Origin of the sequence: Pseudomonas sp. FP2338 (assembly GCF_030687515.1) — a bacterium.
Classification (GTDB): domain Bacteria; phylum Pseudomonadota; class Gammaproteobacteria; order Pseudomonadales; family Pseudomonadaceae; genus Aquipseudomonas; species Aquipseudomonas salomonii.
Genome location: NZ_CP117436.1, coordinates 2,130,523 through 2,187,559, shown reverse-complemented (window position 1 = coordinate 2,187,559; position 57,037 = coordinate 2,130,523). Strand labels below are relative to the sequence as shown.

Annotated in this window: 50 protein-coding genes, 2 tRNA genes and 3 rRNA genes (1 of these 55 cut by a window edge); 33 read left to right on the top strand and 22 right to left on the bottom strand. The window is 59.1% G+C overall.

Translation table 11 applies throughout. The features are described from left to right. Positions 1-83: 83 nt before the first annotated feature. From rrf to PSH96_RS10015, 5 genes are all read right to left on the bottom strand, one after another. Positions 84-199, bottom strand: a 5S ribosomal RNA gene (rrf, locus tag PSH96_RS10035). 151 nt (positions 200-350) lie between these two features. Continuing rightward, positions 351-3,244, bottom strand: a 23S ribosomal RNA gene (locus PSH96_RS10030). Positions 3,245-3,481: 237 nt separating this feature from the next. Continuing rightward, positions 3,482-3,557, bottom strand: a tRNA-Ala gene (locus PSH96_RS10025). A 10-nt stretch (positions 3,558-3,567) separates the two neighbouring features. Further along, positions 3,568-3,644, bottom strand: a tRNA-Ile gene (locus tag PSH96_RS10020). Between the two features lie 122 nt (positions 3,645-3,766). After that, positions 3,767-5,300, bottom strand: a 16S ribosomal RNA gene (locus PSH96_RS10015). Together the 16S, 23S and 5S rRNA genes with 2 tRNA genes alongside form the textbook arrangement of a ribosomal RNA operon. A 639-nt stretch (positions 5,301-5,939) precedes the next feature. Between PSH96_RS10015 and rhtA the strand changes: the two genes are divergently transcribed. The 4 genes from rhtA to PSH96_RS09995 all read left to right on the top strand — a co-directional run bounded on the left by rhtA (position 5,940) and on the right by PSH96_RS09995 (position 8,742). Next, positions 5,940-6,827, top strand: a complete 888-nt coding sequence (gene rhtA, locus PSH96_RS10010) for a threonine/homoserine exporter RhtA (protein ID WP_305458912.1) — start codon at positions 5,940-5,942, stop codon at positions 6,825-6,827. A gap of 164 nt (positions 6,828-6,991) precedes the next feature. Next, positions 6,992-7,273 carry a hypothetical protein gene (locus PSH96_RS10005; RefSeq protein WP_056859698.1) on the top strand — a complete coding sequence of 94 codons (282 nt, stop codon included), beginning with the start codon at positions 6,992-6,994 and terminating at the stop codon, positions 7,271-7,273. A 99-nt stretch (positions 7,274-7,372) separates the two neighbouring features. Then, positions 7,373-8,104 carry an SDR family oxidoreductase gene (locus PSH96_RS10000; RefSeq protein WP_305458910.1) on the top strand — a complete coding sequence of 244 codons (732 nt, stop codon included), beginning with the start codon at positions 7,373-7,375 and terminating at the stop codon, positions 8,102-8,104. Between the two features lie 47 nt (positions 8,105-8,151). Further along, positions 8,152-8,742 carry a 2-hydroxychromene-2-carboxylate isomerase gene (locus tag PSH96_RS09995; RefSeq protein WP_099488874.1) on the top strand — a complete coding sequence of 197 codons (591 nt, stop codon included), beginning with the start codon at positions 8,152-8,154 and terminating at the stop codon, positions 8,740-8,742. A 209-nt stretch (positions 8,743-8,951) separates the two neighbouring features. Here PSH96_RS09995 and PSH96_RS09990 read toward each other — a convergent pair whose 3' ends face one another. The 3 genes from PSH96_RS09990 to PSH96_RS09980 form a co-directional block, all read right to left on the bottom strand. Then, entirely contained in the window at positions 8,952-10,760 is a 1,809-nt protein-coding gene (locus PSH96_RS09990; protein WP_305458908.1) for an aminopeptidase P family protein, read from the bottom strand. A 49-nt stretch (positions 10,761-10,809) separates the two neighbouring features. Next, complete coding sequence (locus PSH96_RS09985; RefSeq protein ID WP_305458906.1) at positions 10,810-11,970, bottom strand: cysteine desulfurase family protein; 1,161 nt, start codon at positions 11,968-11,970, stop codon at positions 10,810-10,812. A gap of 234 nt (positions 11,971-12,204) precedes the next feature. Next, on the bottom strand, positions 12,205-12,474 hold the full coding sequence (locus tag PSH96_RS09980; RefSeq protein WP_200434624.1) for a hypothetical protein: 270 nt from the start codon (positions 12,472-12,474) through the stop codon (positions 12,205-12,207). Positions 12,475-12,873: 399 nt separating this feature from the next. Here PSH96_RS09980 and msuE point away from each other — a divergent pair, with 399 nt between their 5' ends. The 4 genes from msuE (at position 12,874) to PSH96_RS09960 (ending at position 17,074) form a co-directional block, all read left to right on the top strand. Continuing rightward, positions 12,874-13,437 (top strand): FMN reductase, encoded by a 564-nt coding sequence (gene msuE, locus PSH96_RS09975; protein WP_305458904.1) that lies wholly within the window; start codon positions 12,874-12,876, stop codon positions 13,435-13,437. A gap of 9 nt (positions 13,438-13,446) precedes the next feature. Continuing rightward, complete coding sequence (ssuD, locus tag PSH96_RS09970; protein WP_305458902.1) at positions 13,447-14,589, top strand: FMNH2-dependent alkanesulfonate monooxygenase; 1,143 nt, start codon at positions 13,447-13,449, stop codon at positions 14,587-14,589. A 182-nt stretch (positions 14,590-14,771) separates the two neighbouring features. Then, positions 14,772-15,959 (top strand): acyl-CoA dehydrogenase family protein, encoded by a 1,188-nt coding sequence (locus tag PSH96_RS09965; protein WP_056859690.1) that lies wholly within the window; start codon positions 14,772-14,774, stop codon positions 15,957-15,959. Positions 15,960-15,970: 11 nt separating this feature from the next. Then, on the top strand, positions 15,971-17,074 hold the full coding sequence (locus tag PSH96_RS09960) for a sigma-54-dependent Fis family transcriptional regulator (RefSeq protein ID WP_058420116.1): 1,104 nt from the start codon (positions 15,971-15,973) through the stop codon (positions 17,072-17,074). Here PSH96_RS09960 and PSH96_RS09955 read toward each other — a convergent pair. Next, positions 17,063-17,428: an antibiotic biosynthesis monooxygenase gene (locus tag PSH96_RS09955; protein ID WP_056859702.1), complete on the bottom strand. Its 366-nt coding sequence runs from the start codon at positions 17,426-17,428 to the stop codon at positions 17,063-17,065. The two genes, PSH96_RS09960 and PSH96_RS09955, sit on opposite strands and share 12 nt — an antisense overlap. Before the next feature lie 99 nt (positions 17,429-17,527). On the opposite strand from PSH96_RS09955, the gene soxR reads away from it, so the two are divergent. The 5 genes from soxR (at position 17,528) to PSH96_RS09930 (ending at position 22,937) form a co-directional block, all read left to right on the top strand. Then, positions 17,528-17,977, top strand: coding sequence for a redox-sensitive transcriptional activator SoxR (gene soxR / locus PSH96_RS09950; RefSeq protein ID WP_056859688.1), 450 nt, complete (start codon positions 17,528-17,530; stop codon positions 17,975-17,977). A gap of 166 nt (positions 17,978-18,143) precedes the next feature. Beyond that, on the top strand, positions 18,144-18,602 hold the full coding sequence (locus PSH96_RS09945) for a VOC family protein (RefSeq protein WP_305458898.1): 459 nt from the start codon (positions 18,144-18,146) through the stop codon (positions 18,600-18,602). A gap of 1,065 nt (positions 18,603-19,667) precedes the next feature. Continuing rightward, complete coding sequence (locus PSH96_RS09940; RefSeq protein ID WP_305458896.1) at positions 19,668-20,543, top strand: alpha/beta fold hydrolase; 876 nt, start codon at positions 19,668-19,670, stop codon at positions 20,541-20,543. Between the two features lie 95 nt (positions 20,544-20,638). Beyond that, a complete protein-coding gene (locus PSH96_RS09935) occupies positions 20,639-21,943 on the top strand; it encodes a dicarboxylate/amino acid:cation symporter (protein ID WP_305458894.1) in 1,305 nt (434 codons plus the stop codon). Between the two features lie 79 nt (positions 21,944-22,022). Next, positions 22,023-22,937 carry a LysR substrate-binding domain-containing protein gene (locus PSH96_RS09930; protein ID WP_305458892.1) on the top strand — a complete coding sequence of 305 codons (915 nt, stop codon included), beginning with the start codon at positions 22,023-22,025 and terminating at the stop codon, positions 22,935-22,937. Here PSH96_RS09930 and PSH96_RS09925 read toward each other — a convergent pair. The 6 genes from PSH96_RS09925 to leuC all read right to left on the bottom strand — a co-directional run bounded on the left by PSH96_RS09925 (position 22,918) and on the right by leuC (position 29,907). Further along, positions 22,918-24,150, bottom strand: a complete 1,233-nt coding sequence (locus PSH96_RS09925) for an MFS transporter (RefSeq protein WP_305458890.1) — start codon at positions 24,148-24,150, stop codon at positions 22,918-22,920. The genes PSH96_RS09930 and PSH96_RS09925 overlap by 20 nt on opposite strands. Further along, on the bottom strand, positions 24,147-24,884 hold the full coding sequence (locus tag PSH96_RS09920; protein ID WP_305458888.1) for a 2OG-Fe dioxygenase family protein: 738 nt from the start codon (positions 24,882-24,884) through the stop codon (positions 24,147-24,149). The genes PSH96_RS09925 and PSH96_RS09920 overlap by 4 nt, the downstream gene beginning before the upstream one ends. 4 nt (positions 24,885-24,888) lie before the next feature. Continuing rightward, entirely contained in the window at positions 24,889-26,250 is a 1,362-nt protein-coding gene (locus PSH96_RS09915) for an acetyl-CoA carboxylase biotin carboxylase subunit family protein (protein WP_305458886.1), read from the bottom strand. A 29-nt stretch (positions 26,251-26,279) separates the two neighbouring features. Continuing rightward, complete coding sequence (locus PSH96_RS09910; RefSeq protein WP_305458884.1) at positions 26,280-27,434, bottom strand: KamA family radical SAM protein; 1,155 nt, start codon at positions 27,432-27,434, stop codon at positions 26,280-26,282. A 443-nt stretch (positions 27,435-27,877) separates the two neighbouring features. Beyond that, positions 27,878-28,492 carry a 3-isopropylmalate dehydratase small subunit gene (leuD, locus tag PSH96_RS09905; RefSeq protein ID WP_305458882.1) on the bottom strand — a complete coding sequence of 205 codons (615 nt, stop codon included), beginning with the start codon at positions 28,490-28,492 and terminating at the stop codon, positions 27,878-27,880. Beyond that, positions 28,489-29,907, bottom strand: coding sequence for a 3-isopropylmalate dehydratase large subunit (leuC, locus tag PSH96_RS09900; RefSeq protein ID WP_305458880.1), 1,419 nt, complete (start codon positions 29,905-29,907; stop codon positions 28,489-28,491). Before leuC ends, leuD begins: the two co-directional genes overlap by 4 nt. A 269-nt stretch (positions 29,908-30,176) precedes the next feature. On the opposite strand from leuC, the gene PSH96_RS09895 reads away from it, so the two are divergent. Genes PSH96_RS09895 through PSH96_RS09860 form a run of 8 tightly spaced genes read left to right on the top strand, consistent with a single transcriptional unit; the run spans position 30,177 to position 36,285 of the window. Continuing rightward, positions 30,177-31,376, top strand: a complete 1,200-nt coding sequence (locus PSH96_RS09895; protein ID WP_305458878.1) for a PepSY domain-containing protein — start codon at positions 30,177-30,179, stop codon at positions 31,374-31,376. Then, positions 31,376-31,915 carry a hypothetical protein gene (locus tag PSH96_RS09890; RefSeq protein WP_017136359.1) on the top strand — a complete coding sequence of 180 codons (540 nt, stop codon included), beginning with the start codon at positions 31,376-31,378 and terminating at the stop codon, positions 31,913-31,915. Before PSH96_RS09895 ends, PSH96_RS09890 begins: the two co-directional genes overlap by 1 nt. Beyond that, a complete protein-coding gene (locus tag PSH96_RS09885) occupies positions 31,912-32,235 on the top strand; it encodes a hypothetical protein (RefSeq protein WP_305458876.1) in 324 nt (107 codons plus the stop codon). The genes PSH96_RS09890 and PSH96_RS09885 overlap by 4 nt, the downstream gene beginning before the upstream one ends. Then, complete coding sequence (locus PSH96_RS09880) at positions 32,232-32,792, top strand: DUF6162 family protein (RefSeq protein ID WP_305458874.1); 561 nt, start codon at positions 32,232-32,234, stop codon at positions 32,790-32,792. Before PSH96_RS09885 ends, PSH96_RS09880 begins: the two co-directional genes overlap by 4 nt. A 19-nt stretch (positions 32,793-32,811) precedes the next feature. Then, entirely contained in the window at positions 32,812-33,732 is a 921-nt protein-coding gene (locus PSH96_RS09875) for a metal ABC transporter substrate-binding protein (protein ID WP_305458872.1), read from the top strand. Next, positions 33,729-34,472 (top strand): metal ABC transporter ATP-binding protein, encoded by a 744-nt coding sequence (locus PSH96_RS09870; RefSeq protein ID WP_305458870.1) that lies wholly within the window; start codon positions 33,729-33,731, stop codon positions 34,470-34,472. Before PSH96_RS09875 ends, PSH96_RS09870 begins: the two co-directional genes overlap by 4 nt. Further along, positions 34,472-35,371, top strand: coding sequence for a metal ABC transporter permease (locus tag PSH96_RS09865; RefSeq protein WP_056859671.1), 900 nt, complete (start codon positions 34,472-34,474; stop codon positions 35,369-35,371). The genes PSH96_RS09870 and PSH96_RS09865 overlap by 1 nt, the downstream gene beginning before the upstream one ends. Next, complete coding sequence (locus PSH96_RS09860) at positions 35,371-36,285, top strand: metal ABC transporter solute-binding protein, Zn/Mn family (protein WP_305458867.1); 915 nt, start codon at positions 35,371-35,373, stop codon at positions 36,283-36,285. Before PSH96_RS09865 ends, PSH96_RS09860 begins: the two co-directional genes overlap by 1 nt. A gap of 575 nt (positions 36,286-36,860) precedes the next feature. Here PSH96_RS09860 and PSH96_RS09855 read toward each other — a convergent pair. After that, positions 36,861-37,574, bottom strand: a complete 714-nt coding sequence (locus PSH96_RS09855) for a UTRA domain-containing protein (protein WP_236373427.1) — start codon at positions 37,572-37,574, stop codon at positions 36,861-36,863. A 351-nt stretch (positions 37,575-37,925) separates the two neighbouring features. Between PSH96_RS09855 and PSH96_RS09850 the strand changes: the two genes are divergently transcribed. The 6 genes from PSH96_RS09850 (at position 37,926) to PSH96_RS09825 (ending at position 43,241) form a co-directional block, all read left to right on the top strand. Next, positions 37,926-38,993: an ABC transporter substrate-binding protein gene (locus PSH96_RS09850; protein ID WP_056859668.1), complete on the top strand. Its 1,068-nt coding sequence runs from the start codon at positions 37,926-37,928 to the stop codon at positions 38,991-38,993. A gap of 142 nt (positions 38,994-39,135) precedes the next feature. Next, positions 39,136-39,942, top strand: coding sequence for an alkaline phosphatase family protein (locus PSH96_RS09845; protein ID WP_305458864.1), 807 nt, complete (start codon positions 39,136-39,138; stop codon positions 39,940-39,942). Then, positions 39,921-40,784: an ABC transporter permease gene (locus tag PSH96_RS09840; protein ID WP_370694332.1), complete on the top strand. Its 864-nt coding sequence runs from the start codon at positions 39,921-39,923 to the stop codon at positions 40,782-40,784. Before PSH96_RS09845 ends, PSH96_RS09840 begins: the two co-directional genes overlap by 22 nt. Further along, the gene (locus PSH96_RS09835) at positions 40,771-41,571 is read left to right on the top strand and encodes an ABC transporter permease (protein ID WP_056859665.1); all 801 of its coding nucleotides are present in this window, start codon (positions 40,771-40,773) and stop codon (positions 41,569-41,571) included. The genes PSH96_RS09840 and PSH96_RS09835 overlap by 14 nt, the downstream gene beginning before the upstream one ends. Beyond that, positions 41,568-42,557, top strand: a complete 990-nt coding sequence (locus PSH96_RS09830) for an ABC transporter ATP-binding protein (protein ID WP_056859664.1) — start codon at positions 41,568-41,570, stop codon at positions 42,555-42,557. The genes PSH96_RS09835 and PSH96_RS09830 overlap by 4 nt, the downstream gene beginning before the upstream one ends. Positions 42,558-42,587: 30 nt before the next feature. Beyond that, a complete protein-coding gene (locus PSH96_RS09825; protein WP_056859663.1) occupies positions 42,588-43,241 on the top strand; it encodes an HAD family phosphatase in 654 nt (217 codons plus the stop codon). 137 nt (positions 43,242-43,378) lie between these two features. Here the strand turns inward: PSH96_RS09825 and PSH96_RS09820 are convergent, their stop codons facing one another. Beyond that, positions 43,379-44,341 (bottom strand): zinc-binding dehydrogenase, encoded by a 963-nt coding sequence (locus tag PSH96_RS09820; RefSeq protein WP_305458859.1) that lies wholly within the window; start codon positions 44,339-44,341, stop codon positions 43,379-43,381. Positions 44,342-44,447: 106 nt separating this feature from the next. Between PSH96_RS09820 and PSH96_RS09815 the strand changes: the two genes are divergently transcribed. Next, positions 44,448-46,562, top strand: coding sequence for a carboxy terminal-processing peptidase (locus tag PSH96_RS09815; protein WP_056859661.1), 2,115 nt, complete (start codon positions 44,448-44,450; stop codon positions 46,560-46,562). Between the two features lie 119 nt (positions 46,563-46,681). After that, positions 46,682-48,445, top strand: a complete 1,764-nt coding sequence (locus PSH96_RS09810; RefSeq protein ID WP_305458857.1) for a bifunctional diguanylate cyclase/phosphodiesterase — start codon at positions 46,682-46,684, stop codon at positions 48,443-48,445. Here PSH96_RS09810 and PSH96_RS09805 read toward each other — a convergent pair. From PSH96_RS09805 to PSH96_RS09790, 4 genes are all read right to left on the bottom strand, one after another. Beyond that, the gene (locus PSH96_RS09805; RefSeq protein ID WP_005786715.1) at positions 48,442-48,813 is read right to left on the bottom strand and encodes a hypothetical protein; all 372 of its coding nucleotides are present in this window, start codon (positions 48,811-48,813) and stop codon (positions 48,442-48,444) included. The genes PSH96_RS09810 and PSH96_RS09805 overlap by 4 nt on opposite strands. After that, entirely contained in the window at positions 48,810-49,148 is a 339-nt protein-coding gene (locus tag PSH96_RS09800; RefSeq protein ID WP_056859659.1) for a helix-turn-helix transcriptional regulator, read from the bottom strand. The genes PSH96_RS09805 and PSH96_RS09800 overlap by 4 nt, the downstream gene beginning before the upstream one ends. Before the next feature lie 96 nt (positions 49,149-49,244). Further along, positions 49,245-49,700: a YkvA family protein gene (locus PSH96_RS09795; RefSeq protein ID WP_305458854.1), complete on the bottom strand. Its 456-nt coding sequence runs from the start codon at positions 49,698-49,700 to the stop codon at positions 49,245-49,247. Between the two features lie 312 nt (positions 49,701-50,012). Next, positions 50,013-50,753 carry an FKBP-type peptidyl-prolyl cis-trans isomerase gene (locus tag PSH96_RS09790; RefSeq protein ID WP_017136377.1) on the bottom strand — a complete coding sequence of 247 codons (741 nt, stop codon included), beginning with the start codon at positions 50,751-50,753 and terminating at the stop codon, positions 50,013-50,015. A gap of 258 nt (positions 50,754-51,011) precedes the next feature. Between PSH96_RS09790 and PSH96_RS09785 the strand changes: the two genes are divergently transcribed. Both PSH96_RS09785 and PSH96_RS09780 read left to right on the top strand, forming a co-directional pair. Next, positions 51,012-52,823: a di-heme-cytochrome C peroxidase gene (locus PSH96_RS09785; protein WP_305458852.1), complete on the top strand. Its 1,812-nt coding sequence runs from the start codon at positions 51,012-51,014 to the stop codon at positions 52,821-52,823. A gap of 29 nt (positions 52,824-52,852) precedes the next feature. Then, positions 52,853-53,983, top strand: coding sequence for a catalase family protein (locus tag PSH96_RS09780; RefSeq protein ID WP_370694331.1), 1,131 nt, complete (start codon positions 52,853-52,855; stop codon positions 53,981-53,983). Positions 53,984-54,120: 137 nt separating this feature from the next. Here the strand turns inward: PSH96_RS09780 and PSH96_RS09775 are convergent, their stop codons facing one another. Beyond that, on the bottom strand, positions 54,121-55,386 hold the full coding sequence (locus tag PSH96_RS09775) for a M10 family metallopeptidase C-terminal domain-containing protein (protein WP_305458848.1): 1,266 nt from the start codon (positions 55,384-55,386) through the stop codon (positions 54,121-54,123). A gap of 725 nt (positions 55,387-56,111) precedes the next feature. Between PSH96_RS09775 and kdpF the strand changes: the two genes are divergently transcribed. After that, the gene (kdpF, locus tag PSH96_RS09770) at positions 56,112-56,210 is read left to right on the top strand and encodes a K(+)-transporting ATPase subunit F (protein WP_053255293.1); all 99 of its coding nucleotides are present in this window, start codon (positions 56,112-56,114) and stop codon (positions 56,208-56,210) included. A gap of 107 nt (positions 56,211-56,317) precedes the next feature. Further along, a protein-coding gene (gene kdpA / locus PSH96_RS09765; protein WP_305458846.1) for a potassium-transporting ATPase subunit KdpA crosses the window boundary here: on the top strand, positions 56,318-57,037 show its 5' end (the start). 987 nt of this gene lie beyond the right edge of the window; the window shows 720 of its 1,707 coding nt (coding positions 1-720); it begins with the start codon at positions 56,318-56,320; its stop codon lies off the right edge, out of view.

The window sequence follows — 57,037 nt, the reverse complement described above, 5'->3', positions numbered from 1 at the left end:
AGGCTTTGAAGCCGCTTGGCGCTTTTCGGGCGCCCAAAACAAAACCCCTGATTGCGTTAGCAATCAGGGGTTTCGGAATTTAATCTTGACGATGACCTACTCTCACATGGGGAAACCCCACACTACCATCGGCGATGCATCGTTTCACTACTGAGTTCGGGATGGGATCAGGTGGTTCCAATGCTCTATGGTCGTCAAGAAATTCGGGTACTGAGTCGTAGCCAGATGGCTTCGCTTCAGCAAATTGGGTATGTGACAGCTTTCGGTGTTTTGTGAATGTCGAACTTTCGGTTCATCTCGTCTTCACACACCGCAATCTGGCCTTTCGACTCAAATTGCTTGGGTGTTATATGGTCAAGCCTCACGGGCAATTAGTATTGGTTAGCTCAACGCCTCACAGCGCTTACACACCCAACCTATCAACGTCGTAGTCTTCGACGGCCCTTCAGGGGACTCAAGGTCCCAGTGAGATCTCATCTTGAGGCTAGTTTCCCGCTTAGATGCTTTCAGCGGTTATCTATTCCGAACATAGCTACCCGGCAATGCCACTGGCGTGACAACCGGAACACCAGAGGTTCGTCCACTCCGGTCCTCTCGTACTAGGAGCAGCCCCTCTCAAATCTCAACGTCCACGGCAGATAGGGACCGAACTGTCTCACGACGTTCTAAACCCAGCTCGCGTACCACTTTAAATGGCGAACAGCCATACCCTTGGGACCGGCTTCAGCCCCAGGATGTGATGAGCCGACATCGAGGTGCCAAACACCGCCGTCGATATGAACTCTTGGGCGGTATCAGCCTGTTATCCCCGGAGTACCTTTTATCCGTTGAGCGATGGCCCTTCCATACAGAACCACCGGATCACTAAGACCTACTTTCGTACCTGCTCGACGTGTCTGTCTCGCAGTCAAGCGCGCTTTTGCCTTTATACTCTACGACCGATTTCCGACCGGTCTGAGCGCACCTTCGTACTCCTCCGTTACTCTTTAGGAGGAGACCGCCCCAGTCAAACTACCCACCATACACTGTCCTCGATCCGGATAACGGACCTGAGTTAGAACCTCAAAGTTGCCAGGGTGGTATTTCAAGGTTGGCTCCACGCAGACTGGCGTCCACGCTTCAAAGCCTCCCACCTATCCTACACAAGCAAATTCAAAGTCCAGTGCAAAGCTATAGTAAAGGTTCACGGGGTCTTTCCGTCTAGCCGCGGATACACTGCATCTTCACAGCGATTTCAATTTCACTGAGTCTCGGGTGGAGACAGCGCCGCCATCGTTACGCCATTCGTGCAGGTCGGAACTTACCCGACAAGGAATTTCGCTACCTTAGGACCGTTATAGTTACGGCCGCCGTTTACCGGGGCTTCGATCAAGAGCTTCGCGTTAGCTAACCCCATCAATTAACCTTCCGGCACCGGGCAGGCGTCACACCCTATACGTCCACTTTCGTGTTTGCAGAGTGCTGTGTTTTTAATAAACAGTCGCAGCGGCCTGGTATCTTCGACCGGCATGAGCTTACGGAGCAAGTCCTTCACCCTCACCGGCGCACCTTCTCCCGAAGTTACGGTGCCATTTTGCCTAGTTCCTTCACCCGAGTTCTCTCAAGCGCCTTGGTATTCTCTACCCAACCACCTGTGTCGGTTTGGGGTACGGTTCCTGGTTACCTGAAGCTTAGAAGCTTTTCTTGGAAGCATGGCATCAACCACTTCGTTAACTAAAAGTTAACTCGTCATCAGCTCTCGGCCTTAGAATCCCGGATTTACCTAAGATTCCAGCCTACCACCTTAAACTTGGACAACCAACGCCAAGCTGGCCTAGCCTTCTCCGTCCCTCCATCGCAATAACCAGAAGTACAGGAATATTACTTAACCTGTTTCCATCGACTACGCTTTTCAGCCTCGCCTTAGGGACCGACTAACCCTGCGTCGATTAACGTTGCGCAGGAAACCTTGGTCTTTCGGCGTGGGTGTTTTTCACACCCATTGTCGTTACTCATGTCAGCATTCGCACTTCTGATACCTCCAGCAAGCTTCTCAACTCACCTTCACAGGCTTACAGAACGCTCCTCTACCGCATCACTTACGTGATACCCGTAGCTTCGGTGTATGGTTTGAGCCCCGTTACATCTTCCGCGCAGGCCGACTCGACTAGTGAGCTATTACGCTTTCTTTAAAGGGTGGCTGCTTCTAAGCCAACCTCCTAGCTGTCTAAGCCTTCCCACATCGTTTCCCACTTAACCATAACTTTGGGACCTTAGCTGACGGTCTGGGTTGTTTCCCTTTTCACGACGGACGTTAGCACCCGCCGTGTGTCTCCCATGCTCGGCACTTGTAGGTATTCGGAGTTTGCATCGGTTTGGTAAGTCGGGATGACCCCCTAGCCGAAACAGTGCTCTACCCCCTACAGTGATACATGAGGCGCTACCTAAATAGCTTTCGAGGAGAACCAGCTATCTCCGAGCTTGATTAGCCTTTCACTCCGATCCACAGGTCATCCGCTAACTTTTCAACGGTAGTCGGTTCGGTCCTCCAGTTAGTGTTACCCAACCTTCAACCTGCCCATGGATAGATCGCCCGGTTTCGGGTCTATTCCCAGCGACTAGACGCCCTATTAAGACTCGCTTTCGCTACGCCTCCCCTATTCGGTTAAGCTCGCCACTGAAAATAAGTCGCTGACCCATTATACAAAAGGTACGCAGTCACCCAACAAAGTGGGCTCCCACTGCTTGTACGCATACGGTTTCAGGATCTATTTCACTCCCCTCTCCGGGGTTCTTTTCGCCTTTCCCTCACGGTACTAGTTCACTATCGGTCAGTCAGTAGTATTTAGCCTTGGAGGATGGTCCCCCCATATTCAGACAAAGTTTCTCGTGCTCCGTCCTACTCGATTTCATGACTAAGAGATTTTCGCGTACAGGGCTATCACCCACTATGGCCGCACTTTCCAGAGCGTTCCGCTAATCTCAAAGCCACTTAAGGGCTAGTCCCCGTTCGCTCGCCACTACTAAGGGAATCTCGGTTGATTTCTTTTCCTCAGGGTACTTAGATGTTTCAGTTCCCCTGGTTCGCCTCTTACGCCTATGTATTCAGCGTAAGATAACCATCTTATGATGGCTGGGTTCCCCCATTCAGACATCTCCGGATCAAAGTCTGTTTGCCGACTCCCCGAAGCTTTTCGCAGGCTACCACGTCTTTCATCGCCTCTGACTGCCAAGGCATCCACCGTATGCGCTTCTTCACTTGACCATATAACCCCAAGCAATCTGGTTATACTGTGAAGACAACATTCGCCGAAAATTCGAATTTCTCAATTAAGAGAACTCACAAATTTTACCTTAGCCTGATCCGTCACCAGTGAAAGTAACGTTCAGTCTATCTTTCTATCACATACCCAAATTTTTAAAGAACGATCTAATCAAAGACTAGAAATCAATATTCACTTCAGAATATTCATTTCTAAACTCTAACAGCAGAAGCAGTTAATGGTGGAGCCAAACGGGATCGAACCGTTGACCTCCTGCGTGCAAGGCAGGCGCTCTCCCAGCTGAGCTATGGCCCCATAACAAAATTGGTGGGTCTGGGCAGATTCGAACTGCCGACCTCACCCTTATCAGGGGTGCGCTCTAACCAACTGAGCTACAGACCCAATTTCGAGCGTCACTGATTAGCTAAGAGCTATCAGCTTGGAGCTTAAAGCTGCTTCTATCGTCTTCTTCAATGAATCAAGCAATTCGTGTGGGAACTTATGGAGCAGCTGATGTCGTCGATTAAGGAGGTGATCCAGCCGCAGGTTCCCCTACGGCTACCTTGTTACGACTTCACCCCAGTCATGAATCACACCGTGGTAACCGTCCTCCCGAAGGTTAGACTAGCTACTTCTGGTGCAACCCACTCCCATGGTGTGACGGGCGGTGTGTACAAGGCCCGGGAACGTATTCACCGCGACATTCTGATTCGCGATTACTAGCGATTCCGACTTCACGCAGTCGAGTTGCAGACTGCGATCCGGACTACGATCGGTTTTGTGGGATTAGCTCCACCTCGCGGCTTGGCAACCCTCTGTACCGACCATTGTAGCACGTGTGTAGCCCAGGCCGTAAGGGCCATGATGACTTGACGTCATCCCCACCTTCCTCCGGTTTGTCACCGGCAGTCTCCTTAGAGTGCCCACCATTACGTGCTGGTAACTAAGGACAAGGGTTGCGCTCGTTACGGGACTTAACCCAACATCTCACGACACGAGCTGACGACAGCCATGCAGCACCTGTCTCAATCCCGAAGGCACCAATCTATCTCTAGAAAGTTCATTGGATGTCAAGGCCTGGTAAGGTTCTTCGCGTTGCTTCGAATTAAACCACATGCTCCACCGCTTGTGCGGGCCCCCGTCAATTCATTTGAGTTTTAACCTTGCGGCCGTACTCCCCAGGCGGTCAACTTAATGCGTTAGCTGCGCCACTAAAAGCTCAAGGCTTCCAACGGCTAGTTGACATCGTTTACGGCGTGGACTACCAGGGTATCTAATCCTGTTTGCTCCCCACGCTTTCGCACCTCAGTGTCAGTATTAGTCCAGGTGGTCGCCTTCGCCACTGGTGTTCCTTCCTATATCTACGCATTTCACCGCTACACAGGAAATTCCACCACCCTCTACCATACTCTAGTCAGTCAGTTTTGAATGCAGTTCCCAGGTTGAGCCCGGGGATTTCACATCCAACTTAACAAACCACCTACGCGCGCTTTACGCCCAGTAATTCCGATTAACGCTTGCACCCTCTGTATTACCGCGGCTGCTGGCACAGAGTTAGCCGGTGCTTATTCTGTCGGTAACGTCAAAACACTAACGTATTAGGTTAATGCCCTTCCTCCCAACTTAAAGTGCTTTACAATCCGAAGACCTTCTTCACACACGCGGCATGGCTGGATCAGGCTTTCGCCCATTGTCCAATATTCCCCACTGCTGCCTCCCGTAGGAGTCTGGACCGTGTCTCAGTTCCAGTGTGACTGATCATCCTCTCAGACCAGTTACGGATCGTCGCCTTGGTGAGCCATTACCTCACCAACTAGCTAATCCGACCTAGGCTCATCTGATAGCGCAAGGCCCGAAGGTCCCCTGCTTTCTCCCGTAGGACGTATGCGGTATTAGCGTCCGTTTCCGAACGTTATCCCCCACTACCAGGCAGATTCCTAGGCTTTACTCACCCGTCCGCCGCTCTCAAGAGGAGCAAGCTCCTCTCTACCGCTCGACTTGCATGTGTTAGGCCTGCCGCCAGCGTTCAATCTGAGCCATGATCAAACTCTTCAGTTCAAACATCTTTGGGTTTTTAAGAAACCCTAAACTTGGCTCAGCAATCGTTGGTTACATCTTTGATTTCTCGCGGAGTAACTTGTGATGCTGATAATCTTGTTGACTATCAGTCTGACTCCACAAGCACCCACACGAATTGCTTGATTCAGTTGTTAAAGAGCGGCTGGTTAAGATCTTTCGTCTCAACCGAGGCGCGCATTCTACAGCAGCCTCATTTGCTGTCAAGTGGTTATTTTCAGAAGTTTTCGAAGAATTCTTCAACAACTTCAACCACTTGCGCTTACGATCTCTCGTTAGCGGGAGGCGAATTCTACAGCGTTACACGCTGCTGTCAACACCTCTTTTTCAACTTCCTTTTGGCTTCGATGAACTGAAGCAACCTGCTGCCGAAAACCTCATAACTCTTTGTTTATCAAGGAGTTTTCCGTTTCGACTGCGCCGGAATTGGGGCGAATTATAGACAGATGTAAAACGCCGTCAACACTTAATTTAGATTTTCTATCAAACAACCCCAAATGCCCTATCCCCTTCTATATAAAGGGCACAGCGACCCGAACTGAGCAATATATTGCTCAAAGTCAGACAGTTAAGCATCATAGGCGCTCTGCTTCTTTACCATGACTTCGGACACCCGCCCCAATGACTACACCACCTCGCAGCCTGGCCTCGGCATTGTTCCCGGTCGGCCTGCTGTTGATCGCCATGGCCTCCATCCAGTCCGGTGCCTCGCTGGCCAAGAGCATGTTCCCCATCGTCGGCGCACAGGGCACTACGACTCTGCGGCTGATTTTCGCCAGTGTGATCATGCTGCTGCTATTACGCCCATGGCGCGCCAAACTCACGGCCAAATCCTTGCGCACTGTCGTCGTCTACGGCATGGCGTTGGGTGGCATGAACTTTCTCTTCTATATGTCCTTGCGCACAGTGCCCCTGGGCATCGCAGTAGCGCTGGAATTCACCGGCCCGCTTGCCGTGGCTATCTATGCCTCGCGCCGGGCGGTGGACTTTGTATGGATCGGCCTCGCAATCGCGGGCCTGCTGTTATTGATCCCCACCGGCGAAACCAGCAGCGGCATCGACTTGGTTGGCGCCGCCTATGCACTGGGTGCCGGCGTTTGCTGGGCGCTCTACATTCTGTTCGGCCAAAAAGCCGGCAACGACAACGGCGTGCAAACTGCCGCCCTGGGCGTGATGATCGCCGCTTTGTTTGTCGCGCCGATCGGCATCGTCCATGCCGGCGCCGCCCTGCTGACGCCCTCGCTGATTCCCGTTGCCATCGGTGTCGCGATCCTCTCCACCGCTTTGCCCTATACCCTGGAAATGGTCGCGCTCACTCGCCTGCCCGCTCGCACCTTCGGCACCTTGATGAGCATTGAGCCCGCATTCGGTGCGCTCTCTGGCCTGTTCTTCCTGCAGGAGCACTTGTCCCTTGCGCAATGGCTGGCAATCACGTGCATTATCTTCGCCTCCGTCGGTGCCACACTGACGATGCGCAATGAATCCAAACCATTGGTGCCCGCCGATTGATTCTCATCGCAGGTAGCTCTGGTATTTGCCGCTCATTTAGGCCATGTTTAAGCCGTAAACGAATGTCTTTCATGGAGAATTTCGACAGGGACTGCTGAACGCTACAATCGAGAGCGAGTGAAGCCTGCATCGAGCCTTTTTGCGACGCGGCTATAAGGATAGTAATGAAACGAATTTTGATACTGTTACTGGTCGTGGGTATTGCTGGCTGTGCTGCGACCACCAAGACAGAAGTGAAACGGGGCAAAAAAGGCATGCACATCAATTGTTCCGGCCTGTCCTCCTCCTGGGACCAGTGCTACACCAGCGCAGCCAACTCCTGCGGCGCCAAGGGCTACCGGGTTGTCGCCAAATCCGGTGACAATTCCGAAGAGCCAGGGGACTATCCTTTCGGTATCAACCCTGCCGGCTACACCAGCCGTAGCATGATCGTCATCTGTAAATGACCGCCCGAGCAGTCCTCTTCCGGCTGCTCCTTCCTCTTTACATGCCCTACGCCCTGCTGCGGCTACACTCCTGCTCGACATTCGAGCAACGGAGTTCCCATGACACCCAACAAGAAAATCGTATTGGTGGTTGGTGCCGGTGATGCAACCGGTGGCGCCATTGCACGGCGCTTTGCCCGCGAAGGCTATGTAGCCTGCGTCACCCGTCGCAGTGCCGATAAGCTGCAGCCCCTGGTCGATGGCATCCAGGCAGCGGGCGGCGAAGCCCACGGCTTTGCCTGTGATGCGCGTAAAGAAGACGACGTGATCGCGCTGGTTGAACAGATCGAAACCCAACTGGGGCCCATCGAAGCCTTCGTCTTCAATATCGGCGCCAACGTGCCGTGCAGCATCCTCGAAGAAACCGCGCGCAAATATTTCAAAATCTGGGAGATGGCCTGCTTCTCCGGGTTCCTGAACGCCCGCGAAGTCGCCAAGCGCATGGTCACGCGCGAACGCGGCACTATCTTGTTCACCGGTGCCACTGCCGGGCTGCGTGGCGGTGCAGGGTTTGCCGCGTTCGCCGGCGCCAAACACGGCATCCGCGCGCTCGCGCAAAGCATGGCGCGGGAATTGGGCCCGAGGAACATCCATGTGGCCCACGTGGTGGTCGATGGCGCCATCGACACCGACTTTATTCGCGACAATTTCCCGCACAAATATGCGCAAAAAGACCAGGACGGCATCCTCAACCCAGAACACATCGCCGACAACTATTGGTACCTGCATAGCCAACCACGCGACGCCTGGACCTTCGAACTGGACCTGCGCCCCTGGAATGAACCCTGGTAAACACGCCGCCCCTGATCAAGAACAACAATAAGCAGTGAGAATCGACCATGAGTAAAACCCTGGAATTTTTTTTCGACCTCGGCAGCCCCGCCACTTACCTGGCCTATACGCAATTGCCTGCGCTATGTGCCGAGACCGGTGCGCAACTGGTGTATCAGCCCATGCTGCTGGGTGGCGTGTTCAAAGCTACCGGCAACGCCTCTCCCATCACTGTGCCCGCCAAAGGGCGTTACATGTTTAATGACCTGGCGCGATACGCCAAGCGCTACAACGTGGCGCTCAAGTTCAACCCGCACTTCCCGATCAATACCCTGGTGCTGATGCGTGCCGTCATGGGTATCCAGATGCGCCAGCCCGAGCGCTTCCAGGCCTTCGTCGATTGCCTGTTTCGCGCCCTTTGGGTCGAAGGTCGCCATCTGGGCGACCCCGCCGTCGTGGCCGCTGTGTTGAGTGAGGCGGGTTTCGACCCAGAGGAAGTCCTGAACCTGGCCAACGATGAAAAGGTCAAGGCCGCCCTCAAGGACAAAACCGAACAGGCCGTTCAGCGCGGGGTATTTGGTGCACCCAGTATGTTTGTAGGCAATGACCTGTTCTTCGGTCAGGACCGTCTGGAGTTTGTGCGCGAAGCGCTCCGCTAAAACTTGATCGCCAAGCGCCCTTGAGCGCCGCTTGCGAGCAAATCGTAAGCGGCGCTTACCGTTGCCGGTCGAAACGGTGTGGGTCCATGTCACGTTGCGTATCGGCGAATGACGCGGTGTCGGCACCCAATCGACGCAGTCAGCCAGGGTCAAGGCGTTCGACAACTAACTCGCCGACGCCCTGGCCAAGGCCCCTGAGCTGCGACCGATCAGATAGCGGCGGTACGCACCTGCAGCCATTCCAAGGCTGCTCCGCTAAGCAGCGGGCTCAGGCGTTCACGCACCTCGGCGTGGTAAGCGTTAAACCACTCGCGCTCATCCGGCGTCAGCAACGACGGCTCCAGGCAACGGGTGTCGATCGGGCAAAGGGTCAAGGTTTCAAACTTGAGGAACTCACCAAACTCGGTCTTGCCCGCTTCGCGGTTCAACACCAGGTTCTCGATGCGTACGCCCCAGCGACCCGGACGATAAGTGCCCGGCTCAATCGAAGTAATCATCCCCGGCTGCATTGCAGTCTGCGGTGCCGCGACGGCCTGGTAGGCGATCACCTGCGGGCCTTCATGCACATTCAGGAAATAGCCTACGCCATGGCCTGTACCGTGGCCGTAGTCCACGCCTTCGGCCCAGATCGGCGCACGGGCGATGGCATCCAGCAATGGCGAGAGAATGCCCTTGGGGAAGTGCGCACGCGACAAGGCAATCACGCCCTTGAGCACGCGCGTGCAGTCGCGCTTCTGCTCATCACTCGGCGTGCCGATCGGCACCATCCGCGTAATGTCCGTGGTGCCGCCCAGGTACTGGCCGCCGGAGTCGATCAGCAACAGGCCATCGCCTTCGATCAACGCATGCTCTTCTTCGGTGGCGTGGTAATGGGGCATCGCACCGTTGGCGTTGAACGCCGCGATGGTGTTGAAGCTCAGCGACACATACTCGGGGCGACGGGTACGCGCGGCGGTCAAGTGCTCGTCGATGGTCAGCTCGGTGATGCGCTCACGGCCCAACGCACTGTCCAGCCAGGCGAAGAATTCGCACAGCGCTGCGCCGTCCTGCTCCATGGCTTGGCGGATATGTTCGGCGTCCGCCAGGCTTTTGCGCGACTTGGCCAGCGTGGTCGGGTTCAAGCCCTCGACCAGCTTGACACCGGCATCGAGGTTTTCCAGCAAACCGGTGGTCACGCGTGCCGGATCAACTTGCAGGCTCACACCCGCCGGTACTGCACGCAGCGCATCTGCCACTTCGCTGTAGTCGCGCAGGGTCACGCCGTCCCGCTCCAGTACCGCGCGCAGCTCGGCATCGACCTTGCTCAGCGCCACAAACAACGTGGCCTGCTGTTGATTGATCAAGGCAAAGGACACAAACACCGGGTTGAACGACACATCACCGCCGCGCAGGTTGAACAGCCAGGCGATGTCATCCAGGGTCGCGATGAAGTGCCAATCGGCGCCCTTCTCTTTCAAGCTGGCACGCAGGGCCGCGAGTTTGTCGCCACGGCTGACAGTCGCCTGCGGCGGCAGGTGTGGGTAGATCGGCTGGTTCGGCAAGGCCGGGCGGTCTTGCCAGACTTCATTCAACAGGTCGATATCGGTACGCAGGCGTGCGCCGCGTTCGGCGAGCTTGCCACCCAGGGTACGTGCCGAGGCCACGGCCATCACTGCACCATCCACTGCGACCACGCCGCCCTCCGGGGTTTGCTCGGCCAGCCATTCCAGCGGGCCGGGTTGGCCTGGCTGCAGTTTCACCAATTCGATGCCGCTGCCCTTGAGTTCCTTGGTCGCCTGCTCCCAGTAACGGCTGTCGGCCCACACACCGGCAAAATCCGCGGTGACAATCAACGTGCCTACCGAGCCATAAAAACCCGACAGCCATTGCCGCCCCTGCCAATAACCCGGCAAGTACTCGGACAGATGGGGGTCGGCCGATGGCACCAGCAGGGCATGGATGCCCTCGCGGCGCATCAGTTCGCGGGTATGCGCCAGGCGCTGGGGAACCGTTCCATGGGTCAAAGGCTGCGTACTCATCATGTCTCCTGCTAAGCACTCATAATTGTTATGTGTTGTGACTGAAAAATCAGACCGCCCAGAACGCTGGCGCACTGGCCAACGCGGCTTTGATCAACTGCACGGCGGCGTCGATATCCTGCTCGGTGGTAAACCGGCCCAGGCTCAAGCGAATGGTCCTACCGGCGCTGCGTGCGTCATGGCCCAAAGCCAGAAGCACGTGGGACGGCGCATTACTCGCCGAATTGCACGCCGAGGTGGCCGAAAACGCGATGCCTGCGCTCAGTGCGGCGGAATTGAATTCGCCCTCTGTGAACGTGAGGCTCAGTGTATGGGGAATGCGCTGGGTGGCGCTGCCATTGAGGCGCACGCCGGCAATCGTTTCCAACTGATCGAGCAGGCGCTGACGCAACGCGACGATAGCGGCTTTTTCTTCAGCAAAGAACTGCGCCGCCAGGGCGAATGCAGTGCCCATCCCGGCAATCTGATGGGTCGCCAGGGTACCGGAGCGCAATCCGCCTTCGTGGCCGCCGCCGTGAATCTGCGCCAGCACCTTCTGCTGCGCACGCGGGCCGACATACAGCGCGCCAATGCCCTTGGGGCCGTACAGCTTGTGCGCCGAAAACGACATCAGGTCCACTGGCCATTCAGCCAGGTCGATCGCGACCTTGCCCGCGCCCTGCGCCGCATCCACATGCAGCAGCGCGCCGTGCTCACGTACGCGTGCACCAATGGCAGGAATGTCATTGAGGGTGCCCAACTCGTTGTTCACCAGCATCAGCGACACCAGGAAGGTATCTTCACGCAAGGCCTCACTGACGGCCTCGGCGCTGATCAAACCTTCAGCGTCCGGCACCAGGTAAGTGACGGCCACGCCGGCTTCCTGCAACTGCCGCGCCGTATCCAATGTGGCCTTGTGTTCGATCTGGCTGGTGATGATATGTCCACCTGCCACACCTCGCGCCTGGGCCACGCCTTTGATGGCCAGGTTGTTGGATTCTGTGGCACCGGAGGTCCAGACAATTTGCTCAGGCTGGGCACCGACCAGCTCGGCCACTTGGCGCCGCGCCTGCTCGACCGTGTGCCGGGCCGCCTGGCCGAACGCATGGGAGCTGGACGCAGGGTTGCCGAAGTTGGCATTGAAGCCCAGACACTCGACCATCACTTGAATGACCCGCTCATCCACCGGCGTGGTGGCGGCGTAGTCGAAATACAACGGACGTTTATTCATGACGTTAAGACTCGCAGAGCGTATTCCCCAGGACAGCGCCTAGGGGGGGCATCGACCGGGACAGAGGTCGTCAGGTTTAACCAGTCGGATGCCATAAAAGAAGGACCACTTTATGTAAATGTGCGTAGGAACGCTCCTGAAATTCAGCTTAACAGGCTGAAGTATCCCAATGGCAAACAAAAAGCCCGAGGTTCCTTAAGGGAATCCTCGGGCTTTTTGCCGTTTGGCGCCGGCTCAACTGGGGCGACCGTGCATCACCACGCTGCGTTCGGCGTTCATTTCGCCCTGGTGATCGAAGCCGAACGGCTTGTGTGGCTGGCCGGTCAACGCGGCGCGTTGCTGTTGATATTCATCAAACGACAGGCCGCGACGGCTCAAGGCCTCAAGGGCCAACTGCTTGGTTTCTTCGGCGGTGTAAGGACGCGATTCAGGTGAAGGATGGGTCGCACATCCGGCAAGGACGGCGCTGACAACTATTAAGGAAACAGCCAGGAAGTGGTTCATGGTGAAGGCTCTGCGAAGGAGGTTTTTAGTCAATGAACACAGGCTACTCCCGCCCTTGCGCAGTGAAAAATCATCCGCCGTGATAGTCGCTATCAACCGTTCCGGCATGCTTGATAGCGGGCCGTGCATATTCATTTACGATCTATAAATATGGAAATACGTTCGTTTACGGAATAACCATAACCTTCTATAAATGGCTCTGCGCGCAATCAACACTGTTCGCCACGCAACTGTTGCTCAGGCAACAGCCATTCAACAAAACCGCAAACAGGCAACAGCTTCTTTTTCAACAGGACGTCTGCAGCCCTCGTCAATCAAGGCTCGCAGCCATTGGTACAGCTCTTGCTCAACACGTTCCATCTCACCGGCTACCCACCCCTGTTAAAAAAGGAACTGTTCATGTCCCGTCCTCTGAATGTCGTTGCCCTCTCCGGCGGAACCTGGCGCCCGTCGCGCACCTTGGTGCTGACCCAAGCCGTGCTGGCCGAACTGGCGACGTTGCTGGCGATCCAGACCACCCTGATCGAGTTGGGTGACATTGCCCGGCCCTTGGGCGGCGCACTCTCACGTGATGAACTGCCGGCCGAGGTCGAAACGCAACTGTTGGCCATCGAACAGGCCGACCTGCTGATCGTCGCCGCGCCGGTGTATCGCGGCTCTTATCCTGGCCTGCTCAAGCACCTGTTTGACCTGGTTGGCCTCAACGCCTTGATCGACACTCCGGTATTGCTCGCGGCCACTGGCGGCAGCGAGCGCCATGCGCTGGTTCTCGATCACCAATTGCGCCCGCTGTTCAGCTTCTTCCAGGCCTTGACCCTGCCGATCGGCGTGTACGCCACCGAAGCTGACTTCACCGACTACCAAATAACCAGCGAGCCCTTGAAGGGCCGCATACGCCTTGCCGCAGAACGCGCAGCGCCGTTGTTTGCCGCGCACTCCCCTTCTCTGCTGAAAATCGCTTAAGGACTTGTCATGGATGTTTTCTGGTTTCTGCCCACACACGGCGACGGCCATTTCCTCGGCACCACCCAAGGTGCGCGCCCGGTCACCCTCAATTATCTGAAGCAGGTGGCGCAAGCGGCTGACAGCCTCGGTTACTTCGGCGTACTGATTCCTACCGGGCGCTCGTGTGAAGATTCCTGGGTAATCGCCTCGGCACTGGTGCCACTGACCGAACGCCTGCGTTACCTGGTAGCGATTCGCCCGGGGATTATTTCGCCCACGGTGTCGGCGCGCATGGCCGCGACCCTGGACCGCCTGTCCAACGGCCGATTGCTGATCAACGTGGTCACCGGCGGCGACCCCGATGAAAACCGTGGCGACGGCAGTTTCCTCGACCACAGTGAACGCTACGAAGTCTCCGACGAATTCCTGCAGATCTGGCGCCGTGTGTTGCAGGGCGAGTCGGTGGACTTTGAAGGCAAGCACCTGCGTGTGCAGAACGCCAAAGCGCTTTACCCACCGGTGCAGAAGCCGTATCCGCCGCTGTACTTCGGCGGTTCGTCGGATGCTGCCCACGACCTGGCCGCCAAGCAGGTCGACGTGTACCTGACCTGGGGCGAGCCGCCCGCCGCCGTTGCGCAAAAACTTGCCGACGTGCGTGAACGCGCAGCGCGCCATGGGCGCACCGTCAAGTTCGGCATTCGCCTGCATGTAATCGTGCGCGAAACCGAAGAAGACGCCTGGAAAGCCGCCGACAAACTGATCGAACACATCAGCGATGAAACCATCGCCGCCGCGCAAAAGTCCTTTTCGCGCTTTGACTCTGAAGGCCAGCGGCGCATGGCGGCGTTGCATGACGGGCGCCGCGACAACCTGCAAATCGCCCCCAACCTGTGGGCCGGTGTCGGCCTGGTACGCGGCGGTGCCGGCACCGCGTTGGTGGGCAACCCGCAGCAAGTGGCCGAGCGCATCAAGGAATACGCCGATCTTGGCATCGAGAGCTTCATCTTCTCCGGCTACCCGCACCTGGAAGAAGCCTATCGCTTTGCCGAGCTGGTGTTCCCGCTGTTGCCGGAACCTTACGCCAGCCTCGCCGGGCGCGGCATCACCAACCTCACGGGGCCGTTTGGCGAAATGATTGCCAATGATGTGTTGCCGAACACCAAAGCCTGAGTGCACCGAGTTCGGCTTCAGGTGGGAGCGGGCTTGTTGTGGCGAGGGAGCTTGCTCCCGCTGGGGTGCGAAGCGCCCCCAAGAGCCGGCGACTGCTGCGCAGCCGAACGGGAGCAAGCTCCCTCGCCACAGGTAATCACCCACTGAGCCATCATTGCCAGACCGACATTGAGGAACCCCGTGTGACAGCCAAACCCCACAGCGTCCTGCCCTCACCTTTGCAGACCGCCAAACTGCTGGCCGCCGAATTCGCCCTCACCGCCGTTGAACGCGATGAGCGCGGCGGCACGCCCAAGGCCGAACGGGACGCGCTGCGCCAAAGCGGCCTGCTGGCCCTGAGTATCCCCACGCAATACGGCGGCCTCGGCGCGCGCTGGAGTGAAACCCTGGGCATCGTGCGCGAGTTCGCCAAGGTCGACAGCTCCATCGCCCATGTCTTCGGCTTTCACCACTTGATGCTTGCCACCGTGCGCCTGTTTGCGCGCCCCGACCAATGGCAGCCGTGGTTCGAACAGACCGCACGCAAAAACTGGTTCTGGGGCAATGCCCTCAACCCGCTGGACACGCGCACGCTGGTCAAGGATTTCGGCGGCTGGCGCGAATTTTCCGGCAAGAAAAGCTTCTGCTCCGGCGCCAGCGATTCGGAAATGCTCATTGCCTCGGCCGTGGACGAAAGCGCCGGCGGCAAGCTGCTGATCGCCGCGATTCCCAGCGGACGCAGCGGCATTACCTTGCACAACGACTGGAACAACATCGGCCAGCGCCAAACCGACAGCGGCAGCGCCAGCTTTGAACGGGTGCGTGTCGAAGAGTCGGAATTGCTGCTCGATCCCGGCCCGTTGAGCACGCCCTTCGCCTGCCTGCGCCCGCTGATCGCGCAGTTGACGTTCACGTATATGTTTCTCGGGATTGCCGAAGGCGCCTTTGAAGAAGCGCGCAACTACACCCTCACCGAAACCCGTGCGTGGCACAAATCTTCGGCTGGCGATGTGCGCCAGGACCCTTACGTGCTGCACCACTACGGCGAATTCTGGGTGGCCCTGCAAGGCGTTCGCCTGTTGGTCGAACGCGCTGGCGAATTGCTCGACCAGGCCTGGGCCAAAGGTGCCAGCTTGAGCGAACAGCAACGCGGCGAACTGGCCATTGCCATCGCCACCGCCAAAGTCGCCGCCACCCGCCAGGGCCTGGACCTGTGCAGCCGCCTGTTTGAAGTCACCGGCGCGCGCTCGACCCATGCCTCGCTGCGCCTGGACCGCCATTGGCGCAACTTGCGCACGCAAACCCTGCACGACCCGGTGGATTACAAACTCCACGAACTGGGGGACTGGGCGTTGAACCAGTCCCTGCCGATCCCGACGTTCTACTCCTGAGAGAGGTGCCCATGCAGCTGTTGACCTTACCGCCCTCGCCCGCCCTCGCGACCTCGATTCGCGCCACGGCCCAGGTCTTCGAAGACCCCAAATCCCAGGCGTTGCTCGACCATATCCAGCAAGTGGCACCGAGCGAAGCCAGCGTGCTGATCATCGGCGAGACCGGCACCGGCAAAGAGCTGGTGGCGCGCCATATTCATAACCTCAGTGCGCGGCGCAACCGGCCCTTTGTGGCGGTGAACTGCGGCGCGTTTTCCGAATCCCTGGTGGAAGCCGAGTTGTTCGGGCATGAAAAAGGTGCGTTTACCGGCGCCCTCAGCGCCAAGGCCGGCTGGTTCGAAGAGGCCGACGGCGGCACCTTGTTCCTCGATGAGATCGGCGATTTGCCGATGGCGATCCAGGTCAAATTGTTGCGCGTTCTACAGGAACGCGAAGTCGTGCGCCTGGGTTCGCGCAAGAGCATTCCGATTGATGTACGCGTGCTGGCGGCCACCAACGTGCAGCTGGAAAAAGCCATCAACGCGGGGCACTTTCGCGAAGACCTCTACTACCGCCTGGATGTGGTCAGCCTCGAACTCAGCCCACTGCGCGAGCGCCCCGGCGATATCCTGCCGCTGACCCGGCATTTTATCGAAGCCTATAGCCAGCGCCTGGGTTACGGCCCCATCACCATCAGCCGCGAGGCCGAACACAAGCTCAAAAGCTACAGCTGGCCGGGCAATATCCGCGAGCTGGAAAACGTGATTCACCACACGTTGCTGATCTGCCGTAATGGCCTGATCGAGCGCGATGATCTGCGCCTGTCGAACATGCGCATCGAGCGCCAGGACGACAGCCAGCACGGCACCGACAACAGCGCCGACGCCTTGCTGGCCCGCGCCTTTCAAAAGCTCTTCGAAGAACAGGCCGGCGCCCTGCATGAAAAGGTCGAAGACGCGCTGTTGCGCGCCGCCTACCGTTTCAGCCATTACAACCAGGTGCACACCGCCAACCTGCTGGGCCTGAGCCGCAACGTCACGCGCACACGCCTGATCAAGATCGGCGAATTGGCGGTGAACAAACGCCGCCCCGGCGAAAACGTGCAGGGCGAACGCATGCTGCACTTATCCATTTAGGCGGCAGTGCAACGCGTTGTCATGGCTGCGCTCGAAACTGCGCAGCACCTGGAATGAACCGAAGGTCACCGCCGTGGCCTGGTGGGCGCGAATCAGCGTCCAGAAGTCTTCCTCGCCGTGCTCAAAACACTTGAACGCCGCCTCGCCGTCCTCACGCGAGCGCCATTGCAGGTAATTGAGCACTCGCCGCCCGTCGTCGCTGACTTGCACACTGGCATTGATAAAGCCGCCATGGCCCTGGGCCAGGCGTTCGCTCTGGGTGGACAAGGCCGCCACCAGGGCAAATTGCTGCTGAGGTTCGATCTGAAACTCGATCAACTGAGTGAAGCTGCGATTTTTCTCTGATACCTGCATGAACACTCCCCTCTCTCTGTAGGCAGAATCTTGCGATTCGATGCCACGCAGGGTAAAACCTCTAGTTAAGTCAAGGTCAAGCGCTTATCTGGAGTTTTTATGCTTACCAAGGAACTCACCGTCGGCCAACTCGCCGCACGTAGCGGTGTGGCGGTTACGGCGCTGCACTTTTATGAGTCCAAGGGGTTGATCAAGAGCAACCGCAACGCCGGCAACCAGCGGCGCTATCCACGGGATGTGTTGCGGCGCGTGGTGGTGATCAAGATCGCACAACGCTTGGGGATTCCACTGGCAACGATTGGCGAGGCGTTGCAGACCTTGCCGGACGGGCGCACGCCCACTGCACAGGACTGGGAACGCTTGTCGGCACTGTGGCGTGAGGATCTGGATCAGCGCATCAACAAGCTGATGCTGCTGCGCGACAAACTCAGTGGTTGTATTGGTTGCGGGTGTTTATCGCTGGAGGCGTGTCCGTTGCGTAATCAGGATGATCAGTTAGGTGAGCACGGGCCAGGCGCCCAATTACTGGAGCCCACCACACCCGCCTGAGTTGGTAATGCGATCAATGTGGGAGCTGGCTTGCCTGCGATGCAGACAACCCGGTCTGTCAGTAAAACCGACTTGCCAACACCTCGTCGGTTACCTGCAGGCCACGGCGGACGTGGCCTATAGTGAAAAGACCGGACCTTTACAACCACCACCTAAGGAGAACGATATGAGCGTTAAGCCAATCCCCGAGGGTTATCACAGTGTCACGCCGTATATGGGCATCGACAACGCTGCTGAGGCCATTGAGTTTTACCAGAAAGCCTTCGGTGCCAAGCAGGTCATGCGCCTGGACATGCCCGACGGCAAGGTCGGCCACGCCGAGCTGCGCATCGGTGACTCGGCGATCATGCTCGGCTCGCCGTGCGCCGACATGGCCCTGCGTAATCCCGATGAACACACCAGCGTCGGTTTGCACCTGTATGTGAACGATGTGGATGCGCAGTACCAACAGGCCATTGATGCAGGCGCCCTTTCGGTGTCTGAGCCAAAAGATCAATTTTACGGCGACCGCTCGGCGAGCGTGAAGGACCCCTTCGGTCACCTGTGGTTTTTGGCTACGCGCAAGGAGGATCTGACTGAAGCGCAGATTCGCGAGCGGGCCATGGCGATGTTCGAGCAAGGCTGAAGTTTCAGTAAACCTGCACATCCAATGTGGGAGCTGGCTTGCCTGCGATGGCGGTCTTTGGGTGGTGTACATATCCGTTGCTGCGGTAACGGCGGCTTAGGGTTCCGCCCTTACGGCGGGTCACTTTTGCAAGGACCGGAATGCCGGCCCAGTCAAAAGTAACCAAAAGGTCCTCGCCCCAACACTCGGTGCCTCGCTGTGGCTCGGCATGCCCGCAATCCGACACTGATTTGGGGGGCCGCCGCCACGCGCCATCCATGGCGCGGGGCGGCTAAACCGGCATCCCTGCCGGTTTACCCCCCAAATCAGTGTCAGATTCCGGCCATCGTGTTTGACGGGGCGATTTCAGATCAAGATCAAGATCACAAGCGCCAGATCAAAAGACCGCTGACTTCGTCAGCGAAAAGGATGTAAGGGCCAGAGCAACAGCAACAGCAACAGCAACAGCAACAGCAGAGCCATACTCGGTCAACTGTGGGAGCGGGCTTGCTCGCGAATGCGGTGGGTCAGTCAATTCATCTGTAACTGACCCACCGCATTCGCGAGCAAGCCCGCTCCCACATTTGGACCGAGTTGCATCAGGTAGAGAGGCTTTTGACTTGCACTTGATCTGGCTTTTGATTTAACCACTCAGGTCGGCTTTCAGGCCGCCGTGCTGTAGATCTTGATTTTGATCTGAGGCGCCCCGTCAACCACGATGGCCGAACGCAGGCTTGAATCCGTGGGTAACCCGGCAGGACGCCGGGTTAGCCGCGCTGGGCCAAGGATGGCCCATCGCGGCGGCCCACGGATTCAAGCCGGAGTGCGGGCACACCGAGCATTAGCGAGGTGCCGAGTGGTGGGGCACAGACCTTTTGGTTACTTCTGGGGCGTTTGCCAAAAGTGACCCGCTGTAAGAGCGGAACCAATAGAAGCCGTTACCCAAATAACGGATATGCACACCGAAAAACCGCCACAGCAACCAACCCCGCAACACACTTCATGAACAACCCCTCCACGCTTTCCCCCTTGCCCCAAACCCCGCGTGATTCCACGATGCAAGCACTTACAAAGAGGAGTCATTCCATGTTCGCCGGATTCCAAAAAGACCAGTGCCACGTCAACGGCGTGGACATCAGCTACCGCAAAGGCGGTACAGGTCCCGGTCTGCTCCTGTTGCACGGGCACCCGCAAACCCACGTCATCTGGCACAAAGTCGCCGAACAGTTGGCCGAACACTTCACCGTAGTTGCCGCCGACCTGCGCGGTTATGGCGACAGCGGCAAGCCACCGGCCAACGACCAGCACACCCATTATTTCAAACGCGAAATGGCCCGCGACGCCGTCGAGCTGATGCAAGCCCTGGGCTTCGACAGTTTCTCGGTACTGGCCCATGACCGTGGCGCCCGCGTCGCCCATCGCCTGGCCCTCGACCACGCCGCCGCCGTGCAGCGCATGGTGCTGCTGGACATCGCACCCACCTTGTCGATGTACGCCCAGACCGACGAAGCCTTCGCCCGCGCCTACTGGCACTGGTTCTTCCTGATCCGCCCGGCGCCGTTGCCCGAAGCGCTGATCGAGAGCAACCCCGAGTTGTACCTGCGCAGCGTCATGGGCAGCCGCAGCGCCGGGCTCAAACCGTTCACCGATGAAGCCTTCGCCGAATACCTGCGCTGCCTGCAACTGCCCGGCACCGCTCGCGGTATCTGCGAGGACTACCGCGCTGCCGCCGGCATCGATCTTGAGCACGACCAGGCCGACATCGACGCCGGCAATCACCTGAACCTGCCGTTGCTGGTGATGTGGGGCGCTGAAGGTACCGTCGGCCGCTGCTTCGAGCCGCTCAAGGAATGGCAGAAAGTCGCCACAGACGTGCGTGGTAAAGCCCTGCCGGCCGGGCACTACATTGCCGAAGAAGCCCCTGAGTTGTTGCTTGGCGAAGTCCTGGCCTTCCTACGCTGAATGCACTGACACCCTGATCTGAAACACCCGCCTCGCAGGCTGCCAAAGCCTGCGACGGGTTCGCTTTGCCCAAAAAACATCCCGAGATAATAACAATGACAATCCGAAAACTGCTGGGAACCCTGTATGTCCAGGTGCTCATCGCCATCGCGCTGGGTGTGTTGATCGGCCATGTCCGGCCGCAAATCGGTATCGACCTCAAGCCGCTGGGCGACGGGTTTATCAAGCTGATCAAGATGATCATCGGCCCGATCATCTTCTGCACGGTAGTGTCCGGCATCACCAGCATGCACGATGTGAAACAGGTGGGCCGCGTCGGCGGCAAGGCACTGCTGTACTTCGAGATCGTCTCCACCATCGCCCTGCTGATCGGCCTCCTTGCCGCGCACCTGCTGCAACCGGGCGTGGGTTTCAACATTGATGTGAAAACCCTCGACAGCTCGGCCATCGCCGGTTTTGTCGGCCAGGCCGAACAGGGCGAAGGCATCACCGGGTTCCTGCTGCACGTGATCCCCACCACGTTTTTTGATGCCTTCTCCAAGGGTGAAATCCTGCCGGTACTGTTTGTCTCGGTACTGTTCGGCGTCGGCCTGGTGATGGTCGGGGAAAAAGGCCGGCCATTGGTGGGCGTGATCAACCAGGCCAGCGAAGTGTTCTTTCGCATCGTCGGCATCATCAGCCGCGTGGCGCCCATCGGCGCGTTTGGGGCGATTGCCTTCACCATCGGCAAATATGGCGTGGGCTCGTTGCTGCCATTGCTGAAGTTGGTGGGTACGTTCTACCTCACCGCGTTTTTCTTTGTCGCCGTGGTGCTGGGCAGCATCGCGCGCTACGCCGGCTTCAGCATTTTCAAGTTGATGGGCTATATCAAGTCGGAGCTGTTGATTGTGCTGGGCACCAGCTCGTCGGAGTCGGCGCTGCCGCAACTGATCCAGAAACTCGAAAGCCTGGGTGCGTCCAAAGGCGTGGTGGGCATCGTGGTGCCGACCGGCTACACCTTCAACCTCGACGGCACCAACATCTACATGACCTTGGCGGTGTTGTTCCTGGCGCAAGCCACCAATATCCACCTGCCGCTGGAGCAACAATTGACCTTGCTGGCGGTGGCCATGCTCACCTCCAAGGGCGCCGGTGCGGTGGTGGGTGCAGGTTTTGTGGCGCTGGCCGCGAGCCTGGCGGTGGTGCCCACCGTGCCGGTAGCGGCGATGGTGCTGATCCTGGGTGTCGACCGCTTTATGGCCGAGTGCCGCTCGCTGACCAATATCATCGGCAATGCCGTCGCGGCATTGGTGGTAGCCGCCTGGGAAGGTGAGCTGGATCGCGAAAAAATGGCCCCTATCGCCCTCAAGCATGGCCGCCATGCGCGAGCTGCCGCGCAGGCGAAGATCGCCGCCGAGTAAGCAGTAACGGATCGGCATGCCGGAAGGCATGCCGATCCGGTGCTATTCTGGCGGCTCATGCCGCCACGGTATCTTTCTGATGAATCATAAGAAAGATACCGTGCCCCTACCCGAAGACCTGCGGGTGTTCCTCACCGTGATCCGCAAGGCCGGCTTCGCTGCCGCCGCTGATGAACTGGGGCTGTCGCCTGCGTATGTGAGCAAGCGCATTCAGATCCTCGAAACCACCCTGGCCACGCGCCTGCTGCACCGCACCAGCCGCCGCATCGCCCTGACCGAAGACGGCGAGCGAGTGCAACGCTGGGCTGTGCGCATCCTCGAAGATTTCCAGCAACTGTCCGATGAACTCAGCGATGCCCACGACAGCCCGCGCGGGCATCTGCACCTGTGCAGCAGCTTCGGCTTCGGCCGCAATCATGTGGCGCCGGCCCTGTCGCTGCTGGCCGAGCAGTACCCGGACCTGGAAATCCGCCTGGACCTGTTCGACCGCGTGGTGGATATCGTCAGCGAAGGGTTCGACCTGGAGATTCGCGTCGGCGATGACATCCCCGGCCAGCACATCGGCAGGCGGCTGGTGAGCAATCGCCGGGTGCTGTGCGCAGCACCGGCGTACCTGCAACGCAAAGGCACGCCGCAACAGTTGAGCGACCTGGAGCAGCACGACTGCCTGGTGCTCAAGGAGCGCGACAACGCCTTCGGTATCTGGAACCTGGAGCGTGACGGCGCGCCCGAAAGCGTGCGTGTACGCGGGCCGCTGTCATCGAACAACGGCGAGATCGTGTTGCAGTGGGCTTTGGACGGGCGCGGCGTGTTACTGCGCTCGATGTGGGACGTAAAACCGCTGCTGGAACAGGGCAGGCTGGTGCAGGTGCTGCACACCTACACCCAAAGCGCCAACGTGTGGGCGGTGTACCCGACACGTTTGGCCTACTCCGGCAAATTGCGCGCCTGCGTGGAATTTTTACAGGAGCATTTCAAGGGGTTGTCGATCTGACGCCCCGCGTGGCGTTGACACCCAGCCATACCGTCATGATCACCAGGGCCGTCAACGGCAGCCCGTGGAACAGCACGATCACCTGGGCCGGCGTCCACGTCAGGTAGAACGGCCCCACCACCAGCATGCCCACGCCAAAGCCGGCCATCTGGATCAGCGTCAACAGGCTGAACAGCGGCAGGCGCAAGCTATCGGGTTCACTTTGTGCGCGGGAAACCAGCGCCACTTCGGAGATACCATCGCCCAGCCCGGCCCACACCACCAGCAACAGCGCCAGCCACAGTTCGGTTTGCTGGAAGGTCAGGATAAAGCCGCTGGACATCAGCGCCACACCCGCCATGAACCAGCGCTCCATGCCTTGGGTGCCACGGCTCTTGAGTAGCGCACTGGCCACGCGCGCGCCGATGAACTTGCCGCAGGCCCACACCGCCAGCAGGTAGCCCATGACGGTTTTCGCGGTGTCCGGCGAAATGTATTGCGACAACACCGGCCAGCCGACGTTATGTGCAGCACTGCCGAGGGTGTCGAGCATGCTGATCAACAACATCGCCGCCAACACCGGCGCACCGCGCAGGCCTTTGGTCAGCTCATGCCATTCGGCGGCAAGCCCGCGATGCGCGGCCACGGCGACTGAATACAAGGCGCGCAACGGCAGGATCAGGCAGGCCGCCGCCACGTAAGTGCCGATGTTGACGGCAAACACCGCCTCGAATCCGCCCGTGGCGATCAGTAAGCCGGAGAGCAAGCTGCCAAATACCGCACCGGTAGCCGCCGCCGAGGTGATCCAGGCATTGGTGCTCACCCGCTGCTCGAGCGCCACCCAGGTCGGCAACTGGCTATTGAGGCCAATGGCAAACAGCGAGTTGCACAGGCCGATGCCGAACGCGATAAACGGCAGCACGTTGAGTTGATGCGCCGGTATCAACACCAGCAGCGGCACCAGTAACAGCGCACGGGCCAGGTCCAGCCCGGCCAGGGTACTGCGCCCCGCAAAGCGCCGGAAAAACGGGATGCCGAACAGGCTGGCGACAATCCCGCCCGTGACCCGGCACGCCAGGAACACACTGACAAACACCACGCTTTGGCTGAGCCAGTAAACGTAGGTCGAGAGCGCCACCATGTTGAGGAATGCGCCGAAGTCCGACACGCCCCGCGCAAAGATGATCAAGCGGGCGTTGCGGGTCGACAGGCCCAATGGCTGAACGTCGCTCATGCAGGGTGTACCTCGTCTTCCAGCCGTACATCAGCAGCCACGCCGCGCAGGCTGACCAGCAGCACGTCACGCCAGGCCGGTGCCGAATCGGCCTGCGGACGGACAGCGCCGGCGCGGTGATAGAGCCCACGGTCGTTGATCACAATGGTTTCCAGAAACTGCTCCATCGCCAGGTTCAGCACGCGGCTGTGCTCCGCCTCAGCCGTAAACACCTCGGACACCACCGGCACGGTATTGCTCTGGCCAATGAAATGCATGAACACCCAATCCAGGCCGTCCTGGTGAATCCCCGAGGTGGTCGGGCTGGCCGATGGCCCCTCTGCACGCACGCGGAACTGGTGGATATCAATGGTGTAGGCATGCGGACCCAGGTGCGGTTCGATCACCGCCAGGTCGGTGGCGAGCAATTTCTGCATCAGTGGGTGCTCGATAAAGCCCTCCTCGCTGTAGCTCAAGTGGTTCACGCCCTGGCGATAGTTGACCGCATAGGTGACCGGTGACTTGAACGCGGTCGTGCGGTCGATCTGCAACTGCCGCGACGGGGATAAACGATAGCGCAGGATCCGCCGTTCGCGATGTGTGTATTCCTTGAACGCCTCGTCGCGCACCAGGTTCGCCCAGTAGGCGCGAAAGCTTTGCTCTTCGCCAGGCTCAACGTTGAGCAACTGGCCAAAGTCCCGACGGTGACAATAGTGGTGCTCGCGCAAGTGCGCGCCAATCTGTGGGATGTCCATATCGCTAAACCTTACTGTCGATGATCACGCGCAGGTTGTGCCGGATTGCATCATGCACGGCGTGGGCGTCGGCAGCATCGTCGACCTTGGCCCAGCACTTGAGCAAATAGTGCTCCTCGATATCTGCATCGATGCAGTTGCCGGGTTCCTGCTGGAAATACTCCAGCACCGCTGGGTGTTCATCGAGGAACTGCATCCCCTCAATGCCCTTGAACTGACCACTGTGTTCCGGGTAGATCGCCAGCATCGAGTAATGCTGGGAGGCACTCGCGATGTTATGCGCACAGGCTTGCAACCGGGCATTCAGGTCCGGCTCACCCAACAGCAGAGACAGATAAAGGTCGTACGGGTCAATACCGGCCAGGTCACGGAACGCCGCATTGACGTAAAGCCCGCCGACGCGCGGGTTGATCTCAATCACCACCGGCCCCGCTTCCGTCATACGAAATTCGAAATGCACCAGCGCGTTGGTCAGCCCCACAGCACGCAGGCAATCCCCCGCGTACTGACGAATCTGCTCGCACTGGGTGTCGGTAAAAGACGTGGGCGGGGAAATCAGCAGGTTCTCCAGCACCGTGCCACTGCGCTCGGTCAACATCAGTTTTTCGTTGATCAACAGCGCATGAACCTGACGGCCGACGATTACACACTCCACGCTGCCTTCAACGCCTTGGATAAACCCCTCCAACAACAGGCTGTGCCCTGGAATGTAATGGCGTTGCTGCCCTTCTTCGTCAGCCAGGATGTGCTCACAACCGTAGAAATCGGCGTAGGCAGCGTTGGCGTGGCCACTGCGAAATTGCGCATAGTGCCGGCTTAACTCTGGCCAATTGAAGCACTTCTTGATAAACGCCGAGGCGCCACCAAACGGCGGTTTGGCAATCAGCGGATAGCCCATGCGCTCGGCGCTTTGTTGCAGTTGTTGTTCGTCATTGCACAGCGCGAAGGGCACGGAGCGCACGCCATGCTGGCTCAGCGCCCGGCGCATCAGGAACTTGTTGTTACACGCGGCAATGGCTTGCGGGCAGCTGTACACCAGGCCCAGGCGCTGACTGGCCTGCGCTACGATGCAACCGACTTGCCCCAACGCAGACGAATGGCCGGCCTGGCAGAAAATCGCGCGGATCTGATAGCGCCCATCCAGTTCGCCCACCAAGTCGAGAATGGCCGGTTCGCTGAGTGTATCGAGCAGGAACACTTCATCACTGTCGTCCTGCAGCCGTTGCAGGTGCTTGCGCCCCACCAGACCCGCAGTCAAACACACCAGGCCTTTGGCCCGGGCCGCAACAAAGTGCGGCTCTCGGTAGCTATAGCGAATGGAAGCACTGTCATCGACATCAATAAAAAGAATGGCATCTTGTTTCATTATTCATACCGCCTCATGCGTCAATTACGTCAGGCATCCTGCCAACTGCACCACTGCCCTTCCCAATTACGGAAACGGTAATGACGTTGCCCATCGCGCACTTCAAAGTGCGGCAAGTCTTGTGGTTGTTCAAAGTCCAGCAGCGGCACGGTAAACTTGCCCTGTGCATGGGGCAGTACATATTCCGGCATGGCTATATTGGACACGCGCCGCTTGAGGCGATCCATAATAGCGATGGCGTGACTGATGGAAGCTTTATATTCTGAAGCCCCGGGTGAAAACGGCATGAAGTGATACAAGTAATACGGCTTTACACCCAGCCGATACAGATCAATAAACAGTTTATGCAAGGTGGCCTCATCGTCGTTCACGCCACGCAATAGCGGCATGTTGGAGAACACAATCGGCACCACACTTTGGATACGTTTAACCGCCACGGCAAAGTCTTCACTCAGTTCCAGCGGGTGGCACACATGCACGCCAAACGCATTAACCTTGTACTTCTCCAACATCGCCAGTAACTCATCGGTCACGCGAAACGGGTTAAAGCTCAAGGCCCGTGTGTGCAGGCGAATCAGCAAGTCATCGCGGATGCCACGCAGGGCGGCGAGGTTCTCTTCGAGCTTGCGGTCGGCGAGCATCAACGGGTCACCGCCGCTGAGAATCACCTCTTCGATGCCCGGGTTGTTGCGGATGTACTCGAGCGAGTCCTTGAACGAGTCGGCGCTGGCATTGGCCTTCTCGGTGCCGACTTGCAAGGTGCGCAGCGCTTCGAAGCAGAACTGGCAATAGGCGTTGCAGGTGTTGGTCATGCGCAGGATCACGCGGTTGTCGTACTTGTGCTGGCAGATCGGCGTTTTCATCTCGTGGCCGAGTTCCCAGTTCTCCGAGGTGCCGTCGTAATCGCCAGCGACCTGCTCGCTCCAGTAGGGCACCACTTGGCGCCACAGCGGATGGTCCATCACCTCGCCCTCGGTGAGAGAGCGCTTGATCAGGTCAATGTAATAAGGCGTTATCTGCAACTTGCGGTCTCGCAAGTTGTGCTCGATATGCGCGCTGGTTTCCTCGCTCCAGCCACCGCAGGCAGCCCGCAGTGCCGGTTCGTCGCGGATGGCATTCTTCTGCTGCCAACGCCAATCCTGCCACTGTACCGAACGAAGGATTGCTTGATCAAAAATCGACATGAGTTTGAACTCTCTGTGTTCTGAACGGATGTTAAGGCATAGGCTTACGTGTCTTTTCACAGTGGAAAAAACAGGGATAACCGCAACAATGACAACTGATTGACAGGTGGCAGCACTCGATCAAGTGATAAACTTGACCACCGCCACCAGAGAGGTATGAAAGCTAACTAATTCATCGGTCATGGCTTCAACTTCCTTTTCTTATAATGTGCGACTTTCCAAGTCAGCACTCACTTAAGCCGATGGCCTACAAGGTGTCAATAACCTGCCCATGTATTTTTTCAGGGTTTAACCTAGCCTCTCGACTACGCCTTTGAAATCACTGCAGTTACGTGGTGTAACGTGCGTTATTTGAAAAATCAATAGTCCAAAAAAACGCCCTCCCGTAACGCGAGGGCGTTGTTCTCTACTTATATGACTACGTAGTTAAATCATTAGGGTCATTAACCCAACCACGGATTGGCCGCCAGATGCTGGCGCTCGAACGTTTTGATCTGCTCACTGCGTTGCAACGTGCTGCCAATCGCATCCAGGCCGAGCAATAACGCGGTCTTGCGCAAGGTGTCGATCTGGAACGGGATCACCTGGCCATCGGCCAAGCGAATCTGCTGCGCCTCAAGGTCCACGCTGATCTGCGCCTGCGCAGGCTGGCTGACCGTCTGCCCAAGTGCGTGCAACGTCGCCTCGTCCAAGGTAATCAACAACACCCCGTTACGCTGGCAGTTGTCATAGAAAATCCCGGCAAAGCTGCTGCCGATCAGCGCGCGAATGCCCATCTGCTTCAAGCCCCACACCGCGTGTTCACGGCTCGAGCCACAGCCGAAGTTGGGTCCTACCACCATAAAACTCGCGCCCTGCCAGGCCGGCTGGTTCAGCACGAATTCGGGGTTGGGCGCGCCATTGGGCAAAAAGCGCAGGTCGAAGAACAGCCCACGGTCGAGGCCGGCACGGTCGATGCCTTTAAGAAATTGCTTGGGCATGATCACGTCTGTGTCGATATTTGCCGCCAACATCGGCGCGGCCTGGCCGGTGACCTGGGTGAACGGTTGCAGGCTCATGGGCGGTCTCCAAAATGACGAATATCGGTGAGACGGCCGGTGATGGCCGCGGCGGCGACCATCGCCGGGCTCATCAAGTGAGTGCGCGCCCCGGCGCCCTGGCGACCTTCGAAGTTGCGGTTGGTGCTGGACGCGCAGCGGTCGCCGGGGGCCAGCACGTCATCGTTCATCGCCAGGCACATCGAGCAGCCCGACTGGCGCCATTCGAAGCCGGCGTCGATAAAAATCGCCGCCAGCCCTTCGGCTTCGGCCTGGTCGCGCACTTCGGTGGAGCCCGGCACGATCATTGCCCGTACATGCTCGGCCACTTGCTTGCCACGCACCACACTGGCGGCGTCGCGCAGGTCTTCGATGCGCGCGTTGGTGCACGAGCCGATAAACGCGTGGCTGATCACGATTTCACTGAGCGGCATGCCGGCCTCCAGGCCCATGTAGTTGAGGGCGCGGCGCATGTCCTGGCGCAGGATCAGGTCGCTGACGTCTTGCGGGTCCGGTACGCGGGCACCGATGGGCGCGGCCTGGTCGGGGCTGGTGCCCCAGGTGACCATGGGTTCCAGAGTGCTGGCGTCTAGCTGCACTTCCTGGTCGAACACCGCATCGGCGTCGGTGTGCAACGTGCGCCATTGCACCAGGGCTTGTTCCCACAGCTCGCCCTTGGGCGCACGCGGCTTGCCTTTGAGGTAGGCGAAGACTTTTTCGTCAGGTGCCATAAAAGCGCCACGCGCGCCGGCTTCCACCGCCATGTTGCAGATGGTCATGCGCGCTTCGACGCTCAGCGCATCGATGGTGGCGCCGCAAAACTCGATGGCGTAACCGGTGGCACCGGAAGCGCCGATCTTGCCGATCAGCGCCATGATCACGTCCTTGGAGGTAAGGCCATTGCCCAAGCGGCCCTCAACCGTTACACGCATGCTTTTCAGGCGTTTGTACACCAGGGTCTGCGAGGCCAGCAGGTGCTCGATTTCCGAGGTGCCAATGCCAAAGCCGAAGGCGCCGAGGGCACCGTAGGTGGTGGTGTGGCTGTCGCCGGCGGCGATCACCATGCCCGGCAGGATAAAGCCCTGCTCCGGGGCAATCACGTGTTCGATGCCTTGGCGTTTGTCGAGGATATCCAGCAACTCGATGCCAAAATCCTGGCAATTTTCTGCCAGGTACGAGACTTGCCGCGCGCCGCCTGCGTCGGGCATTGCGGCAATGCGCATGGGCGTGGTGGGGTTTACGTGGTCGACCACCGCCAGCGCGGTGCCGGGGCGCCATACGCCACGCTTGGCCTCGCGCAATCCGCTGAACGCCTGGGGGCTGGTGTATTCGTTGATCACCTGGCGGTCTATATAAAGCAGCACATGGCCCTGGTCATCCAGGGCGCACACCGTGTGGGAGTCGATGTGTTTGTCGTAGAGGGTTCTGGCTGTCATTTTTTGTGGACTCACTTTTATAAGCGCTCGCTCAACGGTATGAGCCCATCCTACGCAGCCCCCCGGCCCCATCAATGGCACCTGGGTGATGGCTTGGAACATGTTTCGTGTTCAATCCGGCAACGCTGAAACATTTTCTTTCATATCCCGCTTAGGGATTTCTCATTCTCATCCGTCTTAACTTAGATACAGCCCGTCGCGTCAGCAAAAGCTACGACCGGCCTTTTCCGGGCCTCCTTCGCCCTCCTCCGATCAAGACCCGCATCCACATGTCGAAGAAGTCACGCTCAAAACTCTGGTTTCTGGTTCATAGCTGGCTGGCGTTGCCCATCTGGTTTTTTGTACTGATCGTCTGCGTCACCGGCACCCTGGCGGTGGTCAGCCAGGAAATCGTCTGGCTGGCCAACCCGGATATCCGCGCCAGCAAGCCGTCGGACGATGCCGAACGGCTGAGTTACGACCAGGTCATCGGTGCCATCAAGCGCAACGAACCCCAGGCGATCGTGCAGTCGATCATCCGCCCGGACGAGTCGCACTTCGCGCTGAGTGTCGACCTCAGTTACCCCGATGGGCGCTCGGTGGAGGTCTACGTCAACCCGTATACCGGCGTAATCCAGGGCATCAGCCCGGCCTTCAACTTCCAGCAATTTACCCGCGCGTTGCACGGTTGGTGGCTGGTGCCGTTTACCAATGGCTACAGCTGGGGCTGGTACCTGGTGTCGGCACTTGGCATACCGCTGCTGGCATCGCTGGTCACCGGGCTGGTGGTCTACAAGCGGTTCTGGAAGGGTTTTTTGCGCCCGACCCTGCGCATCCGCCATGGCGCGCGGATCTTCTGGGGCGACTTCCACCGTTTGAGCGGTATCTGGTCGATCTGGTTTATCGCGGTGATTTCCATCACCGGCATCTGGTTCCTGATCCGGGCAATTCTGGGTGACAACCAGATCTCCATCTCCAGTGAGCCCATCGTGCCGGTGATTGCGCGGGAAAAAGTGCCTGTGTCGGCGCCGGGTGTACCGGCACCGATGATCCCGATCGATCGGGCCATTGAAATCGCCACGCAGCGCATCCCAGGGCTTGAGGCCAGTTTTGTTTTCCTGCCCAGCAACGCTTATAGCCACCTGCAGATCGGCGGGCGCGGCTGGTATCCGTTGATGTTCCAGACGGCGCAGCTCAACCCGTACGACGGTGAAATTGCCGTGTCGCACCTGCTGTCCGATCGCTCGACACTGGAGTTCGTCACCGAATCCATGCGACCGCTGCACACCGGCGACTTTGGCGGCCTGTGGGTCAAGCTGATCTGGGCGTTCTTCGGCCTGATCATGAGCATGATGGTGTTGAGCGGTCTGCTGATCTGGACCAAACGCACCGCGCTGGCCACCCTTAACGCCTTCAAGCGCGAGGCCAAGACGCAACGCGCACCGGCCCCCGCCACGGCCAGGCAGGCTGAAACCTCGGAGGCCAACTGATGAGCAAACGTGCGACCACAACACCACCTTCGCCGCTGCGGGCCTTTTGGCTCAAGTGGCGCTTCCACATCAATGTCCTGCTATTGCTGGTGCCCCTGGGGTTCATGCCCAAGTACTTTGCCGACGCCGCGTTGTTTCGCGGTGACAGCGGCATTGGCGAGCGGGTGGCCGGCGAAGTGCAAGTGGGGCCGTGGAGCCTGACCCTGGCAGAGTTTCGCAACGAAGGCCCGCGCCCGGACCCGGCCGGCCCGATGAAATTTTTCAACGCCGCCCTGTGCGACACCTGCGCCGAGCAGGTCAAGGCCACTTACCTGCGTATCGGCAAACCGCGCAGCCTGCGCGCGGCCGGGGTGATTTTCTTCGGCACACCGTACCGCATGGGCGCGGTGCTGCCGGTGCCGGAGCGCACCCCCGTCGATGCCGAAGTCTGGGTGACCATGGAAGGCTGGGACGGCTCCATGCACCAGGGTTCCATCCCGCTGAGCCAGGCCTCGCCTGCCACCATTGCCTGGCTGAACAAGCAAGGAGTTAAACCATGACGTTAATGCGCACGACTCGCGCCGTTTTACTGCTCTGCGCCGGCTTCAGCAGCGTCGCCCAGGCCCATAACCCGATGTGCGAATGCAAGGAAATCCCCGGCGAGCAGATCCAGTGCACCGGCGGTTTTTCCGACGGCAGCGGCGCGCCAGGCGTGACCCTGGACGTGATCGGCTACGACGAAACCATCCTGCTGCCGGGCAAGCTTGGCCAGGACTCGACCCTGACCTTCAAAAAGCCCTCGGCCGAGTTCTATGTGCTGTTTGATGCAGGCCCCGGCCACGTGGTGGAAATCGACCAAGCGGATATCCAGCCCCAATGAGCACCACACAGGTTGTACGCCCCGCCGGGGCCGGCCATGAAACCCTCTACGTGTTACTGCTGTGCCTGATCATCCTCGCGGTGGCTGGCACCGTGGTGGCGCTGCACGGTGAAACCCAGGAGGTCGTCGCCGTGCCCAGCCACCAGCTGGACGCGCGCCGCGACCTGAGTGCTGCCGAGCAAGGCATCTACGCCGACCTGCGCGTAACCCTGGATGAAATCCAGCTGTTGCAGCAGGAGCAGAACGCCCTGCCGACGCCTGCGCAACTGGCCGAAGAGGGCTTCGCGCCGTTTGCCCAGGACGCCAGTTCGATCAGCCGTGGCGACCATCACTGGCAGCTGCTTGAGCCTGCGGCCTACCTGGGTTTGAGCCAAGCGCCGAGCACCAGCGGCTCGGTGCTGATGCGCGTGCAAGGCGCCGAGCCGGATGTGTGGCTCAACCGCCAGGCCAACCTCGCCGCCCCTGCCGACCTCACCGACGCGGCGCTGATCGCCGCCGGCTGGCGCCAGGTGGTCACGCAATTCGATGCCGGCGTGACCCGCCAGCACCGTCACTGAACCAGAAGACCGAGTGCCCATGTCTATCTCATCGCCCCTGTTACGCCTGTTGCTGGTTAGCCTGTTCAGCCTGATGCTCGCCCCGCTCGCGAATGCCGAGGAGGCCAAGCGCCTGCGCATCGGCATCACCCTGCACCCGTATTACAGCTACGTGGCCAATATCGTCGGCGACAAGGCCGAGGTGGTGCCGCTGATTCCGGCCGGTTTCAACCCCCACGCCTACGAACCGCGCGCCGAAGACATCAAGCGCATCGGCACCCTGGACGTGATCGTGCTTAACGGCGTCGGCCATGATGATTTTGCCGACCGCATGATCGCCACCAGCGAGCACCCGGACATCCCGGTGATCGAAGCCAATGCCAACGTGCCGCTGCTGGCCGCTACCGGCAATGCCGCGCGCGGTGCGGGCAAGGTGGTCAACCCGCATACCTTCCTGTCGATCAGCGCATCGATTGCCCAGGTCAATAACATTGCCCGCGAACTGGGCAAGCTCGACCCGGACAACGCCAAGACCTACACCCAAAACGCCCGCGCCTACGGTAAGCGCCTGCGCCAGATGCGCGCCGATGCCCTGGCAAAACTGACCAGCGCACCGAACCCCGACCTGCGCGTCGCTACCGTGCACGCGGCCTACGACTACCTGCTGCGCGAATTCGGCCTGGAAGTCACCGCCGTGGTCGAGCCCGCCCATGGCATCGAGCCCAGCCCCAGCCAGTTGAAAAAGACCATCGATGAACTGCGCGCACTGGATGTGAAGGTGATCTTCTCGGAGATGGATTTCCCGTCTACCTACGTCGAGACCATCCAGCGTGAATCCGGAGTGAAGCTGTACCCGCTGTCGCATATTTCCTACGGCGAATACACGCCAGAGAAATACGAAGTGGAAATGACCGGCAACCTCAACACCGTGGTGCGGGCGATTCAGGAGTCGGGGGCATGACGGCAGCGCAGCAATTGAAGGTCGCCAGCATTGGCCCGACCCTTGAGTTCGACACGGTCTCCCTGACCTTGGGCCGCACGGTGATTCTCGATGCGGTGAGCTTCCAGGTCGAACCGGGCAGCATCCACGCCTTGGTCGGCCCGAACGGCGGCGGCAAAAGCTCGCTGATCAAGACCTTGCTGGGGCAAACCCCGCACCAGGGCCAATTGCGCCTGCACTGGCCGAACTCGCCAGGTACGGTTGGCTATGTACCCCAGGCGTTGGAGTTCGATCGGGGCCTGCCGATGACCGTCGACGATTTCATGGCCGCCATGTGCCAGCGGCGCCCGGCATTTCTGGGCCTGTCCCGGCATTACGCCGCCGCGATTGGCGAAGCGCTGGAACGGGTCGGCATGCAGGACAAACGCAAGCGCCGCATGGGCGCGTTGTCCGGCGGTGAGCGTCAGCGCGTGCTGTTGGCCCAAGGGCTGATCCCGGCGCCACAGCTGCTGGTGCTGGATGAACCGATGTCGGCGCTCGATGAGGCCGGTATCCAGGTGTTCGAACGACTGCTCAATGACTGGCGCCTGGCCGGGATCACCGTGCTGTGGATCGAGCATGACCTGGAAGCCGTGGGCCGTCTGGCCGATCGCGTTACCGGCCTGAACCGCCGCGTGCTGTTCGACGCCACGCCGAAGGAAGCGCTGACCCCGGACCGCCTGCTGACCCTGTTTTCCACCCACCCTCGGAGCCCGGCGTGATGAGTTATGAAGCCTTTCGTTTGATGGTCCAGGGCTGGGCTTCATCCGGGTACCTGCCGGAAGCGCTGGCCTATGGGTTTGTGGTCAACGCCTTGCTCGCCGGTTTGCTGATCGGCCCGGTGCTGGGCGGCCTGGGCACGCTGGTGGTGGTCAAGCGCTTTGCGTTCTTCTCTGAAGCCGTCGGGCATGCCGCGCTGACCGGCGTGGCCGTGGGCATCCTGCTCGGCGAACCCTATACCGGGCCTTACGGCAGCCTGTTCGGCTACTGCCTGTTGTTCGGCATCCTGCTCAACTACCTGCGCAACCGCACGGGTTTGGCGCCGGACACCCTGATCGGCGTGTTCCTCTCGGTGTCCCTGGCGTTGGGCGCGAGCCTGCTGTTGATTCTGGCGGGCAAGATCAACGTGCACATTCTGGAAAACGTGTTGTTCGGCTCGGTGCTGACGGTTAACGGCAATGACCTGCTGGTGTTGGCGGTCGTCGGCTCACTGGTGATGGCCCTGGCGCTGCCGCTGTACAACCGCATCATGCTGGCCAGCTTCAACCCGCAATTGGCCGCTGTGCGTGGCGTGGCCGTCAAAACCCTGGATTACCTGTTCGTGATCCTGGTGACCTTGATCACCGTGGCGGCGGTCAAGGTGATCGGCGCTATTTTGGTCGGCGCCCTGCTGGTGATTCCGGCGGCGGCAGCGCGCCTGTTGAGCCAGTCGCTCAAGGGGTTTTTCTGGGTCTCGGTGGTGATCGCCACGCTCAGCACGCTGTGCGGCATTCTGCTGCCGATCATCTTCGACCTGCCCATCCCGTCCGGTGCCGCGATCATTCTGGTGGCCGGTATCGCCTTCGCCTTTGCCGCCATCGCGCGCGGCACCGTGCCCAGCCTCAAAGGGAATCTTGGATAATGCGCTCTGTTTTTCATCCGCTGGCCCTGGCCGTTGCGTGTTTATTCACTGCACCGTTGATGGCCGCCGAAGCCTCAAAACCGGCGGTTCACGCCGCCAAACCGGTGAAAGTGCTGGCCTCGCTGCCCATCACCTACGGCCTGGCCGAGGTGCTGCTCAAAGGCACCGATGTACAGCTTGAGCGCGCAGCACCGGCCAACCTGCCCGGTTCGCGACAGGTGTCCTACTTCACCGGCCGGGGTGCGCCGGCCTTGGGCAATTTGGCCCAGGACGCCGACGCGGCTATCGGCCTGCGCTCGCTGTGGGCGGATGACCCGCTCTACCCGGTGGCGCGACGCAGCAATATCCGTATCGTCGAAGTGGACGCCGCGCGCCCGGTGGACGGCGGCTTGCCGGGTATCGCCGTGCAACCGGGCAGCGCCGACGGCCTGAACAGCCAGCCATGGCAGTCGAGCAACAACATGGGGCGCATGGCCGATGTGATGGCGGCCGACCTGAGCCGCCTGGCGCCCACGGCCAAACCCAAGATCGACGCCAACCTCGCGGCGCTCAAACAGCGCCTGCTCAAACTCAGCGCCGACTGCGAAGCAAGACTGGCCAAAGCGGACAACCTGAGTGTGGTCAGCTTGAGTGATCACTTTGCTTATCTGGTCAGCAGCCTGAACCTGGAAGTCTTCAGTACCGACGCCCGGCCGGATGCGGAGTGGACGCCAGAGGCCTTGCACACACTCACTGCCGACTTGAAGAGCAACGACGTAGCCGTGGTGCTGCATCACCGCCAACCGAGTGAGGCCGTTAAAACGGCAGTGACGGCAGGCGGTGCGCAACTGTTGGTGTTGAATGTCGACGGGCCGGCCCCGGTGGCGGAGCTGGAAGGCAATGTGGATCAGGTGATCAAGGCGCTGATGCCCTGAATGCGGGAGCTGGCTTGCCTGCGATGCAGACACCTTGGTGTATCAGGCACACCGAGTTGATGCCATCGCAGGCAAGCCAGCTCCCACATTGGACCGAGTTTGGCTCTGCTGTTGCTGTTGCTCTGGCCCTTACATCCTTTTCGATGACGAAGTCAGCGGTCTTTTGATCTGCGCTTTTGATCTTGATCTCAAATCGCCCCGTCAAACACGATGGCCGGAATCTGACAGTGATTTGGGGGGTAAACCGGCAGGGATGCCGGTTTAGCCGCGCTGGGCCAAGGATGGCCCATCGCGGCGGCCCCCCAAATCACTGGCGGATTACGGGCATGCCGAGCCATAGCGAGGCACCGAGTGTTGGGGCGAAGACTTTTTGGTTACTTTTGTGTCTTTACAAAAGTGACCCGCCGTAAGGGCGGAACCCTAAGTAGCCGTTACCGCAGCAACGGATATGTACTCCCACCACCCCACTGCAGCGATGCGGGCAACTCGGTATCACTGCCAGCTCGCGGTGATGCAATCGCAGGCTAGCCAGCTCCCACATTCAGCTCGTGGTGCATCTATTGAATATCTGCCAGTCAAACCACATCCACACCCACATGAATCGCATCATGGCGCCAGAACTCCAGGTCGCAGTCGATCAGGCGCTCATGCTGGTCATAGTTAACCCGGGCGATCCGCAAGCCGGGGCTGCCCACCGACACACGCAATGCGGCGGCGGCCTCCACCGGCAGTGAAGTCGGCACAATCTCGAAACGCACGCGGCCGTAATGCAGGTCGTATTTGCGTGCATACAACTCGGTCATCGACTGGTTCAGGTCGCACGCCAGAATCCCCGGAAAATACTGCGGGTTCAGGTAATGCTCCACATACAGCACCAAGCGCCCATCGATCCGCCGGCCCCGGCAGATCTGGATCACGCTCGACAACGCCGGCAACTGCAACCACGCACACACCGCCGCCGACGCCGGTTGCAGCCGCGCCGAAATCACTTCGGTCGAAGCTACGCGCCCTTGTTCACTGACCATCGCGTGAAAGTGGCTGCGTTGCATCAGGTTATAAGCCAGGCGCGGCGGCGAGACGAACCAGCCACGTCGTTCCTCGCGATAGATCTGGCCCTGGGCCTCCAGTTGTAACAAGGCTTCCCGCACGGTAATGCGGGTGGTACCAAACAACTCGCTGAGTTTGCGCTCGGCAGGCAATTTACTCGCAGGCGGCAACAGCCCGTGGACGATCTGCTCTTGCAGTGCCAGGCCGATGGATGTCACCGCTTTGATTGCCTCATCACGCATCAACGTTACCTATCTGGACTAGACCAGCACCGTTCAGGTGCATAAACCGTGCTGTATTCGGGCGTCTGCCGTTACCTGCCAGCCTAGGCATTACAGATGACCGACAGATGACAGTCCGTGCCGCGGCTTCACTCCACACCCTGCAATACATCGGCCAAGTCCAGGGTCTGCGGGCACTTGGGCATGGTCTACGCTGAGTCTGACGTCAGCGACATAAACGCTTTAAAAACGACATCGACATGAAACTGTCATCCACCGAGCCTAAATTGGCTCAGGTATTGCTGACCTAGACCAACACCATCGCAATCGTTCGTAAAAACGCAGCGTTGAAAACGCCCAAAGGAGCTTCGGATGAAACAGCTTTTCCTGGCATCACTGTTAGGCTCGACCATTGCCATGTGCACCGCCGCCATGGCTGCTGATACCGATCTAAAAACGCTCGAAGCCGCCGCGAAATCGGAAGGCGCCGTCAACAGCGTCGGCATGCCCGATGACTGGGCCAACTGGAAAGGCACTTGGGACGACCTGGCCAAGACCTATGGCCTCAAGCACATCGACACCGACATGAGCTCGGCCCAGGAAATCGCCAAGTTCGCCGCCGAAAAAGACAACGCCAGCGCCGATATCGGTGACGTCGGCGCCGCTTTCGGCCCGATTGCGGTGAAACAGGGCGTGGCACAGCCGTACAAACCGACCACTTGGGCACAAGTGCCGGATTGGGCCAAAGATAAGGACGGCAACTGGGCCCTGGCCTACACCGGCACCATCGCCTTTATCGTCAACAAAAAACTGCTGCACGGCTCTGAAGCCCCAAAAAGCTGGGCTGACCTGAAAACCGGTAAATACAAAGTCTCTATTGGTGATGTGAGCACCGCCGCCCAAGCCGCCAATGGCGTGCTGGCTGCCGCCCTGGCCAACGGTGGCGACGAGAAAAACATCCAGCCTGCGCTGCTGATGTTTGCCGAGATCGCCAAGCAAGGTCGCCTGTCGCTGGCGAATCCGACCATCGCCACCATGGAAAAAGGCGAAGTCGAAGTGGGCGTGGTCTGGGACTTCAACGGCCTGAGCTACAAAGCCAAGATGGCTAACCCGGATGACTACGTGGTGCTGATCCCGTCGGACGGCTCGGTGATTTCCGGCTACACCACCATCATCAACAAATACGCCAAGCACCCGAACGCCGCCAAGCTGACCCGCGAGTACATCTTCAGCGACGCAGGCCAGACCAACCTGGCACGCGGCAATGCACGTCCGATCCGTGCCGAGCACCTGACCTTGCCGGCCGATGTACAGGCCAAGCTGCTGCCGAACGAGCAGTACAAGAAAGTCACGCCGATCAAAGATGCCGACGCGTGGGAGAAAACCTCCAAGGCACTGCCGCAGAAGTGGCAGGAAGAAGTCATCATCAATATGCAGTAAGGCTCCCGGGTCTCATTTAGACCCAGAGCTGTGAAAGCGGTCAGTGTGGGAGCTGGCTCCCACACAAGCCCGCTCCCACAGTTTTGACCCCGTTCCCCAAATGAAATTGAGTCAAGCCTATCGTCGCGGAGCGTCTCCCTCTATGAAGCACAACGTCATCCTTGTGGTGCTCGACGGCCTGAACTACGAGGTTGCCCGACATGCCATGGGGCATCTCCAGGCCTATATCGGCGCAGGACGCGCAGCGCTTTACAAACTGGAATGCGAACTGCCGGCCCTGTCCCGGCCCTTGTATGAATGCATCCTCACCGGCGTGCCCCCGATCGACAGCGGCATTGTCCACAACCATGTCTCACGCTTGTCCAACCAGCGCAGCATTTTCCATTACGCCACCGATGCGGGTCTCACCACCGCGGCGGCGGCTTACCACTGGGTCAGCGAGTTGTATAACCGCACGCCCTTTGAAGCCGCGCGTGATCGTCATACCGACGACAAGGCGCTGGCGATCCAGCACGGGCATTTCTACTGGAATGACCACTACCCCGATTCCCACCTGTTCGCCGATGCCGAAAGCCTGCGGCTCAAGCACGCGCCGAACTTCCTGGTGGTGCACCCGATGAACATCGACGACGCTGGCCACAAGCACGGCCTGGACACCGCGCAATACCGCAACAGCGCGCGCTCGGCCGATATCATCCTCGCCGACTACCTGCAAGGCTGGCTCAACGCTGGCTACCAGGTGCTGGTGACCGCCGACCACGGCATGAACAACGACCGCTCCCATAACGGTTTGCTGCCGGAAGAACGCGAAGTGCCGTTGTTCGTACTGGGCTCGGCCTTCACCTTCGACCCTGGCGCCATCCCGAAGCAAACCGACCTGTGCGGCACCGTCTGCGAACTGCTCGGCGTGCCCCACGACAAACCTGTATGCCGGGAGCTACTGAAGTGAACGCCATAACCCGTGGCAAATGGCTGGCGATCCTGTGCCTGGTGCCGTTTGCGCTGTTCTTTATCGTGTTTGAAATCGCCCCGCTGCTGTGGGTGATGATCAACAGCCTGCAGTCGGAAGAGTTCGGCTGGGGCCTGGCCAACTTCACCAAGATCTTCAGTTCGAAGTTCTACCTGCAAGCCATCCAGTACAGCCTGGAGATCAGTTTCTACTCCAGCGTGTTCGGGATCATCATCTCGGTGCTCGGCAGCTACTCGTTGCGCCGCGTGGATGGCCCACTGCGTAACTTCGTGACGGCCTTCGCCAACATGACCAGCAACTTTGCCGGCGTGCCCCTGGCCTTCGCCTTCATCATTTTGCTGGGCTTTAACGGCAGCATCACGATCATGCTCAAGCAGGCGGGGATCATTCAGGACTTCAACCTGTACTCCAAAACTGGCCTGATCATTCTGTACACCTACTTCCAGATTCCACTGGGCGTGCTGCTGCTCTACCCGGCCTTCGATGCCTTGCGCGAAGACTGGCGCGAATCGGCCTCGTTGCTCGGCGCCAGCGGTTGGCAGTTCTGGCGCCACATCGGCCTGCCGGTGCTCACTCCGGCCCTGCTGGGCACTTTCGTGATCCTGCTGGCCAACGCCCTCGGCGCCTATGCCACGGTGTATGCATTGACCACCGGCAATTTCAACGTGCTGCCCATTCGTATCGCGGCAATGGTTTCCGGCGACATCTCCCTGGACCCGAACATGGCCAGCGCCCTGGCCGTGGTGCTGGTGGCACTGATGACGGTGGTCACCGTCGTCCATCAACTGCTGCTCAAGAGGAGCTACCATGTCTCGCGCTGAAGCCGGCTCGGCCTCCGTCTACCATCGGGTAGTGGTGTACCTGTTATTTGCGATCCTGGTGTTGCCGCTGGTGGGCACCTTTGTCTACTCCATTGCCAGCAGCTGGTCGGCCACCATCCTGCCCGCCGGGTTTACCCTGAAGTGGTACGTGCAGTTGTGGAGTGACCCGCGCTTTCTGGCCGCCTTCGGTCAGTCGCTGTTGGTGTGCGTGGGTGCGCTGGTGTTATCGGTGGTGCTGATTCTGCCGCTGCTGTTCGTGGTGCATTATCACTTTCCCAAGCTCGACGCGCTGATGAACATCTTGATCCTGCTGCCCTTCGCGGTGCCGCCGGTGGTGTCATCGGTGGGCTTGTTGCAACTCTACGGCTCCGGGCCATTTGCGATGGTGGGCACGCCGTGGATCCTGATCGGCTGCTACTTCACCGTGGCCTTGCCGTTCATGTACCGCGCGATCACCAACAACCTGCAAGCGATCAACCTGCGCGACCTGATGGACGCCTCGCAGTTGCTGGGTGCCAGCACCTGGCAGGCGGCGATTTTTGTCGTGCTGCCGAACCTGCGCAAAGGCCTGATGGTGGCGCTGCTGCTGTCGTTCTCGTTCCTGTTCGGTGAGTTCGTGTTCGCCAACATCCTGGTCGGCACTCGCTACGAAACCCTGCAGGTGTACCTGAACAACATGCGCAACACGAGCGGCCACTTCACCAGTGCCATCGTCATCTCCTATTTCTTCTTTGTGCTGGTGCTGACCTGGGCCGCCAATATCTTGAACAAGGACAAAAGCCAATGAGCTTCGTCAGCGTCCAACACCTGCAAAAAGCCTACACCGGCACGCCGGTATTCAGTGATATCAACTGCGAAATCGCCAAGGGTGAATTCGTCACCCTGCTCGGCCCGTCGGGTTGCGGCAAGTCGACGCTGCTGCGGTGCATCGCCGGGTTGACCTCGGTGGACAGCGGCAAGATCCTGCTGGATGGCCAGGACATCGTGCCCTTGAGCCCGCAAAAACGTCACATCGGCATGGTGTTCCAGAGCTATGCGCTGTTCCCCAACATGACCGTGGAACAGAACGTCGCCTTCGGCCTGCGCATGCAAAAGGTCAACGCCGACGACAGCCACAAGCGCGTGCAGGAAGTGCTGCAACTGGTGGAACTCAAAGACCTCGCCGGCCGCTACCCGCACCAGATGTCCGGCGGCCAGTGCCAACGTGTGGCCCTCGCCCGCTCGCTGGTGACGCGCCCTCGCCTGTTGCTGCTGGATGAACCGCTGTCGGCGCTGGATGCACGGATTCGCAAGCACCTGCGCGAACAGATCCGCCAGATCCAGCGTGAGCTGGGCCTGACCACGATTTTCGTGACCCATGACCAGGAAGAAGCGCTGACCATGTCAGACCGTATTTTCCTCATGAACCAGGGCAAGATCGTACAAAGCGGTGATGCCGAGACCCTTTACACTGCGCCCGTGGATGTATTTGCCGCCGGTTTTATCGGCAACTACAACCTGCTCGACGCCGACAAGGCCAGCCAGTTGCTGCAACGGCCTATCAGCGGACGCATCGCGATTCGCCCGGAAGCCATCGAGCTGAGCCGCAGCGGTGAGCTCGACGCGCTGGTACGCAGCCACAGTTTGTTGGGCAACGTGATCCGCTATCGCATCGAAGCGCGTGGCGTGGAATTGGTGGTGGACGTGCTCAACCGCTCGGCCGACGACCTGCACCCGGATGGCCAGCGCCTGGCACTTTCCATCGACCCCAGTGCGTTGTGTGAAGTAGCCTGACACAACGATTGATTTGAGAGAGCGTGACCGATGGCATTGGTAATTTTTGATCTGGACGACACCTTGATCCACGGCGACTGCGCCACCTTGTGGAGCGAACAGATGGGCCGCCTGGGCTGGGTCGACCCGGAGTCGTTCATGCGCCAGAACGACGAACTGATGGCCGCCTACAGCCGTGGCGAGCTGGCCATGGAAGACTTCATGGACTTCAGCCTGGAGCCGATGATCGGGCGCACGCCGGAAGAGATCGAGCATCTGGTCGAACCGTGGGTGGAGGACGTTATCGAGCCGCTGATCTACAGCGACGCCACCAAGACCATCGCCCGCCACCGCGCGAAGGGTGACCGGATCCTGGTGATCTCGGCCTCGGGCACGCACCTGGTCACGCCGATTGCGGCACGTATCGGGATTGATGAAGTGCTGGGGATTGATCTGGAGATCAGTCATGGCGTGTACAGCGGCAAGACCGTGGGGGTACTGACTTACCGTGAAGGCAAGATCACACGGTTGCTGGCATGGTTGGAGCAGGAAGGTGAAAGCCTTGAAGGCGCGTATTTTTACTCGGATTCGCGCAATGACTTGCCGTTGTTGCTGAAGGTCGATCATCCGCAGGTGGTGAACCCGGATCCTGTGCTGCGCGAGCATGCTGAAAAGGCTGGCTGGCCGATTCACCATTGGGTTTGACCGTTTGAATTGAAAACCCAATCCACTGTGGGAGCTGGCTTGCCTGCGATAGCGGTGCATCAGATGAAACATTCTTCATTGATACACCGCTATCGCAGGCAAGCCAGCTCCCACAGTGGCTGTATTTCTGCTTGAGATCAGATCAGGGTCTCGTCTATCACCAACACCAACTTGCCGGAAATCCGGTTGGTCGCAAGCTCCGCAAACGCCGCCTCGGCATCCTTGATCGCAAAAGTCTTGGCCAGTTGCGGGCTCAAGCGCCCCTCAACAAACAGCGGCCACACATGCTGGCTCAAATCGCTGAACAGGTCTGCCTTGAACTGATCGCTGCGGCTGCGCAGGGTCGAACCCAGCAGCTGGATGCGCTTGCCCAGCACCTGTGCCAGGTCCAGTTGCGCATCACGGCCGCCCATCAAGCCGATCAACACCCAGCGCCCATCGAGGGCCAACAGCTTCAGATCCATCGCCGCATAATTGCCGCCGACCGGGTCGAGGATCACGTCGAACGGCCCGAAATCGCGCAGCCCTTCAAGGCCGTCGGTACGCACCACGCCGCCCTGGGCACCGAGTGCTTCGCAGTAAGCCAGGCGTTCTGCCGAGCCGACGCTGACCCAGCACGGGCTGCCGAATGCCTTGCACAGCTGGATCGCCGCCGAGCCCACGCCGCTGGCGCCGGCATGCAGCAAGACTTTTTCACCGGGCTTGAGGCCCGCCAACTGGAACAGATTCAGCCACGCAGTGCTGTACACCTCGGGCAACGCCGCCGCTTCGGTCAACGACAAACCTTCCGGCACCGGCAGCACATGACGGGCATCCACCACCACTTCTTCGGCCATGCCGCCCCCGGCCAGCAGCGCGCAAACGCGGTCGCCGACTTGCCAGGAAGACCCCGCGCCCACTTCGCTGATGACCCCGGAACACTCCAGGCCCAGCACTTGGCTGGCGCCAGGAGGTGGCGGATAGAGCCCCGCACGTTGTAATAAATCGGCGCGATTAAGGCCCGCGGCCGCTACACGAATGCGAACTTGGCCTACATCGCAGGTAGGACTGGGTTCTTCCATCCACTCCACATGACCTTCAACGCCTTGCAATGCTTTCACAGTGCCTCCATAGTGAGTCTGGACTGAGCCCGTAGCTGTAGCGCCGGGCTTTTTTGCATTATGCGACCGGATCATATGGAACCGGCTCCCTCAAAGACGGCCTAATATGCGTTATCAATTGCCCCCGCGTCGAATCAGCATGAAGCATTTGTTCCCCAGTACCGCCCTCGCTTTTTTCATTGGTCTCGGCTTTGCGTCGATGTCGACCAATACGTTCGCAGCCAACAGCTGGGACAATCTTCAGCCTGATCGCGATGAGGTGATTGCCAGCCTTAACGTCGTCGAGTTGCTCAAGCGCCATCACTACAGCAAGCCGCCGCTGGACGACGCGCGCTCGGTGATCATCTACGACAGCTACCTCAAGCTGCTGGACCCGTCGCGCAGCTACTTCCTGGCCAGCGATATCGCTGAGTTCGACAAGTGGAAGACCCAGTTCGACGACTTCCTCAAGAGCGGGGACCTGCAGCCCGCGTTCACCATCTACAAGCGCTACCTGGATCGCGTCAAAGCGCGTCTGGACTTCGCCTTGGGTGAACTGAACAAAGGCGTCGACAAGCTCGACTTCACCCAGAAGGAAACCCTTCTGGTGGATCGCAAGGACGCGCCATGGCTGACCAGCACCGCCGCCCTCGACGACCTGTGGCGCAAACGCGTCAAGGACGAAGTGCTGCGCCTGAAGATCGCCGGCAAAGAGCCCAAGGCCATTCAAGAGCTGTTGACCAAGCGCTACAAGAATCAGCTGGCACGTCTGGATCAGACCCGTGCCGAAGATATCTTCCAGGCCTACATCAACACCTTCGCGATGTCCTACGACCCGCACACCAATTATCTGTCGCCAGATAACGCCGAAAATTTTGATATCAACATGAGTCTGTCGCTGGAAGGCATCGGTGCCGTCCTGCAAAGCGACAATGACCAGGTCAAGATCGTGCGTCTGGTGCCGGCAGGTCCGGCCGACAAGACCAAGCAGGTCGCACCGGCCGACAAGATCATCGGCGTCGCCCAGGGCGACAAAGAGATGGTCGACGTGGTCGGCTGGCGCTTGGACGAAGTGGTCAAGCTGATCCGTGGGCCGAAAGGCAGCGTGGTGCGCCTGGAAGTGATTCCGCACACCAATGCGCCGAACGACCAGACCAGCAAGATCGTGTCCATCACCCGTGAAGCGGTAAAACTCGAAGACCAGGCGGTGCAGAAGCAAGTCCTCAACCTCAAGCAGGATGGCAAGGACTACAAACTGGGCGTCGTGGTGATTCCTGCGTTCTACCTGGACTTCAAAGCGTTCCGCGCCGGTGACCCGGACTACAAGTCCACCACCCGTGACGTGAAGAAAATCCTCACCGAACTGCAGAAAGAGAAAGTCGACGGCGTGGTCATCGACCTGCGCAACAACGGCGGCGGTTCCCTGCAGGAAGCCACCGAGCTGACCAGCCTGTTTATCGACAAAGGCCCGACCGTGCTGGTTCGCAACGCGGACGGCCGTGTCGATGTGCTGGAAGACGAGAACCCGGGCGCGTTCTACAAAGGCCCGATGGCGTTGCTGGTCAACCGCCTCTCGGCCTCGGCTTCGGAGATTTTCGCCGGTGCCATGCAGGACTACCACCGCGCCCTGATCGTCGGCGGCCAGACCTTCGGTAAAGGCACCGTGCAGACCATTCAGCCGCTCAACCATGGCGAACTGAAGCTGACCATTGCCAAGTTCTACCGGGTTTCCGGGCAGAGCACCCAGCACCAGGGCGTATTGCCGGATGTGGATTTCCCGTCGATCATCGACACCAAGGAAATCGGCGAAAGCGCGCTGCCTGAGGCGATGCAGTGGGACACCATCCGCCCTGCGATCAAGCCGGCTTCGGACCCGTTCAAGCCGTACCTGACGCAGTTGAAGGCAGACCACGAGACCCGCTCCGCCAAGGATGCCGAGTTTGTGTTTATCCGCGACAAACTGGCCCTGGCCAAGAAGCTGATGGAAGAAAAAACCGTCAGTCTCAACGAAGTCGATCGTCGTGCGCAGCACACCAGCATCGAAAATCAGCAGCTCGTGCTGGAAAACGCCCGCCGCAAGGCCAAAGGCGAAGACCCGCTCAAAGAGCTGAAGAAAGAAGATGAAGATGCGCTGCCGGCCGAGCCGGAAAAAACCAAGCCGGAAGACGACGCCTATCTGTCCGAGACTGGCCGGGTGCTGCTGGACTACCTGAAAATCAGCAAGCAGGTGGCCAAGCAGTAAATGATGGCAATTTAATGTGAACGCTCCCTAGAGTGTCATCATATAGACATCATTCTGTCGTGAAATAAAGGGACCGCAGGCGTTAAGCCTGCGGTCCTTTTTTTTCGATCGAGATCGCCATGACCATGACCGAACAGCTGAATGCATTGGGCTCAATCCTGGCTCAAGGCAGTTTACACAGCCTGTTCCAACCGATCATTTGCCTGTCCGAACGGCGTATCCTCGGCTACGAAGCGCTCAGCCGTGGCCCATCCAACAGCCCCTTGCACTCCCCCGTCGCCCTGTTCAGTGTGGCCAGCCATGCCGGGCGCCTCAGCGAGCTGGAAATGGCCTGCCGCGAAAGTGCCTGCCGCCGCTTCAGCGAGCATAAGCTGCCGGGCAAGCTGTTCCTGAATATCTCGCCGGAGTCCTTGATGGAGACGGCGCATCAACCGGGCCGCACCTTGCAGTTGTTGCGCGACTTCGGCATCCCCCCAAGCCAGGTGGTGATCGAACTCACCGAGCAAACGCCCACCGACGATTTCGACCTGCTGCAAACCGCGCTGCATCATTACCGCGACATGGGGTTTGCCATCGCCCTGGATGACTTGGGCGCCGGGTATTCCAGCCTGCGTCTGTGGTCGGAGCTGCGCCCGGACTACGTGAAAATCGACCGGCATTTTATCGACGGCATCCATCAGGATGCGCTCAAGCGCGAGTTCGTCGGTTCTATCCTGCAAATCGCCAAGGCATCCCGTGCCCAGGTGATTGCCGAAGGTATCGAGCTGCCGGAGGAGTTGGCGGTGTTGACGGAAATGGGCGTTGACTTGGTCCAGGGCTACCTGCTTTGCCGCCCCCAGGAACAACCGCCCCGGGAAGCGCGCCTGATGCTGCCCAAGCAGGACCACACCCACATCACCCTCAGCGAAGAAGGCAGCGACCTCAGCGCCTTGCTCAACGAACAACCGGCGGTGGATCAGGACACCGCTACCGCCCAGGTGCTCGAATCCTTCCGCCGTCAGGCCAACCTCAACTCCCTGGCCGTGCTGGATGGGCGCGGTCACCCGGTCGGCATCGTGCATCGGCATTCGCTGTCGGATGCGCTGCTCAAGCCGTTCGCCACCGACCTGTTCGCACGCAAACCCATCAGTCGCTTGATGAGCGATGACTTCCTGGCGGTGGAGTTGAGCCAATCCCTGCAACAGGTCAGCCGCCTGCTCACCAGCCGTGCGCGGCAACGGATCGAGGAAGACTTCATCATCACCCTCAACGGTGACTACCTGGGCCTGGGCCGGGTGATCGATGTGCTCAAGTTGATCACTGAGCTGAAGATCCAGCAGGCGCGTTATGCCAACCCGCTGACGCTGCTGCCGGGCAACGTGCCGATTCAGCAGTGCCTGACGCGGTTGCTGCAACAACAGCGCGAGTCGGTGATCTGCTACGTGGATATCGACAGCTTCAAGCCGTTCAACGATATCTACGGCTACGGGCGTGGGGATGAGGTGTTGTTGTGCCTGGCGCAGTGCCTGAACGATCGGGTCGACCCCAGCCGCGACTTTGTCGGGCACATTGGCGGCGATGATTTTTTGCTGGTGCTGGGCCCGCAGGATTGGCGCAAGCGGCTCAACCAGTTACTGGATGACTTCCACACCCAATGCCGACGTTTCTACCGCGCCGAACACCTGGACGCTGGTTGTTTCGTGGCGTTGAACCGCCAGGGCGTGCGCCAGGAGTTCGCCTTGCTGTCATTGTCGATCGGCGTGGTGCATTTATATCCACAGGCCTTTGCACACCTGGATGCCAGCCAGCTGGCGGAGCTGGCCTCGCAAGCCAAGCACCACGCCAAAGACATTGCCGGTTACAGCATCCATGTGATCGACAGCATGGACAGCCTGCACGCTTAGGCCTCGGCGGACTCCGGGTACTCGTACTCGAACACGCGCACCACTTCCGAAGCGTGCCAGGACGCAGCAGCCACACCGTCGGACGGCCCGCTGAACCGCCCCAGGCGCTCCACACATTCAAAGAAACCGGTACGCGGCAAGCGGCTGGCGCCCTGGCTGATCACCAGCGAGCTGCGCAAAGGCTGCTCGGCCTTGGCGTCCAGCGCGGCCAGGTGCTCAAGGGCAGCGGCCAGGGTTTGCATTGCCGGCGTGGGAAATTGCAGGCGCTCCAGCAGCGCGCGGTAGGTGAGCAAATGGCGCTGCCGGCGTGCCTGGTCCAGTTCGTTGAGTAACCCATCCCAGTGTTGACGACTGATTCGAAGACTCAAGATTCATCCCTCCAACCTGCAACGCCCAATTCCCAGGCCAGGCTGCGGCGGATGGCGGCATCCGGCTGGCGTTCACCACTTTCAATCAATCCGAGGTACGAAGGGCTGATGCCCACGGTGCGGGCCAGGCTTTCAATGGCCAAGCCCTTGGCCTCACGCAGGCCGCGCAAGTCCGCGAGCGGGCGCAAGGCCTGATCGGGCGTGACTTGAGCGGTAGAAGAAGGAGTGGCGACAGGCTGTTGCTGACCGGCAGCTTTTAGTAGCGCTTGGTACTGGTCCCATGGCAACACCGCATACTCGGGTGCGCCATCGCGTGAAATTATCTGAATATCCATGACTGCCCCGTAGGATAACAACACTTACTAAGTAAGTTCTTTCCTTAGAAGTGTAATCCTAACAGCCACAAAGGTCGCAGGGGGATATAAGCGCGTTCAGTTTTTTTGCGGGTTCTCCTGGGCCAGCAGCCCAGGCGTCGCAGGCAGCCGCTCAACCACCGCGAGTTTTTCCGGGCGCTGGGCGTCGCGCCAGGCGCGAAAGGCGCTCAGTTCGCCATCCAGGGTCTTCATGACCCATGCCAGCACGGCAATGTCATCGAGCATGCCGAACATCGGGATAAAGTCCGGGATCGCGTCAATCGGGCTGAGGAAGTACATCAGCCCCGCCACTACCGAGATCAGCGCCTTGGGGCTGATGGCCCGGTACTCACCGCGCCAGTAAGCCAGGCACAAGGCCTGGAGCAATTTGAGATCATCCTTGAGTTTACCCAGCCGGTTGCCCTGGCTTGAGCCTTTGGCGGCCACGGCAAACAGCAGGGTTGGCAACCGGCCACGGCCGAGCAAGCGTGCGGCCATGGGTAGGAAGCGGGTGAAGTTGAAGGGTGGTTTCATCGGTCACTCCAGTTCCAGGCGACATAAAAGGTTATCCACACAAATTGTGGATAACCTTGTGAACAGAGCCTGTTTTATCGGCTGAAAGCCACGGGCTACAAGGCTTGCAGTCAGATCGGGCGTTTTTTGCGCACATAAAAAAAACCCAAGAATTCATTGACTTGGCATTGATGTGCGGCTACCCGTGCTCGACTCTTATGTCAGACTGTTACAGGTTGGGGATGTTCGATTGGATTTGCAAAGGCACAGATCTGCAAACGCCAGAAACAACAACGCCCCGTAAAAACGGGGCGTTGTGTGTTCAGGTGCCGATTACTTCTTGGCAGCTGGCGCCGCAGGTGCGTCAGGGGCTTCAGCCTTGGCTGGGTCCTTGATGGCCAGCAGCTCCAGGTCGAAAACCAGCACGGAGTTGGCTGGAATCGCCGGGCTCGGGCTCTGCGCGCCGTAGGCCAGGTCGGACGGGATGTACAACTCGACCTTCTCGCCTACGTGCATCAGTTGCAGGCCTTCGACCCAACCCGGGATCACGCCGCTGACCGGCAGGTCAATCGGGCTGCCGCGATCTACGGAGCTGTCAAAGGTGGTGCCGTTGGTGAGCTTGCCGGTGTAGTGAACAGTCACTACGTCGGTCGGCTTGGGCTGAGCGCCGTCGGCCTTCTTCACGATCTTGTATTGCAGACCGGAAGCGGTGGTGACTACGCCGTCTTTCTTGGCGTTGTCTTCGAGGAATTTCTTGCCGGCGGCTGCCGACTCTTCGCTCATTTTGGTCATGCGTTCTTCAGCACGTTTTTGCAGTGCGGCAAACGCTTCAACCAGCTCGTCGTCTTTGAGCTTCTGTTCTTTCTTGCCGACGGCATCTTCGATGCCTTGGGCTACCGCTTTGGAGTCCAGGTCATCCATGCCTTCTTGAGCAAGGCTTTTGCCCATGTTCAGGCCGATGCCGTAGGAAGCTTTCTGCGCCGGGGTTTTCAGCTCTACGCTGGTCTGCGAATCACAACCCGCAAGTACCAGGCTAACCAGGGCCACCGCCGCCGCCAACCGATGCTGTTTCATGCTATTTCCTTGTTCGTGCGCCAAAAGGGCATTCGAGTAAAGTCGCGAGCTTATCAGGCGGCCACGACCAATGGCTACCGGCATCTGAGCAGGAAACTTCTGATAAGTTCACGTGTTTAAAAGCATTTTCATTCATTATAGGGGCCCGCGAAGGATCGCGGGACCATTCGCAACCAGGCTGCTGGCCACTTGCCGCACCCGTGATGCAATGGCATAAGAACGCTACAACTCGACAAGGCCGAGACAAGGATAGCCATCTTGCGCATTTTTTCCCGTGTTTTACTCCTGATATTGCTCGCCCTGGGCCTGCTGCTGGCCGTGGTGCTCTATTACACCCTCAACCCAAAGCTGCCGGATTACGTGCCCGTAGAGCAAGTACACTATCAGGAACAATGGAGCGAGGCCGATCGCCAGACCTACTACTTCACGCCCCAGGGCACCCAAGTAAAAGGCCTGCATTACGACTGGTTCACCGCCCTCGAACTGCCGTTTTCGGACCAACGTTTTGCCACGCTCGACTACCTCGCACGCTTCGGTTTTCTGGTCGATCCCAAGCAAGTGCCCAGCGCACAAAACCCCGGCAACCTGCCCGTAGGCTTCGCCCGGCACCAGAACGCCGACAGCAAGGTGCAATACCTGGACATCACCTGCGCCGCCTGCCACACCGGCGAGCTGCATTTCAAAAACCAGGCGCTGCGCATCGACGGCGGCTCGGCCCAGCATGTGCTGCCGTCCAGCGTACCGACCTTGCGCGGTGGCAGTTTCGGCCAGGCCTTGGTGGCCAGCCTTGCCGCCACCTACTATTTGCCCTGGAAGTTCGATCGCTTCGCCCACAACGTGCTCGGTCAAGACTATGACGACCACAGCAAGCAACAACTGCGTCAGGACTTCAAACAGTCGCTGAACCAGTTCCTTAAAGTCGCCTGGAACGACACACACCGTGGCCTCTACCCCACCGAAGAAGGCCCGGGCCGCACTGACGCCTTTGGTCGCATCGCCAATGCCAGCTTTGGTGACGCCATTTCGCCGGACAACTACCGTGTCGCCAATGCGCCGGTGGACTACCCGCATCTGTGGGATATCTGGACCTTCGACTGGGTGCAATGGAACGGTTCGGCCCAGCAACCCATGGCGCGCAATATCGGTGAAGCCCTCGGTGTCGGCGCGACGCTGGATTTCTTCGACAGTGCCGGCCAGCCACTTCAAGGCGCTGCCCGCTATCCCTCAAGCGTGCGCGTGCGCGACCTCAACCTGATCGAAGAAACCCTGCAACGCCTCAAGCCGCCCACCTGGCCGCAAGACCTGTTCGGCGCCGTCGACAAACCCCTCGCCGCCCAAGGCCGCGCGCTGTTTGCCGAGAACTGCGCCGGCTGCCATGTGCCCACCGTCAGCCAGATCAATGGCCGCCCGGTGCAACAACTGAAAATGCTGCCTGTGGAGTACATCGGCACCGACCCCGGCACCGCCAGCAACATCGCCGACCAGCGCTACGACCTCAGCGCGCTGCAATGGGACCCGGCAGAACTGGCCAAGCTCAACGTCGAGCTGCACCCCACGCCGACCGCAGCGCTGGACCTGCACAAAATGTCCGTGGCCCAAGGCCTGGCCTACGTCACCGCCTTTGTCGAAGACCACGCCTATCGCGCCGCTGGCGTGACTCCAGCCGAGCGGCCGAGCCTGGACGGGTTCGGCTTGCCCATCGGCGTGCGCGAGCTGCGTGCCTACAAGGCGCGCCCCCTGGCCGGCGTATGGGCCACGCCACCGTTCCTGCACAACGGCTCGGTGCCGACCATCTACCAACTGCTCTCGCCCCAGGATGAGCGCAGCACTACCTTCTATAAAGGCACGTTCGCCTACGACCCGCGCCACTTGGGCTTTGAGACCGGCGCATTCAAGAACGCCTTCCTGTTCGACACCTCAATCACCGGCAACCACAACAGCGGCCATGAATTCCGTGACGGCAAGCGTGGCAATGGCGTGATCGGCCGTGGCCTGCTGCCGCAGGAACGCTGGGCGCTGCTGGAATACCTCAAAGTGCTGGGCGGCCCGCTGGAGCAACAATTGCCATGATTATCCGATCGCAATACAAGGACCGTTCCATGCTCGCTCGTCTGTGGCTGCGCCTCGGCGCGTTTCTGGGTAAAACCCTGTTGTGGCTGGTGGGTCTTGGGCTGCTGGGCTGGCTGATCGCCACGGCCTGGTTCGCGTGGCGACACAGCGGCCCGGTCTCACCGAACGAGCAAATCCCGCCCGGTGAAGCGGCCATGAGCCAGGGCATCATCCAGACGGCGGTGCGCATCGTCGACCAGCACCGCGAAGGCACGCGCTACCTGCGTGACGCGCATGCCAAGGCCCACGGCTGCGTGAAGGCCGAAGTCAGCGTAATGGCGGATCTCGACCCGGCATTACGCCAAGGCGTGTTCGCCGAACCGGGCAAGACCTGGCAAGCGCTGATGCGCCTGTCCAACGGCAACGCTTACCCGCAATTCGACAGCATCCGCGATGCGCGAGGCATGGCCCTCAAACTGCTGGATGTACCGGGCAAACAGCTGATGGCGGACCAGCAGGCACGCACGGAACAGGATTTCGTGATGTTCAGCCATCCGAACTTTTTTGTCAGCGATGTCGCGGAGTATGCCCAGAACATCGGCGCCCAGGCTGACGGCAAAAAGGTGCTGGCGTTCTTCCCCAAGGCCGACCCGCGCAGTTGGCAAGTGCGTCACCTGTTTATCGCCCTGGCGACCCTGGCACCTGCGCCGGCCAGCCCGACGCAGACTACATACTTTTCGGTTTCGCCTTACAAGTTCGGCGCGGCGAATGCCAAGTTCCGTGTGGCGCCCGACCCGCAAAGCTGCCCGGAATATGTGTTGCCCAAGCAGAATCAGGACCTGCCAAATTTTCTGCGCAGCGCGTTGAACCAGCAACTGTCGACTGATCGCGTGCCGGCGTGTTTTGTGTTGCAGATTCAGCGGCAGAATCCGCAGAAGTTTATGCCGATTGAAGACACCAGTATCGAATGGAAGGAGAGTGATGCACAGTATGAAACCGTGGCCAAGGTGCGGATCCCTGCGCAAGATTTTGATACACCGGCGTTGAATCTTGCCTGTGACAACCAGTCGTTTAACCCCTGGTTCGGGTTGGAGGCGCATCGGCCGATTGGGGGGATCAATCGGTTGCGCAAGGCGGTGTATGAGGCGGTGAGCGACTATCGGCATAGCCGAAACTTATAATCAGGATAAAGCAGTTTAGGGTCCTACGTGGAAGAGCCCACCTTTCTACAGAAGGGTGGGCCGTTCGCTCACTTGAAAAAACATTGTAATACCCTGGCCGGGGTCAAGGTCAGGGTATTGTAGGATTCATATACACCTTAAATACCTATGGCATTTAAGATCAGGTCGCTCCTTTGGGCGCCATCAGCACGTAGCAAAAAGTCTGGGACTTTATCAGGAGCCGGCCCACTTTTATCAGCGCCCGACCACCCCTTCACCCAGGTGGACCCGTCTGCGTTTGTTTCGACTTCAAAGCGCATGTAAGGTGGGTAAGTCCAAAGATTACTCACATCCAGCTTATCCACTCCTGTTTTAAACCCAATTATTTTATCCTGGCGTGCTGGACTGCCATCCCACTCTTGCTCATAAACGACCGTATTTTCGCCTGTACCCAATGTGATAGTATTCGCCCCTGCGTTAGGATAGATCCTATTTGTACCCGATCCTGTTTTAACATCTTCAACTACCGTGCCGGGAGTAATAGAAACATTATCTTTGTAGCCCTTTACGCTGGAAAATTTGCCCGGCTTCAAATTGATAACTTGATCATTAGTATCAGCACTAGCGTCGAGGGTCTCGTGGCCAGCTACCCCACTTGAAATAGACAACGTCGCGCCCCAACCGTCCTTACCTAACTCATGCAACTCAAACGTCTTGTCTTTAACACTCGTATTTACTCCGAAGAGTTTCTCCAACTGCCCCTTGTCATCTATTTGCGGGCTGGTGACAGGCTTGCCCTTAAAATCATGACCCGTTGTGGTTTCTGACTGAGGGCTGAGTGCGCTGTAACCCAGGGAGTCACGCGTACCACCCTCTTCCACTGGCTTGGGGGGGGTTACACCCATGGCGTACAACAGCGCACGAGTCAGCGTGTTACCTCCTTTATTATAGCCATCGGGGAGTGAAATCGTTGGGTTCTCCTCTTCGTTCCCGTTAAAGTACACCTCGACAGGCTTACTCGAATCAGTTGGCGTGTAGCTCACCACATCACTATTTTGTGTTGTGTTTTGCTGAAAGGACCCGATCTTTATTTTTCCATCAGGGTTGGCTATATCACCCTTTTTGTGAAACGTCACATTTACATCATTAGTCATGAGGCCCATCTGCTGCCGCAGTTCCCTCTGCTGCGCCTCATTAGGTGCGTTGTAGCCTGTCATACCTAAACCGGAAAAATGCTCACCTTCCTCATCACCCATATCCACTTCAATATCAATTTTCCCATTGCCGTCTTTATCCTGCCAGCGCGCAGAGGCCAGTCCTCCGGTTCCGCCTACAAGAATATCGTTTCCACCCTGCGGCCTGACCGGGTTTGGCGATGGAATGGAACTAGCGACAACGTTATTAGAGGGCACAGTAATACTCATATAAATCACCTTTAGCTATTGGCCACAACCGATAAAATAACAGAACATACAGGCTAAGCATTCAATAACGGAAACACAAGACAACCAACAATGAGTAAATATTTCCAATTTTCCACTAAATAGAAGACCAAAATAAAAATAGCCAACAGCCAATATTAAATAAGCATATTCCTATATTACCGAGCGCCCAGGCTGTTTTTTCGATCGTTGCGCTTGAACCCACGTTCCTGGCTAACAGGCCCCTCGCCTGCCGGGTTGACACCGCCTAACCACAAGCAGCCTTCCTCGTTGAGCCCCCTTATCCGTAAAGAATCCGTATAAATCACCGCATCCCCATAACGATTACGTCGTCCCTATTGAGTAACTACCCCCCCACCCTCTACCGTCACTTCCTACCCCAAAACCCGTAGGAAGTCATCGTGGAAAGTTCAACTTTAGGCATGGTCGTCCTGTCAATGATTGCGCTCTTCGGTACCGCCGCGTTTTGCTTCGAGCACCTCGCCACCCGCGGCGAGAAGAAAAAGAAAGCCAAATAAGCCGATCAGCGAAATCAGCAGAACCCCAAACGTTCAAGGGATACCCCACCACCGGGCTATCCCTTGTTTTCGTGCGCCCGGCAAAAAACCTTCTCTATACCGTCTTAATACCGCCCCCCGTAATCAGTGCCCGAGCTTGATACGCGAGCGCATAACCTCCCCGGCTTATTCAACAAGGGGAGTTACACCGTGCTCACACTGACCTTCATCTATGTTGCCAGCGGTTTATGCGCCGTCGGCCTGTTCGCTTACTTGGGCTACGCCCTCATTCGCGCCGAAAAATTCTAGGGAGCCCGCCATGTACGACGTGATGTTTATGGGCCTCTCCCTGGTGTTCTTTAGTGCGACTGCCATGGCCATAGTCGCCATGGGCAAGATTTGAACGGAGCCACGACATGTTAAGCACTTTGCTGGAATTTGCGCTGGTCCTGGGGTTGATGACTGCGCTCGCCGTGCTGATGGGCAAGTGGCTGACCCGGGTCTTTACCGGGAACCGCCATGCCTGGCCGGAACGTTTTACCTATCGCCTTCTGGGCATCAACCCGCTGGAAACCATGGGCTGGGCCCGCTATGGTTCAGCGCTGGTGCTGTCGAACGCGGCGATGATGCTGCTCGGCTATGTCGTCCTGCGCCTGCAGGCGGTCATGCCGATCAACCCGCTGGGGCTGGCCGCGCAAACCCCGGACCTGGCATTCAACACCGCCGCGTCCTTTATTACCAACACCAACTGGCAGGCGTACTCGGGTGAAACCAGCCTGTCGAACTTCAGCCAGATGGCGGTCATTACCTTTCTGATGTTTGTCGGCGCCACGTCCGGCGTGGTCGCGGCGGCGGGTTTCATTCGCGGCTTGAGTCGCTCAAGCTCGGCGGATATCGGCAACTTCTGGGTCGACTTCACCCGCACGCTTTACCGGGTGATGCTGCCACTCTGCGTGGGCATGGCGTTGGTGTATGTGTGGCAAGGCATGCCGCAAACCTTCGCTTCCCAAGCCTTGGCTACGACGCTTGAGGGCGCACAACAACAGTTGATCGTTGGCGCAGTCGCAAGCTTTGAATCGATCAAACATATCGGTACCAACGGCGGCGGCTTCTTCAGCATGAACGCCGCTCACCCG

What these genes read in the sequence shown, in the direction of transcription:
- rhtA (WP_305458912.1), top strand. Translation starts at nt 5,940, where the DNA reads ATGACTACACCACCTCGCAGCCTGGCCTCGGCATTGTTCCCGGTCGGC.
- PSH96_RS10005 (WP_056859698.1), top strand. Translation starts at nt 6,992, where the DNA reads ATGAAACGAATTTTGATACTGTTACTGGTCGTGGGTATTGCTGGCTGT.
- PSH96_RS10000 (WP_305458910.1), top strand. Translation starts at nt 7,373, where the DNA reads ATGACACCCAACAAGAAAATCGTATTGGTGGTTGGTGCCGGTGATGCA.
- PSH96_RS09995 (WP_099488874.1), top strand. Translation starts at nt 8,152, where the DNA reads ATGAGTAAAACCCTGGAATTTTTTTTCGACCTCGGCAGCCCCGCCACT.
- PSH96_RS09990 (WP_305458908.1), bottom strand. Translation starts at nt 10,760, where the DNA reads ATGAGTACGCAGCCTTTGACCCATGGAACGGTTCCCCAGCGCCTGGCG.
- PSH96_RS09985 (WP_305458906.1), bottom strand. Translation starts at nt 11,970, where the DNA reads ATGAATAAACGTCCGTTGTATTTCGACTACGCCGCCACCACGCCGGTG.
- PSH96_RS09980 (WP_200434624.1), bottom strand. Translation starts at nt 12,474, where the DNA reads ATGAACCACTTCCTGGCTGTTTCCTTAATAGTTGTCAGCGCCGTCCTT.
- msuE (WP_305458904.1), top strand. Translation starts at nt 12,874, where the DNA reads ATGTCCCGTCCTCTGAATGTCGTTGCCCTCTCCGGCGGAACCTGGCGC.
- ssuD (WP_305458902.1), top strand. Translation starts at nt 13,447, where the DNA reads ATGGATGTTTTCTGGTTTCTGCCCACACACGGCGACGGCCATTTCCTC.
- PSH96_RS09960 (WP_058420116.1), top strand. Translation starts at nt 15,971, where the DNA reads ATGCAGCTGTTGACCTTACCGCCCTCGCCCGCCCTCGCGACCTCGATT.
- PSH96_RS09955 (WP_056859702.1), bottom strand. Translation starts at nt 17,428, where the DNA reads ATGCAGGTATCAGAGAAAAATCGCAGCTTCACTCAGTTGATCGAGTTT.
- soxR (WP_056859688.1), top strand. Translation starts at nt 17,528, where the DNA reads ATGCTTACCAAGGAACTCACCGTCGGCCAACTCGCCGCACGTAGCGGT.
- PSH96_RS09945 (WP_305458898.1), top strand. Translation starts at nt 18,144, where the DNA reads ATGAGCGTTAAGCCAATCCCCGAGGGTTATCACAGTGTCACGCCGTAT.
- PSH96_RS09940 (WP_305458896.1), top strand. Translation starts at nt 19,668, where the DNA reads ATGTTCGCCGGATTCCAAAAAGACCAGTGCCACGTCAACGGCGTGGAC.
- PSH96_RS09935 (WP_305458894.1), top strand. Translation starts at nt 20,639, where the DNA reads ATGACAATCCGAAAACTGCTGGGAACCCTGTATGTCCAGGTGCTCATC.
- PSH96_RS09930 (WP_305458892.1), top strand. Translation starts at nt 22,023, where the DNA reads ATGAATCATAAGAAAGATACCGTGCCCCTACCCGAAGACCTGCGGGTG.
- PSH96_RS09925 (WP_305458890.1), bottom strand. Translation starts at nt 24,150, where the DNA reads ATGAGCGACGTTCAGCCATTGGGCCTGTCGACCCGCAACGCCCGCTTG.
- PSH96_RS09920 (WP_305458888.1), bottom strand. Translation starts at nt 24,884, where the DNA reads ATGGACATCCCACAGATTGGCGCGCACTTGCGCGAGCACCACTATTGT.
- PSH96_RS09915 (WP_305458886.1), bottom strand. Translation starts at nt 26,250, where the DNA reads ATGAAACAAGATGCCATTCTTTTTATTGATGTCGATGACAGTGCTTCC.
- PSH96_RS09910 (WP_305458884.1), bottom strand. Translation starts at nt 27,434, where the DNA reads ATGTCGATTTTTGATCAAGCAATCCTTCGTTCGGTACAGTGGCAGGAT.
- leuD (WP_305458882.1), bottom strand. Translation starts at nt 28,492, where the DNA reads ATGAGCCTGCAACCGTTCACCCAGGTCACCGGCCAGGCCGCGCCGATG.
- leuC (WP_305458880.1), bottom strand. Translation starts at nt 29,907, where the DNA reads ATGACAGCCAGAACCCTCTACGACAAACACATCGACTCCCACACGGTG.
- PSH96_RS09895 (WP_305458878.1), top strand. Translation starts at nt 30,177, where the DNA reads ATGTCGAAGAAGTCACGCTCAAAACTCTGGTTTCTGGTTCATAGCTGG.
- PSH96_RS09890 (WP_017136359.1), top strand. Translation starts at nt 31,376, where the DNA reads ATGAGCAAACGTGCGACCACAACACCACCTTCGCCGCTGCGGGCCTTT.
- PSH96_RS09885 (WP_305458876.1), top strand. Translation starts at nt 31,912, where the DNA reads ATGACGTTAATGCGCACGACTCGCGCCGTTTTACTGCTCTGCGCCGGC.
- PSH96_RS09880 (WP_305458874.1), top strand. Translation starts at nt 32,232, where the DNA reads ATGAGCACCACACAGGTTGTACGCCCCGCCGGGGCCGGCCATGAAACC.
- PSH96_RS09875 (WP_305458872.1), top strand. Translation starts at nt 32,812, where the DNA reads ATGTCTATCTCATCGCCCCTGTTACGCCTGTTGCTGGTTAGCCTGTTC.
- PSH96_RS09870 (WP_305458870.1), top strand. Translation starts at nt 33,729, where the DNA reads ATGACGGCAGCGCAGCAATTGAAGGTCGCCAGCATTGGCCCGACCCTT.
- PSH96_RS09865 (WP_056859671.1), top strand. Translation starts at nt 34,472, where the DNA reads ATGAGTTATGAAGCCTTTCGTTTGATGGTCCAGGGCTGGGCTTCATCC.
- PSH96_RS09860 (WP_305458867.1), top strand. Translation starts at nt 35,371, where the DNA reads ATGCGCTCTGTTTTTCATCCGCTGGCCCTGGCCGTTGCGTGTTTATTC.
- PSH96_RS09855 (WP_236373427.1), bottom strand. Translation starts at nt 37,574, where the DNA reads ATGCGTGATGAGGCAATCAAAGCGGTGACATCCATCGGCCTGGCACTG.
- PSH96_RS09850 (WP_056859668.1), top strand. Translation starts at nt 37,926, where the DNA reads ATGAAACAGCTTTTCCTGGCATCACTGTTAGGCTCGACCATTGCCATG.
- PSH96_RS09845 (WP_305458864.1), top strand. Translation starts at nt 39,136, where the DNA reads ATGAAGCACAACGTCATCCTTGTGGTGCTCGACGGCCTGAACTACGAG.
- PSH96_RS09840 (WP_370694332.1), top strand. Translation starts at nt 39,921, where the DNA reads ATGCCGGGAGCTACTGAAGTGAACGCCATAACCCGTGGCAAATGGCTG.
- PSH96_RS09835 (WP_056859665.1), top strand. Translation starts at nt 40,771, where the DNA reads ATGTCTCGCGCTGAAGCCGGCTCGGCCTCCGTCTACCATCGGGTAGTG.
- PSH96_RS09830 (WP_056859664.1), top strand. Translation starts at nt 41,568, where the DNA reads ATGAGCTTCGTCAGCGTCCAACACCTGCAAAAAGCCTACACCGGCACG.
- PSH96_RS09825 (WP_056859663.1), top strand. Translation starts at nt 42,588, where the DNA reads ATGGCATTGGTAATTTTTGATCTGGACGACACCTTGATCCACGGCGAC.
- PSH96_RS09815 (WP_056859661.1), top strand. Translation starts at nt 44,448, where the DNA reads ATGCGTTATCAATTGCCCCCGCGTCGAATCAGCATGAAGCATTTGTTC.
- PSH96_RS09810 (WP_305458857.1), top strand. Translation starts at nt 46,682, where the DNA reads ATGACCATGACCGAACAGCTGAATGCATTGGGCTCAATCCTGGCTCAA.
- PSH96_RS09800 (WP_056859659.1), bottom strand. Translation starts at nt 49,148, where the DNA reads ATGGATATTCAGATAATTTCACGCGATGGCGCACCCGAGTATGCGGTG.
- PSH96_RS09795 (WP_305458854.1), bottom strand. Translation starts at nt 49,700, where the DNA reads ATGAAACCACCCTTCAACTTCACCCGCTTCCTACCCATGGCCGCACGC.
- PSH96_RS09790 (WP_017136377.1), bottom strand. Translation starts at nt 50,753, where the DNA reads ATGAAACAGCATCGGTTGGCGGCGGCGGTGGCCCTGGTTAGCCTGGTA.
- PSH96_RS09780 (WP_370694331.1), top strand. Translation starts at nt 52,853, where the DNA reads ATGCTCGCTCGTCTGTGGCTGCGCCTCGGCGCGTTTCTGGGTAAAACC.
- PSH96_RS09775 (WP_305458848.1), bottom strand. Translation starts at nt 55,386, where the DNA reads ATGAGTATTACTGTGCCCTCTAATAACGTTGTCGCTAGTTCCATTCCA.